General features: G+C 71.2%; 51 protein-coding genes and 2 pseudogenes (1 of these 53 only partly in view). 12 read left to right on the forward strand and 41 right to left on the reverse strand.

The window, feature by feature from the left end; all coding sequences use genetic code 11:
• Positions 1–672 precede the first annotated feature (672 nt).
• The 9 genes from ABD353_RS20435 to ABD353_RS20475 form a co-directional block, all read right to left on the reverse strand.
• Positions 673–2,211 carry a CoA-acylating methylmalonate-semialdehyde dehydrogenase gene (locus tag ABD353_RS20435; protein ID WP_344625096.1) on the reverse strand — a complete coding sequence of 513 codons (1,539 nt, stop codon included), beginning with the start codon at positions 2,209–2,211 and terminating at the stop codon, positions 673–675.
• 172 nt (positions 2,212–2,383) lie between these two features.
• Positions 2,384–3,070 carry a hypothetical protein gene (locus ABD353_RS20440; RefSeq protein WP_344625097.1) on the reverse strand — a complete coding sequence of 229 codons (687 nt, stop codon included), beginning with the start codon at positions 3,068–3,070 and terminating at the stop codon, positions 2,384–2,386.
• A gap of 94 nt (positions 3,071–3,164) precedes the next feature.
• The gene (locus ABD353_RS20445; protein WP_344625098.1) at positions 3,165–3,611 is read right to left on the reverse strand and encodes a hypothetical protein; all 447 of its coding nucleotides are present in this window, start codon (positions 3,609–3,611) and stop codon (positions 3,165–3,167) included.
• A 212-nt stretch (positions 3,612–3,823) separates the two neighbouring features.
• Positions 3,824–5,218 (reverse strand): NAD(P)/FAD-dependent oxidoreductase, encoded by a 1,395-nt coding sequence (locus tag ABD353_RS20450; protein WP_344625099.1) that lies wholly within the window; start codon positions 5,216–5,218, stop codon positions 3,824–3,826.
• Between the two features lie 71 nt (positions 5,219–5,289).
• Positions 5,290–6,093 carry an ABC transporter permease gene (locus ABD353_RS20455; RefSeq protein ID WP_344625100.1) on the reverse strand — a complete coding sequence of 268 codons (804 nt, stop codon included), beginning with the start codon at positions 6,091–6,093 and terminating at the stop codon, positions 5,290–5,292.
• Positions 6,093–7,022: an ABC transporter permease gene (locus ABD353_RS20460; RefSeq protein WP_344625101.1), complete on the reverse strand. Its 930-nt coding sequence runs from the start codon at positions 7,020–7,022 to the stop codon at positions 6,093–6,095. Before ABD353_RS20460 ends, ABD353_RS20455 begins: the two co-directional genes overlap by 1 nt.
• Complete coding sequence (locus ABD353_RS20465; protein WP_344625102.1) at positions 7,019–8,191, reverse strand: ABC transporter ATP-binding protein; 1,173 nt, start codon at positions 8,189–8,191, stop codon at positions 7,019–7,021. The genes ABD353_RS20460 and ABD353_RS20465 overlap by 4 nt, the downstream gene beginning before the upstream one ends.
• A 44-nt stretch (positions 8,192–8,235) precedes the next feature.
• Positions 8,236–9,495, reverse strand: coding sequence for a polyamine ABC transporter substrate-binding protein (locus tag ABD353_RS20470; RefSeq protein WP_344625103.1), 1,260 nt, complete (start codon positions 9,493–9,495; stop codon positions 8,236–8,238).
• Positions 9,496–9,544: 49 nt separating this feature from the next.
• Positions 9,545–11,062 carry a gamma-aminobutyraldehyde dehydrogenase gene (locus tag ABD353_RS20475; RefSeq protein WP_344625104.1) on the reverse strand — a complete coding sequence of 506 codons (1,518 nt, stop codon included), beginning with the start codon at positions 11,060–11,062 and terminating at the stop codon, positions 9,545–9,547.
• 430 nt (positions 11,063–11,492) lie between these two features.
• On the opposite strand from ABD353_RS20475, the gene ABD353_RS20480 reads away from it, so the two are divergent.
• Positions 11,493–13,148, forward strand: a complete 1,656-nt coding sequence (locus tag ABD353_RS20480) for a PucR family transcriptional regulator (RefSeq protein ID WP_344625105.1) — start codon at positions 11,493–11,495, stop codon at positions 13,146–13,148.
• A 59-nt stretch (positions 13,149–13,207) separates the two neighbouring features.
• Here ABD353_RS20480 and ABD353_RS20485 read toward each other — a convergent pair whose 3' ends face one another.
• Entirely contained in the window at positions 13,208–14,566 is a 1,359-nt protein-coding gene (locus ABD353_RS20485) for an aspartate aminotransferase family protein (RefSeq protein WP_344625106.1), read from the reverse strand.
• A gap of 157 nt (positions 14,567–14,723) precedes the next feature.
• Positions 14,724–16,169: a gamma-aminobutyraldehyde dehydrogenase gene (locus tag ABD353_RS20490; protein WP_344625107.1), complete on the reverse strand. Its 1,446-nt coding sequence runs from the start codon at positions 16,167–16,169 to the stop codon at positions 14,724–14,726.
• Positions 16,170–16,436: 267 nt separating this feature from the next.
• On the opposite strand from ABD353_RS20490, the gene ABD353_RS20495 reads away from it, so the two are divergent.
• The 4 genes from ABD353_RS20495 (at position 16,437) to ABD353_RS20510 (ending at position 20,420) form a co-directional block, all read left to right on the forward strand.
• Positions 16,437–16,910, forward strand: a complete 474-nt coding sequence (locus ABD353_RS20495; protein WP_043175796.1) for an Lrp/AsnC family transcriptional regulator — start codon at positions 16,437–16,439, stop codon at positions 16,908–16,910.
• Positions 16,907–18,301 carry an aspartate aminotransferase family protein gene (locus ABD353_RS20500; RefSeq protein ID WP_344625108.1) on the forward strand — a complete coding sequence of 465 codons (1,395 nt, stop codon included), beginning with the start codon at positions 16,907–16,909 and terminating at the stop codon, positions 18,299–18,301. Before ABD353_RS20495 ends, ABD353_RS20500 begins: the two co-directional genes overlap by 4 nt.
• Before the next feature lie 200 nt (positions 18,302–18,501).
• The gene (locus tag ABD353_RS20505) at positions 18,502–19,266 is read left to right on the forward strand and encodes an ABC transporter ATP-binding protein (protein WP_344625109.1); all 765 of its coding nucleotides are present in this window, start codon (positions 18,502–18,504) and stop codon (positions 19,264–19,266) included.
• Between the two features lie 17 nt (positions 19,267–19,283).
• The gene (locus tag ABD353_RS20510; protein ID WP_344625110.1) at positions 19,284–20,420 is read left to right on the forward strand and encodes a hypothetical protein; all 1,137 of its coding nucleotides are present in this window, start codon (positions 19,284–19,286) and stop codon (positions 20,418–20,420) included.
• A 76-nt stretch (positions 20,421–20,496) separates the two neighbouring features.
• On the opposite strand, the gene rlmN is transcribed toward ABD353_RS20510, so the two are convergent.
• The 5 genes from rlmN to ABD353_RS20530 all read right to left on the reverse strand — a co-directional run bounded on the left by rlmN (position 20,497) and on the right by ABD353_RS20530 (position 25,702).
• Positions 20,497–21,597, reverse strand: a complete 1,101-nt coding sequence (gene rlmN / locus ABD353_RS20515; protein WP_344625111.1) for a dual-specificity RNA methyltransferase RlmN — start codon at positions 21,595–21,597, stop codon at positions 20,497–20,499.
• A 127-nt stretch (positions 21,598–21,724) separates the two neighbouring features.
• A complete protein-coding gene (locus tag ABD353_RS40490; RefSeq protein WP_425555211.1) occupies positions 21,725–22,111 on the reverse strand; it encodes a DUF6193 family natural product biosynthesis protein in 387 nt (128 codons plus the stop codon).
• A 298-nt stretch (positions 22,112–22,409) separates the two neighbouring features.
• A complete protein-coding gene (locus tag ABD353_RS20520) occupies positions 22,410–23,276 on the reverse strand; it encodes a hypothetical protein (protein WP_344625112.1) in 867 nt (288 codons plus the stop codon).
• A gap of 381 nt (positions 23,277–23,657) precedes the next feature.
• Complete coding sequence (locus tag ABD353_RS20525; protein WP_344625113.1) at positions 23,658–25,163, reverse strand: peptide deformylase; 1,506 nt, start codon at positions 25,161–25,163, stop codon at positions 23,658–23,660.
• A 176-nt stretch (positions 25,164–25,339) separates the two neighbouring features.
• The gene (locus tag ABD353_RS20530) at positions 25,340–25,702 is read right to left on the reverse strand and encodes a GntR family transcriptional regulator (RefSeq protein WP_344625114.1); all 363 of its coding nucleotides are present in this window, start codon (positions 25,700–25,702) and stop codon (positions 25,340–25,342) included.
• Between the two features lie 171 nt (positions 25,703–25,873).
• Here ABD353_RS20530 and ABD353_RS20535 point away from each other — a divergent pair, with 171 nt between their 5' ends.
• From ABD353_RS20535 to ABD353_RS20550, 4 genes are all read left to right on the forward strand, one after another.
• Positions 25,874–26,308: a hypothetical protein gene (locus tag ABD353_RS20535; protein ID WP_344625115.1), complete on the forward strand. Its 435-nt coding sequence runs from the start codon at positions 25,874–25,876 to the stop codon at positions 26,306–26,308.
• A 280-nt stretch (positions 26,309–26,588) separates the two neighbouring features.
• Positions 26,589–26,903: a helix-turn-helix domain-containing protein gene (locus ABD353_RS20540; protein WP_344625116.1), complete on the forward strand. Its 315-nt coding sequence runs from the start codon at positions 26,589–26,591 to the stop codon at positions 26,901–26,903.
• Between the two features lie 1,360 nt (positions 26,904–28,263).
• A complete protein-coding gene (locus ABD353_RS20545; RefSeq protein ID WP_344625117.1) occupies positions 28,264–28,509 on the forward strand; it encodes a helix-turn-helix domain-containing protein in 246 nt (81 codons plus the stop codon).
• A gap of 178 nt (positions 28,510–28,687) precedes the next feature.
• Complete coding sequence (locus ABD353_RS20550) at positions 28,688–29,920, forward strand: tyrosine-type recombinase/integrase (RefSeq protein WP_344625118.1); 1,233 nt, start codon at positions 28,688–28,690, stop codon at positions 29,918–29,920.
• Positions 29,921–30,025: 105 nt separating this feature from the next.
• Here the strand turns inward: ABD353_RS20550 and ABD353_RS20555 are convergent, their stop codons facing one another.
• Positions 30,026–30,346: a hypothetical protein gene (locus ABD353_RS20555; RefSeq protein ID WP_344625119.1), complete on the reverse strand. Its 321-nt coding sequence runs from the start codon at positions 30,344–30,346 to the stop codon at positions 30,026–30,028.
• Between the two features lie 547 nt (positions 30,347–30,893).
• Here ABD353_RS20555 and ABD353_RS20560 point away from each other — a divergent pair.
• The gene (locus tag ABD353_RS20560) at positions 30,894–31,979 is read left to right on the forward strand and encodes an FUSC family protein (RefSeq protein WP_344625120.1); all 1,086 of its coding nucleotides are present in this window, start codon (positions 30,894–30,896) and stop codon (positions 31,977–31,979) included.
• A 245-nt stretch (positions 31,980–32,224) separates the two neighbouring features.
• Here ABD353_RS20560 and ABD353_RS20565 read toward each other — a convergent pair whose 3' ends face one another.
• Positions 32,225–32,659, reverse strand: coding sequence for a peptide deformylase (locus tag ABD353_RS20565; RefSeq protein ID WP_344625121.1), 435 nt, complete (start codon positions 32,657–32,659; stop codon positions 32,225–32,227).
• A gap of 54 nt (positions 32,660–32,713) precedes the next feature.
• Here ABD353_RS20565 and ABD353_RS20570 point away from each other — a divergent pair.
• Positions 32,714–32,901 (forward strand): annotated as a pseudogene (locus ABD353_RS20570) (site-specific integrase); the annotation flags it as partial.
• A gap of 133 nt (positions 32,902–33,034) precedes the next feature.
• Here ABD353_RS20570 and ABD353_RS20575 read toward each other — a convergent pair.
• The 5 genes from ABD353_RS20575 to rpsB all read right to left on the reverse strand — a co-directional run bounded on the left by ABD353_RS20575 (position 33,035) and on the right by rpsB (position 37,595).
• The gene (locus ABD353_RS20575) at positions 33,035–34,069 is read right to left on the reverse strand and encodes a phosphatidate cytidylyltransferase (RefSeq protein ID WP_344625122.1); all 1,035 of its coding nucleotides are present in this window, start codon (positions 34,067–34,069) and stop codon (positions 33,035–33,037) included.
• On the reverse strand, positions 34,069–34,626 hold the full coding sequence (gene frr / locus ABD353_RS20580; RefSeq protein ID WP_344625123.1) for a ribosome recycling factor: 558 nt from the start codon (positions 34,624–34,626) through the stop codon (positions 34,069–34,071). Before frr ends, ABD353_RS20575 begins: the two co-directional genes overlap by 1 nt.
• Before the next feature lie 66 nt (positions 34,627–34,692).
• Positions 34,693–35,457: a UMP kinase gene (gene pyrH, locus ABD353_RS20585; RefSeq protein WP_263103490.1), complete on the reverse strand. Its 765-nt coding sequence runs from the start codon at positions 35,455–35,457 to the stop codon at positions 34,693–34,695.
• Positions 35,458–35,739: 282 nt separating this feature from the next.
• A complete protein-coding gene (gene tsf, locus ABD353_RS20590) occupies positions 35,740–36,579 on the reverse strand; it encodes a translation elongation factor Ts (RefSeq protein WP_344625124.1) in 840 nt (279 codons plus the stop codon).
• A 128-nt stretch (positions 36,580–36,707) separates the two neighbouring features.
• Positions 36,708–37,595: a 30S ribosomal protein S2 gene (gene rpsB, locus ABD353_RS20595; RefSeq protein ID WP_344625125.1), complete on the reverse strand. Its 888-nt coding sequence runs from the start codon at positions 37,593–37,595 to the stop codon at positions 36,708–36,710.
• A 746-nt stretch (positions 37,596–38,341) separates the two neighbouring features.
• Here rpsB and ABD353_RS20600 point away from each other — a divergent pair.
• Positions 38,342–38,911: pseudogene (locus tag ABD353_RS20600) on the forward strand (M23 family metallopeptidase); the annotation flags it as partial.
• 219 nt (positions 38,912–39,130) lie between these two features.
• On the opposite strand, the gene ABD353_RS20605 reads toward ABD353_RS20600, so the two are convergent.
• The 18 genes from ABD353_RS20605 to proS form a co-directional block, all read right to left on the reverse strand.
• Entirely contained in the window at positions 39,131–39,700 is a 570-nt protein-coding gene (locus ABD353_RS20605) for a TetR/AcrR family transcriptional regulator (protein WP_344625144.1), read from the reverse strand.
• A gap of 278 nt (positions 39,701–39,978) precedes the next feature.
• Complete coding sequence (whiG, locus tag ABD353_RS20610; RefSeq protein WP_344625145.1) at positions 39,979–40,803, reverse strand: RNA polymerase sigma factor WhiG; 825 nt, start codon at positions 40,801–40,803, stop codon at positions 39,979–39,981.
• Positions 40,804–42,230: 1,427 nt separating this feature from the next.
• On the reverse strand, positions 42,231–43,475 hold the full coding sequence (gene dprA, locus ABD353_RS20615) for a DNA-processing protein DprA (protein ID WP_344625126.1): 1,245 nt from the start codon (positions 43,473–43,475) through the stop codon (positions 42,231–42,233).
• A gap of 116 nt (positions 43,476–43,591) precedes the next feature.
• Complete coding sequence (locus ABD353_RS20620; protein ID WP_344625127.1) at positions 43,592–45,247, reverse strand: YifB family Mg chelatase-like AAA ATPase; 1,656 nt, start codon at positions 45,245–45,247, stop codon at positions 43,592–43,594.
• 1 nt (position 45,248) lies between these two features.
• Positions 45,249–46,049, reverse strand: a complete 801-nt coding sequence (locus ABD353_RS40495; RefSeq protein WP_425555213.1) for a YraN family protein — start codon at positions 46,047–46,049, stop codon at positions 45,249–45,251.
• Between the two features lie 313 nt (positions 46,050–46,362).
• On the reverse strand, positions 46,363–46,689 hold the full coding sequence (locus tag ABD353_RS20630; RefSeq protein ID WP_030275680.1) for a DUF2469 domain-containing protein: 327 nt from the start codon (positions 46,687–46,689) through the stop codon (positions 46,363–46,365).
• Between the two features lie 55 nt (positions 46,690–46,744).
• Positions 46,745–47,263, reverse strand: coding sequence for an NUDIX domain-containing protein (locus tag ABD353_RS20635; RefSeq protein WP_344625128.1), 519 nt, complete (start codon positions 47,261–47,263; stop codon positions 46,745–46,747).
• Positions 47,264–47,294: 31 nt separating this feature from the next.
• Positions 47,295–48,047, reverse strand: coding sequence for a signal peptidase I (gene lepB / locus ABD353_RS20640; protein WP_344625129.1), 753 nt, complete (start codon positions 48,045–48,047; stop codon positions 47,295–47,297).
• Between the two features lie 288 nt (positions 48,048–48,335).
• Positions 48,336–49,328, reverse strand: coding sequence for a signal peptidase I (gene lepB, locus ABD353_RS20645; protein WP_344625130.1), 993 nt, complete (start codon positions 49,326–49,328; stop codon positions 48,336–48,338).
• A 239-nt stretch (positions 49,329–49,567) separates the two neighbouring features.
• Positions 49,568–50,548 (reverse strand): signal peptidase I, encoded by a 981-nt coding sequence (gene lepB, locus ABD353_RS20650; RefSeq protein ID WP_344625146.1) that lies wholly within the window; start codon positions 50,546–50,548, stop codon positions 49,568–49,570.
• Positions 50,532–51,359 carry a signal peptidase I gene (lepB, locus tag ABD353_RS20655; RefSeq protein ID WP_344625131.1) on the reverse strand — a complete coding sequence of 276 codons (828 nt, stop codon included), beginning with the start codon at positions 51,357–51,359 and terminating at the stop codon, positions 50,532–50,534. The genes lepB (ABD353_RS20650) and lepB (ABD353_RS20655) overlap by 17 nt, the downstream gene beginning before the upstream one ends.
• A 100-nt stretch (positions 51,360–51,459) precedes the next feature.
• Positions 51,460–51,810 carry a 50S ribosomal protein L19 gene (gene rplS / locus ABD353_RS20660; RefSeq protein WP_344625132.1) on the reverse strand — a complete coding sequence of 117 codons (351 nt, stop codon included), beginning with the start codon at positions 51,808–51,810 and terminating at the stop codon, positions 51,460–51,462.
• A gap of 155 nt (positions 51,811–51,965) precedes the next feature.
• Positions 51,966–52,784, reverse strand: coding sequence for a tRNA (guanosine(37)-N1)-methyltransferase TrmD (trmD, locus tag ABD353_RS20665; protein ID WP_344625147.1), 819 nt, complete (start codon positions 52,782–52,784; stop codon positions 51,966–51,968).
• A gap of 1 nt (position 52,785) precedes the next feature.
• Complete coding sequence (gene rimM, locus ABD353_RS20670) at positions 52,786–53,391, reverse strand: ribosome maturation factor RimM (protein WP_344625133.1); 606 nt, start codon at positions 53,389–53,391, stop codon at positions 52,786–52,788.
• Between the two features lie 251 nt (positions 53,392–53,642).
• On the reverse strand, positions 53,643–53,882 hold the full coding sequence (locus ABD353_RS20675; RefSeq protein WP_030275689.1) for an RNA-binding protein: 240 nt from the start codon (positions 53,880–53,882) through the stop codon (positions 53,643–53,645).
• 2 nt (positions 53,883–53,884) lie between these two features.
• A complete protein-coding gene (rpsP, locus tag ABD353_RS20680) occupies positions 53,885–54,316 on the reverse strand; it encodes a 30S ribosomal protein S16 (RefSeq protein WP_030275690.1) in 432 nt (143 codons plus the stop codon).
• 412 nt (positions 54,317–54,728) lie between these two features.
• Positions 54,729–55,307: a hypothetical protein gene (locus ABD353_RS20685; protein ID WP_030275691.1), complete on the reverse strand. Its 579-nt coding sequence runs from the start codon at positions 55,305–55,307 to the stop codon at positions 54,729–54,731.
• Positions 55,308–55,817: 510 nt separating this feature from the next.
• On the reverse strand, positions 55,818–56,622 hold the 3' portion of the coding sequence (gene proS / locus ABD353_RS20690; protein WP_344625134.1) for a proline--tRNA ligase. 608 nt of this gene lie beyond the right edge of the window; the window shows 805 of its 1,413 coding nt (coding positions 609–1,413); the start codon falls outside the window, past its right edge; it ends in the stop codon at positions 55,818–55,820.

Genomic DNA, 56,622 nt, shown 5'->3' on the forward strand with positions numbered 1-56,622 from the left:
GCACGCCGCCAGCGTTCGTCCTGAGCCAGGATCAAACTCTCCGTGAATGATGACCCGTAATCGGGTGCACACTCGCGTTGAGCGGCACGGCAACCACCGGAATAGGGTGGCCCCGCGCACTGCGTCCTCGCTGTGTTATTTCAAAAGGAATCTCCAACCGATCGATTTCCCGACCGGCCGGGGATGTCAACATATCTGGCGTTGACTTTTGGCACGCTGTTGAGTTCTCAAGGAACGGACACTTCCTTCGGACCGCCTTCCAGCGGACCCTCCGGGCGTTTCGCTCTTTCGTGTTTCCAGCTTATCAGATCCGAGTCCGTGCTCTTCACCGACTTGCTTTCTTCACTGCCTTGTCGGAACCGGCCTGACGGCCCGTCCGACGTTTCAAACCTTAGCCGATCCCCGCTCCGAAAAGCGAATCCGGCGCCGGTCCGAATGCAATTCCTAAAACGCGCACGCCGAATTCGCACCGGGACGCGACAAGACGCGACCCAGCCCGAGCCGGGAGGTGGTGTTTCAAGGGATTGGCCGCTCCGGGACCGTCCGCGCAGACGCGTGTCCGGTGCTCCCTGCCGAGCGACCAGTGAACACTACGCCGAACGGGGAGCGGATGCAAACGAACCGGCCGGCACCTCGGGGAGAGGGGCCGGCCGGTGGTCGGGGCGGGGCGGTTCAGCTGTTGGTGGGGAAGCCGAGGTTGATACCGCCGTGCGACGGGTCGAGCCAGCGCTGGGTCACGACCTTGCCGCGGGTGAAGAACTGGACGCCGTCGGGGCCGTAGGCGTGGGCGTCGCCGAAGAGCGAGGCCTTCCAGCCGCCGAACGAGTAGTAGGCGACAGGGACGGGAATCGGCACGTTGATGCCGACCATGCCGACCTCCACCTCGTTCTGGAAGCGCCGGGCGGCGCCGCCGTCGTTGGTGAAGATGGCCGTGCCGTTGCCGTACGGGTTGCTGTTGATGAGGGCCAGGCCCTCCTCGTAGGTGGAGACCCGGACGACCGAGAGGACGGGGCCGAAGATCTCGTCGCTGTAGACGGACATGCCCGGCTTCACGTGGTCGAACAGGGTGGGGCCGAGCCAGAAGCCGTCCGCGGTCGGGGCGCCGTTGACGTCCTCGGCCGCGATCGCGTGCTTGCGGCCGTCGACGGCCAGCTCGGCGCCGTCGGCGAGGCCGGACTCGACGTAGGAGGTGACCTTGTCGCGGTGCTGGCCGGTGACCAGCGGGCCCATCTCGGAGTCGCCGTTGCAGCCGGGGCCGACCTTCAGCGCGGCGACACGGGACTTGATCTTCTCGACCAGCTCGTCGCCGATCGGGTCGACGGCGACCAGGACGGAGACCGCCATGCAGCGCTCGCCGGCCGCACCGAAGCCCGCGTTGACGGCGGCGTCGGCGCTCAGGTCGAGGTCGGCGTCGGGCAGCACCAGCATGTGGTTCTTCGCGCCGCCGAGGGCCTGGACGCGCTTGCCGTAGCGGGTGCCGGTCTCGTAGACGTAGCGGGCGATCGGGGTGGAGCCGACGAAGCTGACCGACTTGATGTCGGGGTGCTCCAGCAGGCGGTCGACCGCGACCTTGTCGCCGTGCACGACGTTGAAGACGCCGTCCGGCAGGCCGGCCTCCTTCCACAGCTCGGCGAGGAAGTTGGCGGCGGACGGGTCCTTCTCGGAGGGCTTCAGGACGACCGTGTTGCCGGTCGCGATGGCGATCGGGAAGAACCACATCGGCACCATGGCCGGGAAGTTGAACGGCGAGATGATCGCGACGGGGCCGAGCGGCTGGCGGATCGAGTAGACGTCGATGCCGGTGGACGCCTGCTCCGAGAAGCCGCCCTTGGAGAGCTGCGGGATGCCGCAGGCGTACTCCACGACCTCCAGGCCGCGGGCGAGCTCGCCGAGCGCGTCGGAGTGCACCTTGCCGTGCTCGGAGACGATGATCGACGCGAGCTCGTCCTTGCGGGCGTTGAACAGTTCGCGGAAGCGGAAGAGCACCTGGGTGCGCTTGGCCACGGACGAGCGACGCCACTCGGCGAACGCCGAGGCCGCAGCGGCGACGGCCTGGTCGACCTCGGCGATCTCGGCGAAGTCGACCTGGCCCGACACCTGTCCGGTGGCCGGATCGAAGATGTCACCGCGGCGGGGCGCGGCGCCGGCGGTGGCGACGGGGGCGCCACCGATCCAGTGGGTGACGTGCTTGTTCGGGCTGGACTTGCTCAAGATCGTCTGCCTCCGAAGTCCCGTGCGGTGTGTGGGCCGCCGGTACGTGGTAACGGCGCCGCCCGGCTTCGTCCGGACGACGGGATCACGGGGCTCCCGCGCTCGTAATCCAGTCTGCGGACCCTGCCGCCGGGCCTCAACGAGCAGCGTGACGGGGAACGGAGATTCACCCTTACAGGTCGTCGGGCTGCTCCGCCTCGACGTCCTCCAGATAGGGGTCGTGCAGCCCGTCGTCGTCCTCCCGGACCTCCATCAGGTCCAGTCGGAGGTCCTGGGCCCAGGCCTGGGCCCAGGCCGAACGGGCCGCGGCGTCCGGGTGGACGGGCGCGGCCGCGGACTCCAGCCGGTCGGCGAGCACCACCGGCTGGAACTCCTCGTCGAGTGCGCCGGCCAGGGCCAGCAGCTCGCCCTCGGAGAAGGGGCCGCTCAGCACGTGCAGGGCTGCGAGGTCCTCCGACAGACCCCGGTCGCAGAAGCGGAGCACGGCGAGCGCCGCGGCGTCCGGCAGCGCGACCACCGGGACGGGGGCGCCGGGGAGCAGCACGGCAGGGTGCCGCAGGGGTTCCTTGCGCAGTTCGATCGGGCAGGGCGTGCCGGTCAGCTGGATCTGGCGCGGGGTGCCGGGCTGGACGCCGGCGCGGTGGCCGGCCGCGCGGAGGTGTTCGGCGAGGCCGGCGGCGATGTCGGCGAGGGGCGGGCCCTCGGCGGTGACGAGGACGAGTCCGGTGGAGCGGGTGGCGGGGAGGCCGTGGGCGGCGAGCGCGTCGGGGCCGGCGAGGGCGAGGGCGTACCGGAGGCAGAGCGGCTGGGCGGTCTCCAGCAGCCGGAGGTGCTCGTCGGAGAGCGCGCTTGCGGTCATGGGACCAGTCTGGCGCGGTTCGCCCTCGGGGTGGCGTTGCGGTGACCCTGCGGGTGGGCGGTTCGGTCGACGGGTGGGCGGTGCGGCCGGCGGGTCACGGGAGGCCGGTGAGTCGGGCGGCGGCGTCGTGGAGGGCGAGTTCGAGGCGGCGGGGGTCGACGAGCCGGCCGGTGCCGTCCGGGGGGATCAGCCAGTGCAGGGCGCGGTCGGTGCCGTCCGGGTGGGGGACGGTGAGGGCGGTGCCGTGGCCGAGGGTGCGGATGCCGGAGCCGAGCCAGCCGTCGGCGGTGCCGGTGGGGACGAGGAAGGCGACGGTGCCTGCGGTGCGGTCCTGGAGGACGGGGCCCGGTCCGGGGAGGCGGGCGAGGGCGTCGAGGGCGGTGCGTCCGAACGGGCCGGAGGTGAGGACGGCGTCCCACTGGCGACCGGCGGGCAGCGGGGCGGGGTGGCGGCCGGTCCGTTCCCAGGTGCGCAGGAAGGCGCGCGGGTCGGGGGCGGCCGCGGCGAGCCAGGCTGCGGCGGTGCGGGCGGTGGGCGGCATCGGTGCTCCTCGGGGGGGACGGGTCGGGGTCGCTCACCGGGGAGAGGGCGGTGGGTGCGGGTTCTTACACGGTTTCGGCGGTTCTCGGCCCGGGCGGACCCGGTTTCGGCGGTTCTCGGTCCGGGCGGACGCGGACGTACCGCGGGGCGCATCCGGGCCGGGTGGCCGGGGTGCGCCCCGCGGTGGCGCCGACGGTCGGGCCGGCGGTGGGGTCAGCTGTCGAAGCCGAGGCCGAGGCGGTCCAGGGTGCGCAGCCAGAGGTTGCGCCGGCCGCCGCGGCGGTCGGCGCGGTCGAGCGACCAGCGGGTGAGTTCGATGCCGGCCCAGCGGACGGGTTCGGGCGGGAAGGGGAGCGGCTTCTTGCGGACCATCTCCAGTTCGGTGCGTTCGGTGCGTTCGCCGGAGAGGAGGTCGAGCATGACCTCGGCGCCGAAGCGGGTGGCGCCGACGCCGAGGCCGGTGAAGCCGGCGGCGTAGGCGACGCGGCCGTGGTGGGCGGTGTCGAAGAAGGCGGAGAAGCGGCTGCAGGTGTCGATGGCGCCGCCCCAGGCGTGGGTGAAGCGGACTCCTTCGAGCTGGGGGAAGGTCTCGAAGAACTGCCGGGAGAGGGTGCGGAAGGTGTCGGGGCGCTGGTCGTGCTCGGCGCGGACCTTGCCGCCGTAGTGGTAGATGGCGTCGTAGCCGCCCCAGAGGATGCGGTTGTCGGCGGAGAGCCGGAAGTAGTGGAACTGGTTGGCGCTGTCGCCGAGGCCCTGGCGGCCGCGCCAGCCGACGGCGGCCATCTGCTCGTCGTTGAGGGGTTCGGTCATGAGGGCGTAGTCGTAGACCGGGACGATGTAGGGGCGGACGCGCTTGAGCAGGGACGGGAAGACGTTGGTGCCGAGGGCGACGCGGCGGGCGAAGACCCGGCCGTAGGGGGTGCGGACGGCCATGCCGGTGCCGTGTTCGACGAGGGTGAGGGCCTTGGTGCGTTCGTGGATGCGGACGCCCTGCCGGAGGCAGGCCTTCTTGAGGCCCCAGGCGAGTTTGGCGGGGTGGACCATGGCGACGCCGTCGCGGTCCCAGAGGCCGCCGAGGAAGGTGGGCGAGTCGACCTCGCGGCGCACCTGGTCGGCGTCGAGGACGGTGGTGTCGAGACCGTGTTCGGCGAGGGCCTCGGCGACCTCGTGGAGTTCGTCGAGCTGGTGGGGTTCGGTGGCGACGTCGATCTCGCCGGTGCGCTCCCACTCGCAGTCGAGGTCGTACTTCTTGACGGCGTCCTCGATGGCGTCGAGGTTGGCGCGGCCGAGTTCTTCGAGCCGGTTCAGTTCGGCGGGCCAGCGCTGCAGGCCGTTGCCGAAGCCGTGGGTGAGGCTGGCGGCACAGAATCCGCCGTTGCGCCCGGAGGCCGCCCAGCCCACCTCGTCCGCCTCGACGAGGACGACGTCCTGCGAGGGGTCGCGTTCCTTGGCGAGGAGCGCCGTCCACAGGCCGGAGTATCCGCCGCCGACGACCAGCAGGTCGCAGGTGGTGTCGCCGACGAGGGCGGGGAGGGCCTCGGGCCGACCCGGGTCCTCCAGCCAGAACGAGGTGGGTTTGACGTCACTGAGCGCACGGGCGGAGTCCATGCCGTATCAGCCGCTTTCTGGTGGTCGTTCGGGCTTCGGTCAGTAGAACGGGGAGGAGGAGTGGTGTGGCATCAGGCGCGGGCCTTCCGGCGGTTGCCGATCCACTGTCCGGCGACGGTGAGGACGACGGCCGCGAGGAACATCGCGGTGCCGATCACGTTCACCTGGACGGGTATGCCGCGCTGCGAGGCGCCCCAGACGAACATCGGGAAGGTGACGGTGGTGGGGCCCGAGTTGAACTGGGTGATGATGAAGTCGTCGAAGGAGAGGGCGAAGCTGAGCAGCGCGCCGGCGGCGATGCCGGGGGCGGCGAGCGGCAGGGTGATCTTGAGGAAGGTTTGCACCGGGGTGGCGTAGAGGTCCTGGGCGGCCTGTTCGAGGCGCGGGTCCATGCTCATGACGCGGGCCTTGACGGCGGTGACCACGAAGCTGAGGCAGAACATGATGTGCGCGATCAGGATCGTGGTGAAGCCGAACGGGATGCGCATGTTGAGGAAGAGCGTGCCGAGCGAGGCGGCCATGACGACCTCGGGCATGGCCATCGGCAGGAAGATCAGCCCGGTGGTGGCGGAGCGGCCGCGGAAGCGGTAGCGGGCCAGGGCGAAGGCGACCATGGTGCCGAGGATCGTGGCGCCGGCGGTGGCCGCGAGGGCGAGCTGCAGGCTGAGGACGAGCGAGCCGCACATGTCGGCGACGCCGCAGGGGTCCGTCCAGGCGTCGGTGGAGAACTGGGCCCACTCGTAGTTGAACTTGCCGGCGGGCTTGTTGAACGAGAAGAGCAGGACGACCAGGTTGGGCAGGACGAGGTAGGCGAGGGCGAGGACGCCCGCGAGGGTGACGAGGTTGCGGCGCAGCCAGCTGGACACCTTGTTCATCAGACCAGGTCCTCCGTTCCGGCCTTGCGCATGTAGACCGTCACCACGCCCAGGATCAGGGCCATCAGGATGAAGCTCAGGGCTGCCGCCGTGGGGTAGTCGAGCACGTTGAGGAACTGCTTCTGGATGCCGTTGCCGACCATCTGCTCGCTGGGGGAGCCGAGCAGTTGGGCGTTGATGTAGTCGCCGGAGGCGGGGATGAAGGTGAGCAGGGTGCCGGCGACGACGCCGGGCAGGGAGATCGGGAAGGTCACCTTGCGGAAGGTGGTGAAGGGCTTGGCGTAGAGGTCGCCGGCGGCCTCGTGCAGCCTGGGGTCGATCCGCTCCAGCGAGGTGTAGAGCGGGAGAATCATGAACGGCAGGAAGTTGTAGGTGAGGCCGCAGACCACGGCGAGCGGGGTGGCGAGGACGCGGTGGCCGGCGGTGAGGCCGAGCGCGTCGGTGAGGTCGAGGACGTGCAGGGTGTTGAGCGCGCCGACCACGTAGCCGCCGTCGGACAGGATGGTCTTCCAGGCCAGGGTGCGGATCAGGAAGCTGGTGAAGAACGGCGCGATCACCAGGATGAGGATGACGTTGCGCCACCGCTTGCCGGCCTTGAAGGCGATCGTGTACGCGAGCGGGTAGCCGATGGCGAGGCAGAGCACGGTGGCGGTGGCGGCGTACGCGAAGGAGCGGACGAAGTGCCACTTGTACTCGGTGAAGGCGTCCCAGTAGGTGGCGAAGTGCCAGGTGACGCGGAAGCCCTCCTCCAGCGAGCCGGTCTGCAGGGAGGTGGAGCCCTGGTAGACCATCGGCACCGCGAAGAAGACCACGAGCCAGGCGATGCCGGGCAGCAGCAGCCAGTACGGGACGAGCTTGCGCCGGGTGCGCCGGGGCGGCGCGGGGGGTGCGGCGTCCCGGAGCGGCGCCGTCTCGGTGGTGGTGGTCACGCGTCCTCCTCCGCGGTGCCGGCGTCGATCGCCTGGGAGGCGTCGAGCGCGAAGGAGTGGGCGGGGTTCCAGTGGACCTGGACGGTGGCGCCGGGGACGATCCGGCCGTCGCGCTCCATGTTCTGCTCGAAGACGGCGATGTCCTGGCCGGTGCCGGTGCGGACGGTGTACTGGGTGGAGACGCCGATGAAGCTGGAGTCGACGACGGTGCCGACCAGGCGGTTGCGGTCCTCGGGGACGTCCGTGGAGGAGTGCGCGATGGTGATCTTCTCGGGGCGGACGCCGAGGTGGACCTTGGTGGCGTCGGTGGCGCAGCGGGCGCGGGGGACGGCGAGGCGGGTGCCGCCTGCGCTGAGCAGGAGCTCGTCGCCGGAGTTCCCGGTGACCTCGGCGGGGATGAGGTTGGACTGGCCGAGGAAGTTGGCGACGAAGGTGGTCGCGGGGTTCTCGTAGAGGTCGGCGGGGGCGCCGAGCTGCTCGATGCGTCCGCCGTTCATCACCGCGATGGTGTCGGCCATGGTCATGGCCTCCTCCTGGTCGTGGGTGACGTGGACGAAGGTGATGCCGACCTCGGTCTGGATGCGCTTGAGTTCGAGCTGCATCTGGCGGCGGAGCTTGAGGTCGAGGGCGCCGAGCGGTTCGTCGAGCAGCAGGACCTGCGGGTGGTTGATGAGGGCGCGGGCGACGGCGACGCGCTGCTGCTGGCCGCCGGAGAGCTGGTGCGGCTTGCGGCGGGCGAGCGGGCCGAGTTCGACCAGCTCCAGCATGTCCTCGACCTGCTTCTTGACGTCCTTCTTGCCGCGGCGGCGCAGGCCGAAGGCGACGTTCTCGTAGATGTCGAGGTGCGGGAAGAGCGCGTAGTTCTGGAAGACGGTGTTGACCGGCCGCTTGTACGGGGGCAGGGCGGTGACGTCCTGTCCGCCGATGAGGACGGTGCCGGAGGTCGGGTCCTCCAGGCCGGCGATCATGCGCAGGGTGGTGGTCTTGCCGCAGCCGGACGCGCCGAGCAGGGCGAAGAAGGAGCCCTGGGGGATCGTCAGGTCGAGGGGGTGGACGGCGGTGGAGCTGCCGTAGGTCTTGCTGATGCCGGTGAGCCGTACGTCGCCGCCCGAGGGGGTTTCGGCGGGGCCGGTGGCCTTCGCGGTGGTGTCGGTCGCCTGGTCGGTCATGGTGTGCGGGTCCTATCTCCGAGGCCGGTGGTCGGGGGCGCGGGTCAGGCGCCGATGAGCTTGGAGAACCTGTCCTCGAAGTCGCTCTCCTCGGCCTCGCCGAGGCTGCGGAAGTTGTGGACCTTGGCGGCCATCTCGGGGGTGGGGATGACCAGGGGGTTGGCGGCGGCGTCGGCGTCGAGCTTGGCGAGTTCGGCCTGTGCGCCGGTGACCGGGGAGACGTAGCCGATGCCCGCGGTGAGCCGGGCGGCTATCTCGGGCCGGTAGTAGAAGTCGATGAGCCGTTCGGCGTTGTGCTTGTGCTGGGCGCGGGCCGGGATCAGCATGTTGTCGGTCGACGCGACGTAGCCCTTGTCCGGGACGACGAACTCGATGTCGGGGTTGTCGGCCTTGAGCTGGATGAGGTCGCCGCCCCAGGCGACGCAGGCGGCGATGTCGCCGGAGGACAGCTCCTGGCCGTAGTCGTTGCCGGTGAACTTGCGGATCTGCTTGCTGTCGACGCCCTTCTGGAGGCGGGCGATCGCGGCGGCGTAGTCGTCGGCGGTGAACTTCGCCGGATCCTTGTCCATGTCGAGCAGGGTCATGCCGATGGTGTCGCGCATCTCCGACAGGAAGGTGACGCGGCCCTTGAGCTCGGGGTCGTCGAGCAGCTGGGAGACGCTGGTGACGGCCTTCCCCTTGGTCGCCTTCTTGTTGTAGGCGATGACGACCTGGATGCCCGCCCACGGGTAGGAGTAGAGGCGGCCCGGGTCCCAGTCGGGGGCGCGGAAGCGGGCCTCCAGGTTGGTGATCGCGGTGGTGATCCGGGACTGGTCGAGCTTCTGCACCCAGCCGAGGCGGATCAGCCGGGCGGCCATCCAGTCGGTGAGGACCATGACGTCGCGCCCGGTGTCCTGGCCGGCGGCGAGCTGCGGCTTGACCTTGCCGAAGAACTCGACGTTGTCGTTGACGTCCTCGGTGTACTTGACCTTGACGCCGGTGGCCGCGGTGAAGGCGTCGAGGGTGCCGTGCTTCTGCTCGTCCTTGGGGTCGACGTCGACGTACAGCGGCCAGTTGGAGAAGTTGACGACCTTGTCGGTGTCGGAGAGGTCCTTCGCGGCGGCGTTGGCGGCCTCGCCCGAGGTGCCGTTGGTGCTCTTCGCCGGCGGGATGCCGCAGGCGGTGAGGGTGCCCGCGCCGGCCGCGAGCGCACCGGCGCGCAGCACCGTCCTGCGGCTGAGGGCGGCGCGGCCGCTGGTGAGGCTGCGTTCCCAGGCCTTGCGGACCGGCTCCGGCAGGCCGTCGGTGATCTCGTTCAGCTGCATGCGGGGACACCCTCCTGAGGGGGGCTCGGGCGTGGGGGGACGGACGGGGTTATCGGTCCCCGAAGATCGTGCGGTGCCAATCCTTGCGGGCCACCGCGGTGGTGTCGTACATGACGTGCTTGACCTGGGTGTACTCGTCGAGGGAGTACTGCGACATGTCCTTGCCGTAGCCGGAGGCCTTGTAGCCGCCGTGCGGCATCTCGCTGATGATCGGGATGTGGTCGTTGACCCAGACGCAGCCGGCCGCGATCTCGCGGGTGGCGCGCAGCGAGCGGTGGACGTCGCGGGTCCAGGCGGAGGCGGCGAGGCCGTAGGGGGTGTCGTTGGCGAGCCGCAGGCCCTCCTCGTCGCTGTCGAAGGGCAGGACGACGAGGACGGGGCCGAAGATCTCGCCCTGGACGACCTCGCTGTCCTGGGCGGCGCCGGTGATCAGGGTGGGCTGGTGGTAGGCGCCGAGGGTGAGGTCGGAGCCGTCGTGGCCCTTGGTGCCGGTGCCGCCTCCGGTCACGACGGTGGCGCCGTCGCGGCGGGCGCGCTCGACGAAGCCGGCGACGCGGTCGCGGTGGGCGAAGGAGACCAGCGGGCCGAGGTCGGTCTGCGGGTTGCGCGGGTCGCCGAGACGGACGGCGGCGTACAGGTCGGCGACCCCGGCGACGAAGGCGTCGTAGAGCGGGCGCTGGACGTAGGCGCGGGTGGCGGCGGTGCAGTCCTGGCCGCTGTTGATGAGGGAGGCGGCGACCGCGCCGTGCACGGCGGCCTCCAGGTCGGCGTCGTCGAAGACCACGAACGGGGCCTTGCCGCCGAGTTCGAGGTGGGTGCGCTTGACGGTGGCGGTGGCGAGTTCGGCGACCCGCTTGCCGACGGCGGTGGAGCCGGTGAACGACACCATCGACACCGCGGGGTGGGAGACGAGGTGCTCGCCGGCGGTGCGGCCGGCGCCGGTGATGACGTTGACGACGCCGTCGGGGATGCCGGCCTCGGTGCACGCGGCGGCGAACATCAGCGAGGTCAGCGGGGTGAGCTCGGCGGGCTTGAGGACGATGGTGTTGCCCGCGGCGATCGCCGGGAGGATCTTCCAGGCGGCCATCTGCAGGGGGTAGTTCCAGGGCGAGATCGAGCCGACCACGCCGATCGCCTCGCGGCGCACGTACGAGGTGTGGTCGCCGGAGTACTCGCCGGCGGCCTTGCCCTCCAGGTTGCGGGCGGCGCCGGCGAAGAAGGCGGTGTTGTCGATCGTGCCGGGGACGTCGAACTCGGTGGAGAGCTTGATCGGCTTGCCGGTCTGCGCGGTCTCGACGCGGGCGAACTCCTCGGCGTGGTCGGCGAGGACGCCGGCCAGCCGGCCCAGGGCCTCGGCGCGGGTGCCGGGGGTGGCGCGGGACCACTCGGGGAGGGCGGCGCGGGCCGCGTCGACCGCGGCGTCGACGTCGGCGGGCGAGGCCAGCACGACCTCCTCCACGGTGCTGCCGTCGGCCGGGTTGACCACCCGGAACCGCTCGTCGCCGCTCCCTGTGACCACCCGCCCGGCGATGTGCTGCGCGCCGGCGCTGAAGCTGGTCAGGTCCATCTGCTGTCCTCCATGTGCCCGGTGGTTCGGCTTCCGCGCGCCGGGCGCGGAAGCCGCTGCACGCCCATGCTTCCTCGGCGGTGCGGCGATGCCCGTACGCCATGGCCGGAGACTGGTCCAGTCGCCGCATAGCAGACGGAGAGATCCGAAGCGGTGGTTCACCGGGATTGCGCGATCCTGACAGGCCCAGTTTTCTTCCACAAGGGATTCCGCTGTTGCCTTCTGGTTACGCTGCGGATTCCGCTGCCGCGTCCCGGTTTTCGCCACTTCCGATTGCCTGACCATGCCGTCTCGGGCGATCGGGTGACAAGGGTCACTCCGACAGGCCCGGCGGCAAGGGGTTTACAGGGTGCAAGGCGGCGCGGCGGGTGGGCGGGCACCGCGCCGAGGCAAGATTTCCCTGACAACCCTGATCAGCTGGAGGCCCGCGATGCTCCCCACCGTCGCCCGGGTGCTGGACCTGGACGTGATGCGGCGCGGACTGCCCGACGTGGTGGCCGGTGCGGACCACCTGGAGCGGCCCGTCCGCTGGGTCCACGTGAGCGAGCTGCCGGACGTCGCCGGCGTCCTGCAGGGCGGCGAGCTGGTGCTCACCACCGGCATCGCGCTGCCCGAGCAGCGCGAGGGCCTGGCCCGCTACGTCCACGAGCTCGCCGACGTCGGCGCCGCCGGCCTGGTCGTCGAGTTCGGCCGCCGCTACTTCGACTCGCTGCCGCGGGCGCTGGTCAACGCCGCCGAGCAGCGCGGGCTGCCGCTGATCGCGCTCCGCCGCGAGCTGCGCTTCGTCGCCGTCACCGAGGCGGTGCACGCCCTGGTGGTCAACGCCCAGCTGGAGCAGTTGCGCACCTCCGAGGCGGTGCACCAGGTCTTCAACGAGCTGGCGGTGGAGGGCGCCGAGCCCGCCGAGGTGGTGCGGCAGGTGGCGCAGCTGGCCGGTGCGCCGGTGGTGCTGGAGAACCTGGCGCACCAGGTGCTGGCGCACGAGAGCGCCGGCCGGCCGGAGGCGGAGCTGCTGGAGGGCTGGGAGGCGCGTTCGCGCGGGGTCCGCCCGCCGGGCCGCACCGGGCACGACCCGCGCAGCGGCTGGCTGGTCACCGCGGTCGGCGCGCGCGGCCAGGACTGGGGTCGGCTGGTGCTGATCGGCGGGCCGGGCGCGCTGCCGGAGGGCACCGCGCACCCGCACGCGATGATGCTGGAGCGCGGCGCGGCGACGCTGGCGCTGAACCGGCTGGTGGTGCGCGACCGGGAGAGCCTGGAGCGGCAGACCCACCGCACGCTGCTGTCGGGCATCCTCACGCACGCCCTGACGGTCAGCGAGGTCGCGCTGCGGGCGCAGGCGCTGGGGGTGCCGCTGGAGGGGCGGCGGCTGGTGGGCGTGGTGCTGCGGCAGCGCCGCGGGGCGGTGCCGGCCGCGCTGGAGGCGCAGGCCCGGCTGCGGGACTTCACCGAGCTGGCGGCGACGGCGATCCGCGGCTGCCGGCTGTCGGCGCTGGTCGGCGCGCTGGACGACGAGGGCGTCGGGATGCTGATCGCGCTCGGTTCTCAGCAGGACGAGCACGCGGCGCTGGAGGCGTTCGCGGCGGCGCTGCGCAAGCTGGTGGCGGACGGTGCGCGGGACGCGGCGGCGCCGCCGCCGGAGCCGGTGGTCGCGGTGGGCTCCTCGGTGGGGTCGGTGCGCGACGCCCGGCGCACCCTGCTGGAGGCGACCCAGGTCGCGGACGCGGCGCTGCACGACGCGCCGGGCGGCCGGGCGGCCGCCTACTACCGGCTGCCGGACGTCCGGCTGCGCGGTCTGCTGCACCTGCTGCGCGACGACGAGCGGCTGCAGACGTACGTGGAGCGCGAGCTGGGGCCGCTGCTGGCGTACGACGCCGAGCACGGCGGCCAGTTGGTGCGGATGCTGCGGATCTACCTGGAGCAGGGCCGCAACAAGTCGGCGGCGGCGGACGCGGCGCACCTGTCCCGGCCGTCGTTCTACGACCGGCTGCACAAGGTGGAGCGGATCCTCGGGGTGGACCTGGACCAGGTGGAGTCCTGTCTGTCGCTGCACGTGGCGCTGCTGGCGCTGGACGCGGTGCGCCGCTGAGCGCGGGCGCGACGCAGCGGCCCCGGGGCGGTTGCCCCGGGGCCGCTCCCGTGGGTGCGTCAGACGGTGTGCGCGTCGGTGAGGGTGAGGACCTCGTCGAGGATCGCGAGGCCGGCCTTGGCCTCCTCCGCGCTGACGGTGCACGGCGGCACCACGTGGAAGCGGTTCATGTTGACGAAGGGCCACAGGCCGCGCTGCTTGCAGGCGGCGGCGAGCTCGGCCATCGGCGCGTTGGCCGGTCCGGCCGCGTTGTAGGGGACCAGCGGCTCGCGGGTCTCGCGGTTCTTGACCAGGTCGAGCGCCCAGAAGACGCCGAGGCCGCGGACCTCGCCGATCGAGGGGTGCCGCTCGGCGAGCTCGCGCAGGCCGGGGCCGATCACGCTCTCGCCGATCCGCTTGGCGTTCTCGACGATGCCCTCCTCCGCCATCGCCCCGATGGTGGCGACGGCCGAGGCGCAGGCCAGCGGGTGGCCGGAGTAGGTGAGGCCGCCGGGGAAGACCCGCTCGTCGAAGGTGGCGGCGATCTCCGGGTTGATGGCGACGCCGCCGAGCGGGACGTAGCCGGAGTTGACGCCCTTGGCGAAGGTCAGCAGGTCCGGGGTGATGCCCCAGTTGTCGGCGGCGAACCACTCGCCGGTGCGGCCGAAGCCTGCCATCACCTCGTCGAGGATGAAGACGATGCCGTGGCGGTCGCAGATCTCCCGGACGCCCTGCAGGTAGCCGGGCGGCGGGATCAGCACGCCGGCGGTGCCGACGACCGTCTCCAGGATGATCGCGGCGACGGTGGCCGGGCCTTCGAAGGCGATGACCTGCTCCAGGTGGGCGAGCGCGCGCTCGCACTCCTGCGCCTCGTTCTCGGCGTGGAAGACCGAGCGGTAGGCGTAGGGGCCCCAGAAGTGGACGATGCCGGAGACGCCGGTCTCGTTGGCCCAGCGGCGGGGGTCGCCGGTCAGCGCGATGGCGTTGGCGGTGGCGCCGTGGTACGAGCGGTAGGTGGAGAGCACCTTCTGACGGCCGGTGTGCAGGCGGGCCATCCGGATGGCGTTCTCGTTGGCCTCGGCGCCGCCGTTGGTGAAGAAGATCTTGTTCAGCTCGCCGGGGGTGCGCTCGGCGATCAGCCGGGCGGCCTCGCTGCGCGGCTCGACGGCGAAGCCGGGCGCGATGGTGCAGAGCTTGGCCGCCTGCTCCTGGATCGCGGCGACGACCTTCGGGTGCTGGTGGCCGATGTTGGTGTTCACCAGCTGGGAGGAGAAGTCGAGGTAGCGGTTGCCCTCGTAGTCCCAGAAGTAGGAACCCTCTGCGCCGGCCACCGCGAGGGGGTCGATCAGCGCCTGGGCGGACCACGAGTGGAAGACGTGCGCGCGGTCGGCGGCCTTGACGGCCTGGCCTGCGGCTGAGTCAGCGGTGGGGATGCTCATGCGGCCAGCCTAGGGAGCACGGGGGTCGCGAGGCAGTTGCACCATGTCACCCGATCGGCGCGTCGCCGTGACAGGGTGGCAAAGCGCGGGGGCGCGGGCGGCCGCGCTGTGCGCGCAGCTGCCCGCGCCCCCTGGGTGCGCCGGTCGCGTCGGTCGGTCAGATCGCGGTCATGACGTGCTTGACGCGGGTGTAGTCCTCGAAGCCGTAGGAGGACAGGTCCTTGCCGTAGCCGGACTTCTTGAAGCCGCCGTGCGGCATCTCGGCGACCAGCGGGATGTGGGTGTTGATCCAGACGCAGCCGAAGTCCAGGCGGCGGGACATCCGCATGGCGCGGGCGTGGTCCTTCGTCCAGACGGAGGAGGCGAGGGCGTACTCGACACCGTTGGCATAGCCGACGGCCTGGTCCTCGTCGGTGAACTTCTGCACGGTGATGACCGGGCCGAAGACCTCGCGCTGGATGATCTCGTCGTCCTGCAGCAGGCCGGAGACGACGGTCGGGGCGTAGAAGTAGCCCTTGTCGCCGACCCGGTGGCCGCCGGCCTCGACCTTGGCGTGCTCGGGCAGGCGGTCGATGAAGCCGGTGACCTGGGCGAGCTGGTTGGCGTTGTTCAGCGGGCCGTAGAGGACGTCCTCGTCGTCGATGCCGCCGGTCTTGGTGTCGGCGGCGGCCTTGGCGAGGGCCTCGACGAAGGCGTCGTGGATCGACTCGTGCACCAGGACGCGGGTGGCGGCGGTGCAGTCCTGGCCGGCGTTGAAGAAGCCGGCGACCGAGATGCCCTCCACGGCCTCGGCGATGTCGGCGTCCTCGAAGACCACGACCGGGGCCTTGCCGCCGAGCTCCAGGTGGACGCGCTTGACGTCCTTGGAGGCGGACTCGGCGACCTGGATGCCGGCGCGGACGGAGCCGGTGATGGAGGCCATCGCCGGGGTGGGGTGCTCGACCATCAGCTTGCCGGTCTCGCGGTCGCCGCAGATGACGTTGAAGACGCCGGCCGGCAGCTCCATGTCCTTGAGGATGCCGCCGATGATCTCGGCGAGCAGCACGGTGGAGGCCGGGGTGGTGTCCGAGGGCTTGAGGACGACGGTGTTGCCGGCGGCGATGGCCGGGGCGAACTTCCAGACCGCCATCATCATCGGGTAGTTCCACGGCGCGACCTGGGCGCAGACGCCGACCGGCTCACGGCGGACGATGGAGGTCATGCCGTCCATGTACTCGCCCGCGGCCTTGCCCTCCAGCAGGCGGGCGGCGCCGGCGAAGAACCGGATCTGGTCGACCATCGGGCCGATCTCCTCGGAGAGGGTCAGCCCGCGCGGCTTGCCGGTGTTGCGGCACTCGGTGTCGACGATCTCGTCGGCCCGGGCCTCCACCGCGTCCGCGATCTTCAGCAGGAGCTTCTGGCGGGTCGAGGGGGTGGCGTCGCGCCACACGGGGAAGGCCTCGGCGGCGGCGGCCATCGCAGCGTCGACGTCGGTGGCGCCGGAGAGCGGGGAGGTCGCGTACACCTCGCCGGTCGTCGGGTCGATCACGTCCAGCGTGCGGCCGTCCGCCGCATCGACGAACTCGCCGTTGATGTAGTTGCGCAGCGTACGAAGGTCGCTCACGGGTCTCTCCTCGGTCTGGGCCTGCGGCGTTGCAGAATCCGGCGCCAGGGTACCTCCGGCGCACGGCTGGCCGGGTCGGACCGGCCGCGGTCCACTGGGGGTGTGTGCACGCCTGCGTGTGTACGTGGTCCAGGCTACCCAATGACCGACGGTATCGACAGGCTTCATCTCCGGACGCAACGCAATCCGCATGCAATTTTGGAAACAGCGACGAAATCAGCACGACGACGGCTTGCGTGCCGCGCGGCGATCGTGCACAGTGGCGACGTGGCCAACCGCGACCGGAACGCCAGCGTTCCCCTCGACGCCGCCTCCAAGGCGATCATCGAACAGCTCCAGGAGGACGGGCGCCGCCCGTACGCCGCCATCGGCAAGGCCGTCGGCCTGTCGGAGGCCGCCGTACGGCAACGCGTCCAGAAGCTGCTCGACCAGGGCGTGATGCAGATCGTCGCCGTCACCGACCCCCTCACCGTCGGCTTCACCCGGCAGGCGATGGTGGGGATCCGGGTTGAGGGTGACATCGAACCGGTCGCGGACGCCCTGGCCGCGTTCGACGAGGTCGACTACGTCGTCTGCACCGCAGGCTCGTTCGACCTGCTGGCCGAGCTGGTGTGCGAGGACGACGAGCACCTGCTCGAAATGATCAACAAGCGCATCCGCGCGCTTCCCGGCGTGCGGAGCACCGAGAGCTTCGTTTATCTGAAGCTCCGGAAACAGACCTACACCTGGGGCACCAGATGACAGCCGACCCGGCGCAGAAGGACCTTTCCAAGACCGCCTACGACCACCTGTGGATGCACTTCACCCGCATGTCGTCGTACGAGAACTCCCCCGTCCCCACCATCGTGCGCGGTGAGGGAACCTACGTCTGGGACGACAAGGGCAGGAAGTACCTCGACGGCCTCGCCGGCCTGTTCGTGGTCCAGGCCGGCCACGGCCGCGAGGAGCTCGCCGAGGCGGCTGCCAAGCAGGCCAAGGAGCTCGCCTTCTTCCCGGTCTGGAGCTACGCCCACCCGAAGGCCGTCGAGCTCGCCGAGCGCCTGGCGAACTACGCCCCGGGCGACCTGAACAAGGTGTTCTTCTCGACCGGCGGCGGCGAGGCGGTCGAGACCGCCTGGAAGCTGGCCAAGCAGTACTTCAAGCTGACCGGCAAGCCGACCAAGTACAAGGTCATCTCCCGGGCCGTCGCCTACCACGGCACCCCCCAGGGCGCCCTGTCGATCACCGGCCTGCCGGGCCTGAAGGCCCCGTTCGAGCCGCTGGTGCCCGGCACCCACAAGGCTCCCAACACCAACATCTACCGCGCCCCCGAGTACCTCCAGGGCCCGGACGGCACCGTGGACCCGGAGGCCTACGGCCGCTGGTGCGCCGACCAGGTCGAGCAGGCCATCCTCTTCGAGGGCCCGGACACCGTCGCCGCCGTCTTCGTCGAGCCGGTGCAGAACGCCGGCGGCTGCTTCCCGCCGCCGCCCGGGTACTTCCAGCGCCTGCGCGAGATCTGCGACCGCCACGACGTGCTGCTCGTCTCGGACGAGGTCATCTGCGCCTTCGGCCGCCTCGGCACCATGTTCGGCGCCGACAAGTTCGGCTACCAGCCCGACATGATCACCTGCGCCAAGGGCATGACCTCGGGCTACTCCCCGATCGGCGCCACGATCATCTCGGACCGCATCGCCGAGCCGTTCTACAAGGGCGAGAACACCTTCCTGCACGGCTACACCTTCGGCGGCCACCCGGTGTCCTCCGCGGTGGCGCTGGCCAACCTCGACATCTTCGAGCGCGAGGGCCTCAACCAGCACGTGCTCGACAACGAGTCGCGCTTCCTGGGCACCCTGGACAAGCTGCGCGACCTGCCGATCGTCGGCGACGTCCGCGGCAACGGGTACTTCTACGGCATCGAGCTCGTGAAGGACAAGACCACCAAGGAGTCGTTCAACGACGACGAGGTGGAGCGCGTCCTCTACGGCTTCCTGTCGAAGGCGCTCTTCGACAACGGCCTGTACTGCCGCGCCGACGACCGCGGCGACCCGGTCGTCCAGCTGGCCCCGCCGCTGATCTCCGACCAGTCGACCTTCGACGAGATCGAGCAGATCCTGCGGGTCAGCCTCACCGACGCGTGGGCGAAGATCTGACCCTCCTCCCACCCTCCGCCAGGGCGGTCCCGGTCCACCGGGGCCGCCCTTCGGCGTGCCGGGGTGCCGAACTCCGGATCCGACCGCCGGAATCACGGCGATTTGCCCGGAGATGGGCCAGTGTGCCGCAACCGCACCGCGACCTGTTCGTTCTAATCTGACGACTGTCATATCCCGACAAGGCACCAGGACGGTTCTCCATGTCAGCGGCCCCGCCCGACAACGACGTGTTGTGGGCCCGAGGGATCGTCAAGTCCCACCACGGCACACCCGCCCTGCGCGGAGTCTCGCTCGCCGTCCGGGAGGGCGAGGTGCTCGCCGTCACCGGCCCCCGCGGCTCCGGCAAGAGCACCCTGCTCGGCTGCCTCTCCGCCCAGCTGCCGGTCGACGAGGGCGAGGTCTGGTTCCACAGCGCCCCCGTGCACACCCTCGGCCGCACCGGTCGCGAGAAGCTCCGCCGCGAGCGCTTCGGCTGGGTCGGCTCCGAGCCCCACCTGGTGCCGGAACTGACGGCCCGCGAGAACACCGCCCTGCCGCTGCTGCTCGCCGGCACCGGCCACCGCGCCGCGTACACCGCCGCCGCCGAATGGCTCGAACGCCTCGACGTCGCCGACTGCGCCAAGCGCCGCCCCGCCGAGCTGACCCAGGCCCAGCGCCAGCGGATCGCCGTCGCCCGGGCCCTCGCACCGCTGCCCCGGGTGGTCTTCGCCGACGACCCGGGCGCCCCCCTGCACCGCGAGGAGCGCGAGCAGGTGCTGCGCATACTGGCGAGCGCCGCCCGCTCGCACGACCTCACCCTGCTCCTGGCCACCCACGACCCGGAGCCGGCCGGCCAGGCCGACCGCACCCTCACCCTGGTCGACGGCCGGATCGCCGGCACGTCCACCACCCCGGCGGGCACCGCCGACGGCAGGACCGCGGGCTCCACCGCCAGCGGCTCCACGGCCGTCACGGCCGCGCGCTGAGAGCCGGGAGGACGACGTTGTTCCCACTCCGACTCGTCAGGGGCTACCGGGCACTCGACCTGGCCCGCTGGCTGCTCACCGCGGCCGCCGCCGCGACGGCCGCCGCCTTCCTGCTGCGCTCCCTCGGCCGGGCCCTCGGCGAACCCGCCGCCACCTCGGTGCCCCGGCTGCTCTGGTGCCTGCCCGCGCTGGCCGCGGTCGGCTGGCTCTCCGCCGCCGCCGCCCGCGCCGTGCCCGCCCAGCACCCCGAACGGATCGCCGGCCTCACCGCGGCCGGCTACGGCCCCGTCCGCATCCGGCTGCTGATCGCCGTCGAGACCGCGCTCGCCGCCGCGCTCGGCAGCGTGCTCGCCCTGCTGCTCTTCCTCGTGCTGCGCAACGACATCGCCGGCCCGGGGCTCGCCGCCGACGTCGGCCTCGGCAGCTCGCTGCCGGCCGCCGCACCGGTCACCCTGCTCGTCCTCGTGCCGCTGGTCGCCGGCTGCGCGGCCGCCGCGGCCGTCCCGCTGACCGACGCGCTCCCCGGCCGCACCGCCGTGGCCCGCAGCACCGGCTTCCACCCGGCGCGGATCGCCGTGCCCGTCGGATTCACCGTCGTCGGCATGGCCCTGGAACTCTACGGGCTGCGGCCCGGCGCCGAACAGGACGGCCGGCCCGTCGACCTGCCCGCCCACCTCGGCTCGGTCGGCACCGCCGCGCTCATCGGCTGGGCCCTCACCGCCCTCGGGCTCGCCCTGCTCACCGCGCCCCTGCTGGCACTCGCCGGCCGGGTGCTGGCCCTGCGCCGGCCCGGCCCGGTGCGGCTGCTCGCCGCCCGCTCGCTCACCGCGGAGGCCCGGCCGCTCGCCGGCCCGCTCGCGGTGCTCGTCCTCGGCCTCGCCGTCCTCGTCGCCGCGCTCGGCTACGGCGACGAGCCCGACCTGCCCGTCCGCGCGGCCGTCCTCCTGGTCACCGGCTGCGCGGCCGGCGCCGTGGTCGCCCGCGCTCTGGAGATCCGCGCGGCCCGTCGGGAGGTGACCGCCGCCCTCGTCCGGCTCGGCACCGAACCGGCGACGCTGCGCGCGGCCGTCGCCGTGCAGGCCGCCGCCGCGGTCGGCGTGCTGCTCGTCACCGGCGGCCTGACCGCGCTGTTCGCCGCGGCCTGTCTGGTCTGACACCGGACGCCGGAAGGGCGGTGGACACCCGTCGGGTGTCCACCGCCCTTCCGTTGCGCTTCTCCCCGCGGGCCGATCAGCCCGCGGCGGCCAGCTGGCCGCAGGCGCCGTCGATCTCCTGGCCGCGGGTGTCGCGGACGGTCGTCGGCACGCCGTGCGCCTGCAGGCGCCGGACGAACTCCCGCTCGTCCTCCGGGCGGGACGCAGTCCACTTGGACCCGGGCGTCGGGTTCAGCGGGATCAGGTTCACGTGCACCCGGTGGTTCTTGATCAGGCGGCCGAGCAGGTCCGCCCGCCACGCCTGGTCGTTGATGTCCTTGATCAGCGCGTACTCGATGGAGATCCGGCGGCCGGACTTGTCCGCGTAGTTCCACGCGGCGTCCAGCACCTCGTCGACCTTCCACCGGGTGTTCACCGGCACCAGCTCGTCGCGCAGCTCGTCGTCGGGCGCGTGCAGGGACAGCGCCAGGCGGCAGCTGAGGCCCTCGTCCGCGAAGCGGTGCATGGCGGGCACCAGGCCGACGGTGGAGACGGTGATGCCGCGCTGCGAGAGGCCGAAGCCGTCCGGCGCCGGGTCGGTGAGCCGGCGGATCGCGGCCAGCACCCGGTTGTAGTTGGCGAGCGGCTCGCCCATGCCCATGAACACCACGTTGGAGAGCCGGGCCTCACCACCCGGAACGGCACCGGTCTTCAGGTCCCGCATGCCCGAGGCGATCTGCTCCACGATCTCCGCGGTCGACAGGTTCCGGGTCAGGCCCGCCTGGCCGGTCGCGCAGAACGGGCAGTTCATGCCGCAGCCGGCCTGCGAGCTGATGCACATGGTGACCCGGTCCGGGTAGCGCATCAGCACCGACTCGACCAGGGTGCCGTCGAAGAGCTTCCACAGCGTCTTGCGGGTGGCGTCGTCGTCGCAGGACACGTGCCGGACCACCGACATCAGCTCGGGCAGCAGGCTCTCGGTGAGCTTCCCGCGGCTGGCCGCCGGGATGTCCGTCCAGGTCTCCGGGTCGTCGGACAGCCGGCCGAAGTAGTGGTTGGACAGCTGCTTGGCGCGGAACGGCTGCTCGCCCAGCTCGGCGACGGCCTCCTTGCGCTCGGCGGGGCTGAGGTCGGCGAGGTGTCGCGGGGGCTTGGCGCCGCGCGGCGCGACGAAGGTCAGTTCTCCGGGCTTAGGCATGGTGCATCCAGTGTCGCAGATCGCCGGAGCTCGCCCGTGTCCCACTTGGGCCGGAGCCGTCGGTCCTGGTCGTCGTTTGTCATCGTTGGCTGGCCTCCCACGGCCCACAGACGGCCCAGGCTGAGGTCTAGACAATCTCGCCAGGGCCCTCTTCGACTAGGCGTTCCGCCGCGGTCACGGCCTCATCAGCACTGGCCGTTTCGAGCACCGTGCCCCATCCCTCGGCGTGCACGACGTAGGTCCCTTCAGGAGTGAGTGCGATGGACACCGGGAGGACGTCGCCCTCACCTGCCCAAAAGCGAGGGCCGGTACTGAAGCAAAGCGCGGCGTGACTGGTGAAGGGGTGGAAGCGCCCCAGTGTGCTATTCCGGGCTCTGTCCACCAGGGCCTCCATGATGGGCGGAACCCAAATTGTGGTGGAGGTGCGAGACCGGTCATCCCAGCTCGCCGCCGCACGCGCCTGAAAGTCCCACCCTGCCTCGACCGAGTCGCAGGCCTTGCGCTCTTGCTCCATCGTCCGGTCCCCCTCCAAAGTACTTGCAGCACGCTAACTCGCAGGTGCGGTAGCGGTTCGGATGGTGTCTGGCCCCTGCAGGCGGCCCTCCCCCAGTAGAACCACCCACGAGACCCGAAGCAGATCTGGTCAGATCTCGTCGGTCTGGCTTCCGACCAACCAGGCTGCACTATTGCCTCGCGACACGTCCCTGACCAGCAGCGGAACAGTTGGCGTTGGCTACTGGCCGTCAGCTTTGGCTAACCTCGGACGGCCCCGAGACGGCCCAAGATTTCCTGACTGCCGACAGCAACCCTCATCAGGGTGCCGCGTTCACGGAAGGTCCCTCAGGTGCTGGGCCGGCGCCTGAGGTGATAGTGCGAACGAGCGCCTGACCTCCGACTCCCAGCTGACGACTTCCCCAGAGCGAGGCAGGGATGAGCGCAACCGCTGCACCCACACCTGCCGCCGCTGCCAACGGCACACCAAGGGCGGCTGCGATTCCGCTCAGAGCCAGTGATGCAGCTACGCCTAGCGCCAGAAGGACGGCGTCCTTCCTTTTCAGCCGATGATCCACTTCCGGGTTTTCGCGAGCAGTGAATCCATTAAGATCACTTTCATCCAAAAGGCCATACCACTGTTCATTTGACAGCGCCACAAGGATGGAATTCAGCATTTTGGCCAGGGGCAATACTTCTCGCTTGCCATCTCGAAGAACCCTCACCATCTGGGCATCTAGCGCCTGGGCAACTCTCGAAATATGTGCAGACATGCTCGGCATTCGCGCCGGATAATATGTCATATGCCCTTGCGCGGCAAACGTTTCTAGCTGATCCACCATTCTACTCACAGTCGAATCGAGCCCGAGAAACGACCCCTTGCCACCCTGCGACATCATGCAAAACATGATGGCAATGACGCAATTATGGAAAGCCTCCAGGTCGGATGCAGCCCTAGACCTGAGCTCCAGCGCCACCCTGGAGGCGCGCATCAGCACCGCGGCAATTACAAAAGACCCGGCAAGGATGGAAATCTGCCCCCAGTACCACCACTCCTTGTGGTAATCACCTGGCACTAGAAATAGATTCGACTGGAGAAATTTCGACGGCACGATAATAATGCTGACCGCAAGGCCTACAAGCGGAGCCAGGATCGCGATGATCGATCCCCTCAGGTGAGACCGCATAGCCCTCTTGTGCGAAACACGCCGCCATCGGGCGAAGCTCTGCATTGCAATGGGATCAACCCTAGGATGGAGAGACAGGGAGCGGAATGCCCGATAGGCGCCCGATGTCTCCGATTGGGCCGCCTTATTTATCTTCCGAGCCGCCCTTGATCCGACCTTCTTGAATCTTTCGAGCCGGGCCATCCTTGGCAGTATCGAAAGAAGCGTACGGCAGGCCAAGAATATCGTAATCGGCACGGCGAATGCCGAGAGGGAAATTAGTATGACAAGATGCTCTTTATCACTGAAGCTCACTCGACCACGCCAATTCAGATCACTAAAGATTCAAATTTCGAAGCGCCATGCCCGGAGAATCAAGAGTTCGACGCCCTAAGGTAAGAGCTAGCGGTTCGAGTCATACGACCAGGTATTTCCGGTGCCCTTATACTGGGACACGGGGATCGGAACCACACCAGCCCTCATGCGAGCCGTGTAGAGCACCCCTTCGAGGTGATCAATCTCGTGCGCTACCAATCGGGCTACTGCATCCTGGAAAAGCGTGATTTGGACCTCTCCGCTAACTGTCTGGTGCTCGACAGTTATGCCACGCGGCCGCGGAACGACGCCTCGAACGTCAAAGAAGCTCCAGCAGCCTTCATACTGATCATCAACCTCAGCGGACTCCTCGATGATTCTGGGATTCAGGAGCGTGATGGTCTCTGCGTCGGCTGTCCGGACAATAGCCGCAGCGCGGTCAATTCCGAGCTGGGGAGCGGCCACGCCCATGCCCTTGCTGAAGACGTGGATTCCCGCAGCGCGCTCGGCCGCCGAGTTCAGCTCGGCCACGACCCGCCGGACGTCCTCAGCTTCCGCCGGCAGGTCGAACGGGCGGGCCCGGTTGGTCAGGATCGGGTCGCCGGCCTGAATGACGCCGATCGATCGCATTTTCTCGCTGGCAGCGGTCGGGTTCATGGGCGGCCTGGTCTCCTCGGTTTCGGGGCGCGCGCGGAACTTCCACTCAAGCCGGTAGCGGGCGTGCAGCGGTGGGTCGTCGGTGGTCCAGGAGTAGATACGCCGGTCCCCTGCCGGGGCCTGGTGGATGGCGGTGCGGAAGGGAAACGCGGCGGCGGTCATGGTGGTCTCGGTCCCCCAGACCGCCGGGTCGAGGGCCTCTGGGAAGTCCAGCCGAACGCTCAGCCGCTCGGTAGGAAGCCGCACGGCACGCTGGAACCAGGTGCCCCACTTGTCATCGCTGACTGTGTACGAGTACTCGATCCAGGTGGTCTCGCCCGGGTAGAGCGGGTAGCGCCCGTGCTCGTTCTCGAAGAGCAGCCATAGTTCCTTGAAGGCGTCCCGGTCGTGCTTCACGCGCCATCCGACAGGCTCGTTCCCCACCTTCACTGTCAGATCGATCTCGTCCCAGGTGAGCGGGTTCTCGCGGTAGAGGCGGTTGGATCGCTCCGGGTTACCCGGGTAGCGGTCGACAGAGATACGGATCAGGTACCGGGTGATCGGGTCCGGGCTGGCGTTGTAGAGCTGCCGCCGCTGAGTCGCTCGATAGGTTCGCCCGTCGTAGAACAGCTCTGCGTCGTCGTGCTGCACGATCAGGCTCGCCGGCTGCGCTTCCCCGGCGGATTGGTCCGCCACCGCGCGAGGCTGGTGCTCCGGCCGCACGGACGACTCAACTTCCGCAAAGGCCCTCCGTAGCGCGCCACCGGTGTGCAGGACACGGTCGGCCTGCTCGGTGAACGGCCGCGAGGGGCGCTGCTGGCCGCTCTCCACCTTCGAGACGTACGAGGGCGTGTACCCGACGGCTTTGGCCAGCGCGGACTGCGAGACACCTCGCACGTCTCGCCAGCGCTTCAGCTCGGCGACGAACGGCTCCGTGACCTGTGGCTCGCTTGGCATCTCGTCCCCCCGGCTGTGCCTATGAGTGAGCTGTGAGTGATTGGCATTCAGCCTGCAATCACTACCGTGAGCTGCGCTTTGCTTACTGCGTCAGGACGGAAACCTACCGGACGGAGAGACAGTTGGCGGCCGTGGAAACCAACCCTGAGTTGACGCTGGATCAGCAGCGCTCGTTGTCACTCGCCCTGCCGGGCCAGCACCGCCTCCACTTCGGCAAGCCTCTCCGACAGACGCCGAACCTCGGCTTCGAGTGCGTCCACTCGATCCACTGGCGCATCGGCGGCCTGCACGGCAGGGGCCAGTTCGCCGGCCTGCCGGACAAAGGTGCCGCGACCCTGAGTCGAGGAGACCAACCCCTCTTCCCGGAGCACGCGGACGCCACTGGAAGCGGTCATGACCGCCACCTTGAAGCGGTCGGCCAACTGGCGGGCCGAAGGGAGCTTCTGGCCCGGCTGGAGCTTGCCCGATCGGATCTCCTCCCGGAGCGCATCGGCAACCTGGATGTAGGGGGCGCGGTGGTCGTCGGTGGAGACAGTCATGGGTCCAGCGTATCCACTAGCACAAGCCAGCACACCTAGTCCCATTCGCTTGACAGGTTGATACACCTAGGTCAGGCTAGGTGTCACAGCGAAGCCCTGAAAACGCTGTGGAGCGGCGCCTTTCCGCCAAGTCAGCACGCCGCTCCACGCCCCAGTGAAGGGAGTTCCATCATGCACGCAACGCTCTCCGCTCCGCAGCTCTCCCCCGCCTCCGCGCCCCTGTCCGGCACCGCCCGTGCGGTGGCGCTGTACGCCTCGGACATGCCGGACCACAGCCGTTTCAGCGCGGCCGGTGAGGCGCAGACCGAGGCGTGGATCGCGCAGGGCATCGAGCGCCTGGGGCTGGAGCAGGTTCAGGCGGACGGCGAGTTCCTGCGGTCGTTCCACCTGTCCCTGATGCGCTTGGAGGACGGCACGGCGGACCACCGGGCCTTCCGGCGGCGTTTCCCGTCCAAGCGTCGGATCTCCAGCGCCGAGGACATGGCGGCCATGCTCATCTGGGTCCAGTCGGAGCGCGCCGACGCGCAGCGCGCCAAGGCCGTCCCGTTCCCGTACGCGGTGCGGTCCTCCGAGGAACTGGCCGCCGAAGGCTGGATGGCCGCATAGCGCCCGGATGCTCACGGGCGCTCACCGACCACTCACCGCCCCGCGGCCAAAGCCCCAGCGGCCGGGCGGCGCGGCCTGATGAGCAGCCGTGAGTACGGTCTCGACTGTCCCCGACTCCCCGGTTCCGGGATCGGCCGATCCACGCAGGCCAGACCCCGACCGGTACCCGACTTGGCACCACCGCCCGACCGCCCCGCGAGCGCTCCATGAGCGCTCGTGAGCGTCGGCGGGTATCCGACCCGATCCTGTTCCAGCTTGCTGCCCGACTGAGGAGACCCGCATGGACACCACCGTGCCGCCGAACACCGACCCGACCCCGGCCCCGAGCGCGCTCACGGACCCGACCGACTACCTGACGGTGCCCCAGGTGGCCTTCGCCCTGCGGCTGTCGCAGGAGACCGTCTGGCGCATGGCCCGCAGCGGCCACCTGACCTCCTACCGGGTCGGCAACGGCCGGGGCCAGGTCCGCATCTCCCGCGACGCGTTCCGCGCCTACCTGGCCGCCACCGGACTGCCCGCCGGCCTGTCCGCCGTCGCCGCCGCAGCCCCCTCCAGCAGCCGCGAGCGGTCCCCCTGGACCAAAACGGGCCGCTGACGGACGCGACCACCGACCGCACGGCACTCGCAGCGCTCGAACGGCAAGAAGAGCACCGGTCCGCCCCGGCGCGGGGTGCTCCTCTTGCTGTTCGGCGAAGCCGCCCAAGGTCGTGCCGCGAAGCGGCTCCTCCTTTCGTTCTGAGAGAGCGCCGAAGTACAAGAAACAGCCCCTCTTTTTTCCTAAGTAGGAAGACGCTGCGTCACCTTCGTCACCCGGGCCGAAAAACGGCCCCTGACCTGCGGCAACAAGGGTGACGCAGACGGCCGTCTCTGCGTCATCTCTGCGTCACTGCGTCACCTCCATGACGCAGCCCGCGTCACCCGGTGACGCACGCCACCGATCCCCCGATCTCTGCGTCACCAAAAAACCGCAGGTCAGAGCCCTGAATGACGCTGATGTCGCAGTGACGCAGAAATCCCTACCTGGGACACACGCACCACGCCCCTGGACCCGCTCCCCCACTACCTCCCACCCACCACCCACCCGCCCCGGGAAGCCGCTCCCACCCCCGTACACGCCCGTTCCACGTCCTTCCGCGTGTGGGGGGTGGGTGGGGGGAGCCCCGGCCTCGCAGCAGAGAGCCGTCCGGAACCCGCTAACGCTAGCGGGGCAGGCCGCTAGCGTTAGCGGCCCCGTTAGCGGCCCGCACCGGTCTTGACCAGATAGTTAGCGGTTAGCGGCGCCCCCGGCTGGCAGCCCGGAATCCCGCCCCGAGCGGGGGATTCGCGGCAGGGAGGACGCCGGGAGGCAGGGAGTTCTCCCTGACCGCCTCCCTGATCCCGACATCCCGCCCTGGCCAGCACAAACCGCCTCCCAGGGAGGCAGGGAGACCACCCGCCACGCAGCCCGGACCCCATCGAAACCGCCCCGCCCGGCCGCCCCGGGCACCTCCCTCCCCGTCTCACAGGCGCCACGCCGGCACCCCGCCGGGCCTGCTATCGATAGCCCGTCCGCCCGCTATCGATAGCAGGCGCGATAGCAGCCCACCCGGGCCCTGAGCAGATAGCAGGCCCACCGGCCCGAACCTCCGAAACGGCCCCAGCCCGCCGATCACGCACAGCTACTCGGTAGTGGGTAGTGGGGCGCCCCAGTAGACGCCCCAGGAGCCCCCGGGCGCCGAAATCGACTCTCCTATCGGGGATTCCCCAGTACCCACTACCCAGTAGAGCTACAGGGCGTGACCGGACCGCCGATGGGCGCCCCGGCCGCTTGCGCAAGCGCCCAGCCGTGCTTGCGCAAGCACCACCGATAGCGGCCCAGCCCGCAACGACCAGCAGGAAAGCAGCAAGCACCCCTGCCCGGCAGCCGTCGGAGGCCGGCCCATTCCCGCCCCAGCGACCCGCGAGGAGAGCGCAGCATGCCCCGCCGCACCGCCAGCGTCACCGCACTGCCCACCTCCCCGTCGGCCGAACCCCTCGCCCTGCCCGCACGGTTCCTCACCCCCGAGGACGTCGCCGCGCTGTTCGGCGTGCCCCTGGAGACCGTCTACCAGTGGCGCCGCAAGCGCACCGGCCCGCCCGGATTCCGCGCCGGCCGCCACGTCCGCTACCACCCCGACGCCGTCGCCCGGTGGGTCGCCGACCAGAGCAACCCCGCCGCGTGACCCGCGCTACCGGTAGCGGCCCATCCCGCTACCGGTAGCACCACCGCTAGCACCCCACACCCCACCTGAGCAGGCCGCTAGCAGCCAGCGGCCTACCTCAGTGCGCCCCAAAACAGGCCCACCACGGGCCCACGCACCCCAAGCCCACACCCGCTACCCCCGAGGAGCAGGCCCACCCATGGCCGGACACATCCAGGACCGCTGGTACAAGACCGAGACCGGCCCCGACGGCATGCCCCGGAAGGTCCGCACCGACCGCTACGGCAACGGCTCTCGCTACCGGGCCCGCTACGTCGGCCCCGACGGCAGCGAGAAGAGCAAGTCGTTCGCGGACCGGGAGCGCCGTCTCGCGGAGCAGTGGCTCGCCCAAGTGCACGCCGACATGTCGCGGGGCCAGTACATCGACCCCAGGGCCGCCCGGACGACGTTCCAGCAGTTCGCCGAACGGTGGCTCAAGATGCAGACCACGGACCCCGCCACTCAGGTCCTCGTGGAGACCCACCTCCGCCTGCACGTCTTCCCTCGCATCGGGCGGCGCCCCCTCGACTCGTTCCGCCCGTCCCACATCCAGGAGCTGGTCAAGCAGCTGGAGGCCAGCCCGATCACCGGCGGGTACGCCCGCAACATCTACTCCGACGTGCGCGCGGTGCTCTCTGCCGCTGTGGACGACGGCCTACTGAGCCGGAACCCGTGTGGAGCGAAGTCGGTGCGGCCTCCGACGGTGGAGGCCCGGCGGGTCGTGCCGTGGCTCCCGGAGCAGGTGTTCGCGGTGCGGGCCGCGCTCCCGGAGCGGTACCAGGCGATGGCGGATCTCGGTGCCGGATGCGGCCTGCGCCAGGGCGAGATCATCGGCTTGGCGGAAGACGACTCCCTGGACTTCGAGGCGGGCGCGGTGCGTGTCCTGCGACAGGTGAAGCTCATCCGGGGAAAGGCTGTCTTCGCTCCGCCGAAGTGCAACAAGGAGCGTGACGTGCCGCTCCCCCAGTCGGTGGCCGCCGCTGTCCGAGCCCACATGGACGCATGCAAGCCGGTCCCCGTGACGCTGCCGTGGAAGACCCCGGACGGGCCGAAGGTGACCTTCCGCCTGCTCTTTACCAACACCGCGGGCGGTCTGGTCTGGCGGAGCAACTTCAACCTCCAGGAGTGGAAGCCCGCCATCGCGGCCGCTGGCCTCATCCCGACGCCGCGTCCGGGCGAGCGCCACGCCCCTGCACGGGAGCACGGCATGCATGCCCTCCGACACTTCTACGCTTCGGTGCTGCTGGACGCCGGGGAGAGCCTCCGGGCCGTGAGTGACTATCTGGGCCACGCCGATCCGGCCCTGACCCTGCGGGTGTACGCGCACCTCATGCCGAACAGCCAGGATCGGACCCGGAACGCGGTGGATCGGCTCTTCCAGTCAGGCGGCTGAAGCATCCACTACCCGCGGGCCGGTGTCGGGTCGGTTCTGGCAGAACCGACCCGACACCGGTCTAAGCCGGTTCTGCCAGAACCGGAGGTACAGCCCGCTGCGAGGTTAGCCCCCGATCGGGACCACGTTGCACGCGTTGTACGCCGAGCCCGAAACGCCGCCCTGCTGCCACGGTGCAGGGCAGGGGATGTTGAGGTTGACCAGAGGGGCACTTACGGAACCCACGAGCGCTTCCGCCCCACCGAGGACGGGCGCGGCGATCTGGCCGAAGCCGCTCGGCTCGGCGATGGGCACCGGGGCCGCGGCGGCCGCGGTGCCGCTACAGAGGATTGCTGCGCCAGCCAGCAGCGCAGCTGCCCCTAGCTTTGTTCCACGCATCAGGTTGCTCCGTTCGTCGATGACGGCACCCGGAGGGGTGTCGATCACGAGAACGCAGTCGACTTGGTCTTGGTCACGCCGAACTAGTCTGGTCAGCCCAAACCATCGATTGACGGCCCCGAGACGGCCCAGCACTGACACAGAAGCCCCCTTCCAGCGGAGAAACCGCAGGCAGGGGGCTTTTCGTCGCCTTCCCGGAGCATGTTCTCCGGGCTTAGGCATGGTGCATCCAGTGTCGCAGATGCCGCGAGTCACCCCGGCTCTCACTCGGGGAGGAGGACTCGGCGGCGGGCCCTGCCTGTCATCGTTGGCCGCCCTTGCACGGCCCGGAGACGGCCCGGACGGCCCGGACAGCCCCGGCCGAACCGCAGGCGAAGGTTCGCCTCGGCCCGTGTTCGCCGACCGCACCAACCCCCGGAACCCGCGGCGCCGGCTGCGCCCTGCATCGGGGAATGCACGGCGAGTCGCTTCGCGGCGGTCTCCGGGGAGCCAGACAATGCGGGATCAGAGCGACATACCCGGCAGCAGGCGAGCAAGGGCGGCCATGAGCAGCGCAACCGAACGAGACGGCCGGCCCGTTCACCGGGGGAAGGTGATGAGCTGGCTGTCGAAGGTGTTCGAACTCAACCACGCGGGCGTGAACTGGCGGCGAGCCGTGGTGTTCCTGGACGTCGGGCTGGTGCCGCTGATCGTCTTCTGGGCGATCGGGCATGAGGTGTACCTGCTCAGCGCCCTGTTCGGCATGCTGTTCACGTCGCTGGCCGACCCGGGTGGCGGGTTCGGGTACCGCGCGTCGCACAACGCCGTCTTCGCGCTGATCGGCGCGGGGATCACTGCGCTGGCGTTCGGGATCGGGGGCGAGGCCTGGGGGTGGCTGGCGCTCGCGGCCTTCGTGGTCACGCTGGTGGCCGACCTGGCCCTCACGTTCGGGGTGCACAGGTTCGTCAATGCCATGCTGCTCAACGTCTGGTTCATCGTCGCCGTCGGGCTCGCGTTCAACCTCCACCATGCCGCCCGCATCACCAGTTACACCTGGGCCCAGGTGGTCGCCTGGGCGGGTGGGGCAGCACTGTGGATCCTGATGACGTTCGTCGAGTGGCTGATCCGCGGCCGCCGGGACCTGCCCCAGCCGTTCGTCGAGATCCCCGGAGACACCTCGCACAAGAAGCTGACCCCGCCGGTCGTCGTGTTCGTGGTGCTCCGCGCCCTGGTCATCGGCGGCACCGTCGCCCTCGCGTTCGGACTGGACCTGCAGTACGGCTACTGGATCCCGATCGCGGCCATCATCGCGATGAAGCCCAACCTGGAGCAGAGCACCCTCGTCTCCGCCCAGCGCCTTTCGGGTGCGTTCATCGGCGCCATCGCGGCCGCGCTGCTGCTCCTGCTGCCCGCCAGCGAGACCGGCCTCCGATTCTTCGCGATGACGCGCGGGCTGGAGGTCGTCGCGCTCGTCCTCTTCGTGCACGCCGTCGGGATCCGCTTCCTGAACTACGCCCTCTACTCCGCCGCCATCGCCGCCGGCGCGCTCATCCTGGCCGACCTGCCGCAGCCCTCCCACTACGCCGCCGAGGGCTACCGGGTGCTGTGGACGGTGTGCGGCGCCGGTATCAGCCTGGTCGTCATGCTGCTGGCGGGCCTGCTCGCCAAACGCGCCGCCCAACGGCAGCAACGATCGGCCTGAACGCGCCGGCCTCCGCCGCGTGGTGATGGAAGTCGGACCTGTCCGTCTCGGCCTTAGCTCTTCACCCCTTGCGGGCGCGACCGAGGACGGCAAAGCCCGAACCGGGGAGAAGACAGGAGGCGGGGCGCGCACCGCAGGCACGGCGCCCCGAACATCGTGAGGCTACGTCTGGTACTGCAGGGAGCCGGGAATCCTGGCCGGTGATCTCCGATCCCGCCCTGAGGTGCCTTCCCCGTGGGCTCCACCTACCCCGTCCGCCGAGCGGAGCGAGGCGCCTTGAGCAACAGCCACCGCTCGGCAGGACCAGCCCCATAGCTCCACACCTGACCGGTCCCCCGGCACTCGGAGACGGGGGACCGGCTCCACGCCAGGCCGCATTCGGGCCGTGTACAGGACGCCTCAAGATGGTCGATCTCATGGGCAACCAGGCGCACAACGGCATTCTCGAAGATGGTGATCCGACGCTGACCATCGATCTCCTGGTGTTCGACCGTGATGGCGCGCGGTCGGGGAACCATGCCGCGCACGTCAAAGAAGCTCCAGCAGCCCTCGTACTGCTCGTCGGTCTCGGCTGACTCCTCGATCACCCGGGGGTTCAGCAGGGTGATGGTCTCGGCGTCTGCGGTCCGAACGATGGCCACCGCACGGTCGATGCCAAGCTGAGGCGCAGCTACTCCCATTCCCTTGCTGAAGAGGTGGATGCCCGCGGCGCGCTCGGCTGCCGAGCAGACCCGACCCGGAATCCGTATGGAGCGAAGTCGGTCCGGCCCCCGGCAGTCGAGGCCGACGGGTCGTGCCCTGGCTCCCGGAGCAGGTGTTCGCGGTACGGGCCGCGCTCCCGGACCGGTACCAGGCGATGGCGGATCCCGGTGCCGGGTGCGGTCTCCGTCAAGGCGAGATCATCGGCCTGGCGGAGGACGCTGCTGGAGCCGCTCCAGTGCCTGCCCGGTGGCGTTCACGGATGCCACGGTACCCACCGGGCCACACCCCTTCACGCCGCGAGCCCCGGGCGGTGGACGCCCGGGGCTCGCGGTGGTGGAACAGGTGGCGCGGGATCAGCCGCCGACGAAGGCCGCGAGCAGCAACCAGGCCACCGGGGCCGTCGGCAGCAGCGAGTCGAGCCGGTCCATGATGCCGCCGTGGCCCGGCAGCAGGGTGCCCATGTCCTTGATGCCCATGTCGCGCTTGATCATGGACTCGGCCAGGTCGCCCAGGGTGGCGGTGACCGCCGCACAGCCGCCCAGGATCAGGCCCTGCCACCAGGCACCGCCGTCGATCGCGTACTCCATCAGCAGCGCGCCCGCGATCATCGACAGGCCGATGCCGCCGGCCAGGCCCTCCCGGGTCTTGCCCGGACTGATCGTCGGCGCGAGCTTGTTCCGCCCGAACTTGTAGCCCACGGCGTAGGCGCCGGTGTCACTGCAGATGGTGACCACGAGGAAGATCAGGATCCGCCAGGCACCGTCCTCGGCGGCCAGCATCAGCGCCACGAAGGTCGCCAGGAACGGGACGTAGAAGGCGGTGAACACACCCGCCGTGACGTCCCGCAGGTAGTCCTCCGGGGGCTTGCTCATCCGCCACACGAGCACGGCCAGGCCGGTGAGCGCCAGGACTGCGGACGCCCACTGCCCGCCCGCGGTGTAGCCGACGAGCGGCATCGCCACCGCGCCGGCGATCAGCGGGACCATCGGCACGTGCACGCCCTTGGTCTCCGCCAGGCGGGAGTTCAGCTCCCAGACGCCCACCGCGACGGCCGCGACCACGACCACCAGGAAGAGCGCCTTGACGAAGAACAGCGAGGCGACGATCACTGCGCCGAGGCCGACCCCCACGCCTATCGCGGCAGGCAGATTGCGGCCGCCGCGCTGCTTGCGGGGCTGCTGGTCGGTTGGGGCCACGGGTGTCTCCTGCGCGGGGGGCATGGTCCGATTCTGTGCCGCAGTGCCCCTTCGGTACACCACAGGCTGCTGCGAGTGACCCGTTCGGGGCCGACGGAGGTCGTCGGCACGGGGGCCACCCGCAGCAGAGAACTCGGTGGCGAGCGTTTCGGTTCCGCCCCGGATGCCCTGGGCGTCGGGGGCGTCGTTCATCAGACCTCGAGGAGCTCGGCTTCCTTGTGCTTCAGCAGCTCGTCGATCTGGGCCACGTAACGGGCCGTGACGTCGTCGAGCTCCTTCTCGCCGCGGCGGCCCTCGTCCTCGCCGACCTCGCCGTCCTTGACGAGCTTGTCGATGGCGTCCTTGGCCTTGCGGCGGATGGAACGGATCGAGACCTTGGCGTCCTCGCCCTTGCCGCGCGCGACCTTGATGTACTCCTTGCGGCGCTCCTCGGTCAGCTGCGGGAACACCACGCGGATGATGGAGCCGTCGTTGGACGGGTTGACGCCGAGGTCCGAGTCGCGGATCGCGGTCTCGATGTTGCGCAGCGCGCTCTTGTCGAACGGCGTGATGACGGCCATCCGCGGCTCCGGCACGGAGAACGACGCGAGCTGGTTGATCGGCGTCAGGGCGCCGTAGTAGTCCGCGACGATCTTGTTGAACATCGCCGGGTGGGCACGGCCGGTCCGGATGGCGGCGAAGTCGTCCTTGGCGACGGCGACGGCCTTCTCCATCTTCTCCTCGGCCTCGAGGAGGGTCTCTTCGATCACTGTCTGCTCCCTGTCCGGTTCATCTGCTGTAGTCCCGTACCGGTGCCCCGGACGGCTGATTGCTGCTCAGGGCCGGGCGGCTTCCTGGCTGATGAGTGTGCCGATCTTCTCACCCTTCACCGCCCGGGCGATATTGCCCTCGGCCAGCAGCTCGAAGACCAGGATCGGCAGGTCGTTGTCCTTGCACAGGGTGATGGCCGTCAGGTCCGCCACCTTGAGGTCGCGGGCGATCACCTCGGTGTAGTCCAGCGAGTCGAACCGGACCGCCGCCGCGTTGGTGCGCGGGTCGGAGTCGTAGACGCCGTCGACGCCGTTCTTGCCCATCAGCAGCACCTCGGCGTGGATCTCCAGCGCGCGCTGCACCGCCGTCGTGTCGGTGGAGAAGTACGGCATGCCCATACCGGCGCCGAAGATCACCACACGGCCCTTCTCCAGGTGCCGCACCGCGCGCAGCGGCAGGTAGGGCTCGGCGACCTGGCCCATCGTGATGGCGGTCTGCACGCGGGTCTCGATGCCTTCCTTGATCAGGAAGTCCTGCAGCGCCAGGCAGTTCATCACGGTGCCGAGCATGCCCATGTAGTCCGAGCGGGCCCGGTCCATGCCGCGGACCTGCAGCTCCGCACCCCGGAAGAAGTTACCGCCGCCGATCACCACGGCGACCTCGGTGCCGGCGCGGACGACGGTGGCGATCTCGCGGGCGATGGCGTGCACCACGTCCGGGTCCACGCCAAGGCCGCCGCCGCCGGCGAAGGCCTCACCCGACAGCTTGAGCAGCACCCGGCGGCGCGAACCGTCCTGCGTGTCCCGGCCGGTCTCCAGCGTCTCCTGCATGGACTTCTCCTTCTCCACCTGCGGACTCGCAGGGCTGCATGTGCTGCTCACAACACCGGGAGTGCGGTGCCCGGCTCTGTGCGTACGCGCTGGGCGCGTACACGCGAGGAGGCCACTGCCGCGGGAACCGGTACGGTGTCCTGCACGGCAATGGCCTCCTCGTCGTTCATGGTGCCGACGCGCCCCCCGAGGGGTGCTGGAGAGCCCGATCGGCGCGTTCCCGGCCGCTGCTGCGGCCCGGCGCGCTTCCTACCTTAGGCCGGAAGCGCCGGGGAACGGGTTTCAGGCGCCGACGCGGAAGCGGACGAAGCGCTTGAGGGCGACGCCGTTCTCCTCGAGGACCTTGGCGACGGTCTTCTTGTTGTCCTTGGCGAACGCCTGCTCCAGGACGGAGTTCTCCTTGACGAAGCCGGTGACGCGACCCTCGACGATCTTCGGCAGGGCGGCCTCGGGCTTGCCCTCCTCGCGAGCGGTGGCCTCGGCGACGCGGCGCTCGTTCTCGAGGTCCTCGGCCGGGATGTCCTCGCGGGAGAGGTACTTCGGCGCGAAGGCGGCGATGTGCTGCGCGACGTCCTTGGCGACCTCGGCGTTCTCCTTGTCGAGCTCGACGAGGACACCGATGGTCGGCGGGAGGTCCGGGTCCGACTTGTGCATGTAGACGCCGACGAAGCCGTCGCCGTCGAACTGCGCGAAGCGACGGAAGACGATCTTCTCGCCGAGGGTGGCGTTGGCCTCGTCCACGAACTGCTGGACGGTCTGGCCGGCGGCGATCTCGGAGGCCAGGGCGGCCTCGAGGTCGGCCGGGGAGGTGGCGGCGACGTGCGCGGCGATCGCGTTGGCGACCTCGACGAACTTGCCACCCTTGGCGACGAAGTCGGTCTCGCAGTTCAGCTCGACCAGGACGCCGGCCTTGTTGCCCTCGGCGATCAGCGAGGCGACGGCGCCGTTGGAGGCGTCACGGCCCTCGCGCTTGGCAACGCCCTTCTGGCCCTTGATGCGGAGGAGCTCGACGGCCTTCTGGACGTCACCCTCGGCCTCGTCCAGGGCCTTCTTGCAGTCCATCATGCCGGCGCCGGTGAGCTCACGGAGCTTCTTGACGTCCGCGGCGGTGAAGTTCGCCATGGTGTGATCTCTTCTCACGTCTCGCGTGTCTGCGTGGGGTGGTGCGGGGCCGGTGGCTCGGCCCCCGCACGGGAGAGAGGGGCACCTACCGGTGTCGTACCCGGTGGGTGCCCCTCACCCTTGGTACGTCAGGCCTGCTCGGCCTCGGCGGCCGGAGCCTCGGCGGCCGGAGCCTCGGCGGCGGGGGCCTCGGCGGGAGCCTCGGTGGCCGCAGCCTCGGCGGCGGGGGCCTCGGCGGCCTTCTGGCCCTCGAGGATGTCCTTCTCCCAGTCGGCCAGCGGCTGGTCGGCGCCCGGCTCGGCCTTCGTGTCGCCCTTGGCGACACCGGCGCGGGACTTCAGGCCCTCGGCGACGGCGTCGGCGATCACACGGGTCAGCAGGGTGACGGAGCGGATCGCGTCGTCGTTGCCCGGGATCTTGTAGTCGACCTCGTCCGGGTCGCAGTTGGTGTCGAGGATGGCGACGACCGGGATGTTGAGCTTCCGGGCCTCGCCGACCGCGATGTGCTCCTTCTTGGTGTCCACGATCCAGACGGCGCTGGGAACGCGCTGCATGTCGCGGATACCGCCGAGGGTCTTCTCCAGCTTGTCGTACTCACGCTGGAGGACCAGGAGCTCCTTCTTGGTGAGGCCGGAACCGGCCACATCCGTGAAGTCGATCTCGCTGAGCTCCTTGAGGCGCTGCAGACGCTTGTAGACGGTCGAGAAGTTGGTCAGCATGCCGCCGAGCCAGCGCTGGTTCACGTAGGGCATGCCCACGCGGGTGGCCTGCTCGGCGATGGCCTCCTGGGCCTGCTTCTTGGTGCCGACGAAGAGGATGCTGCCGCCGTGGGCAACGGTCTCCTTGACGAACTCGAAGGCGCGGTCGATGTAGTTCAGCGACTGCAGGAGGTCGATGATGTAGATGCCGTTGCGCTCCGTGAAGATGAAGCGCTTCATCTTCGGGTTCCAACGACGGGTCTGGTGACCGAAGTGGACGCCGCTCTCCAGCAGCTCCCGCATCGTGACGACGGCCATGGCCGTGCTCCTCAGGTTTTGCGCCCGGCGAGCCGCTCCGCGGAGGAGACGGGGAACCGGGTCTCTCGGTTGTGTCCGCGGCGGCCGGGTGACCACCACGCCTGACGCCCCGGGCGTGCCAAGCCGCCGCGGCCTGGGCGGCACTGGGCCGGCAGGCTCGGCGGACCGAGCGGCACTCGCACCGGACGGAGACCACGCCGACCCCTCGCGGGGCGGCCGCTCCACCGGTGGCGGGGCGTGCGAAGTCGACCCGGTGGACCGGGTCGCGTGTGAAGTGTACGGGAAGGCCCGAGTTGCGGGCGACTCCGGCGCCGGGAGCACCCGGGCGGACAGGGGTGAGCGGGGATCAGTTCAGCGGGACGTGGGACGGCGTTCACTCCCGGCCGGACGGCGCTCCCCGGCGGACCGGAGTTGTTCACCCGGCCGGGTGACAGCGGTTGTCCACAGGGCGGGGTTGTCCACAGGTCCTGCGGTGCGGTGCTCGGGGCGCTCCTGCGGGGGCCAGCCTGGCCGGCATGAACCACCGTCCGATCGGTCCTCCGATCCTCCTGCTGCGCCGGTGCTCGTTCCCGTGGCTGACCCTGCTCCGGAGATCGCTGCCGATGGCGAGGCTGCGGGTGCCCGGTCTGCTGCGGCCGTCCCCGGGGGCGACCGGGGCGCCGCCGCCGAGGCTGCCTCCGGGGTTGCCCCCGGACGCGCGAGGCGGGCTGCTGCTCGCGCTGATGCTGGCCGGCACCGTCGCCCTGATGCTTCCGCCGCCCCGGTCCGAGGTCGGCGCCCTTCGGGCCTGGCGGTCGGATGCGGCCGCATCGATCGGAGCGGTCCGACCTGTCGGCGCGCCCGGACCGGTGGGTGCGCCCGGACTCGTCGGTGCGCGCGGACCGGCGGGTGCGCCGGCCTCACAGGACGGCCGGGCACCGACCGGCGATCGCGCCTTCCGCCGCGCCCCCGGTGCCGGTCGGGCCTGGCCGGTGGGCGGGCCAGGTGCGCTGCTCCGCCGGTTCGAGCCGCCGGCTGCCCTCTGGGCGGCCGGGCACCGGGGCGTCGACGTGGCGGCGCCTGTCGGCGCGCCGGTCCGGGCCGCCGCTCCCGGCGTCGTCTCCTTCGCCGGATCGGTGGCCGGACGACCGGTGGTGACGGTCACCCACCCCGCTTCCGGGAATCCCCCGTTGAGGACGACCTACCTGCCGGTCGAGGGCTCGGTCGCCGCGGGCACTGCCGTCGGGGCGGGTGAGGTGATCGGGAACCTCGCCGACAGCGGCCACCACTGCCCTGCCGGGAACTGCCTGCACTGGGGACTGCTGCGCGGCCCCCGGTACCTCGACCCGCTCGCCCTGCTCGGCACCGGCCACGTCCGGCTGCTTCCGCTCGACCACCACGCCTCCGGCGTTGGCGGCGGTCGGTCGGTGACGGCGAGCCGGGGATCCGGGTCGGCGTCCCCGGAGGACGGCTCCCCCGCGCGGACCCGGCTGCCGGGGTTCGACAGCCGGCCGCACGCGACGGGCTGCCGATCGAGGTGCGGGCCCCGGGCCGGCCTATCTTCGGTCGCCGCCCGCCAGCCCGTCCAGCGCCAGGGCGACGGCCGCATCGGCGATCGCCACGGCCTCCTCCGGGGTGGCCCGCTCCGTCTGGCGCGAGGCCGTGTCGATCACGCCCTGCAGCAACAGCGCGGCAAGGCGGGGGTTCACGTGGCCCAGCTCGGCCAGGGCGTCGACGACCAGCGTGACCAGACCGCTGTGCGCCGCCCGGATGCGCTCCCGGGCAGCGTCGTCCAGTTCCACTTCGGAGATCGCCGTCACCGCGAGGTGCCGTGGATCGGCCGCCAGGTGCAGTTGCCCGCGGATGTACGCCTCCAGCCGGCCGCGGGCGTTGTCGCACACGGCCATCCCCGCCTCGATCTCGGCGGTCCACAGCGGGAGGTCGGCCGCGCAGAGCTCTTCCACCACGGCAGCCCGGGAGCGGAAGTACTCGTACACGGAAGACCGGGCCAGCCCGGTCCGGGCGGCGAGGGCCGCGAAGGTCAGCGCCTCCCGGCCGCCCTCGGCGAGCAGCAGGCGGGCGGCGTCCAGGAGCGCAGCCCGCTGCAACTGGCGATGCTCGGCCACCGTGGCGGCCCTGATCTTCGGCACACTCCTACTCTACGGAGCCTTACGGCAGCGCCGACCGCCACCACGCGAACCCCCCGACGTCCCCGGCGCACGGCCCGACCCGCGCGCCGTGTCCCGGCACGGTGCCGTCCCATCCGGTGGTGCCCGACCCGATCCGCTCGATCCCGTCCGGTGCGGTGCGGTGCGGTCGGGCCCGCTCGGTCAGAGCCGATCCGGCGCGGGCCTGCGGGCCGAAGTCGTCCCTCGACCGTCCGCGGAGCAGCTGGCCGACCGGGTCAGCGGACGTCGGAGAGCTTCGCCCTCAGTTGCAACACCGACTTGGTGTGGATCTGGCTGACCCGGCTCTCGGTCACTCCGAGCACCTGACCGATCTCCGCCAGGGTGAGGCCCTCGTAGTAGTAGAGCGTCACCACCGTCTTCTCCCGTTCGGGCAGGGTGTTGACCGCGGTGGCGAGCAGGCGGCGCAGCTCGCGGTCCTCCGCGATCTCGACCGGGTTGTCCGCGCCGGTGTCCTCCAGGGTGTCCATCAGGGTGAGGGCGTCGCCGCTCTCCCCGATGGGGTGGATCAACTCGTCGAGGGCCATGACGTTGGCGAGCGACAACTGGCTGAAGATCGCGTGGAGGTCCTCCAGCGTGATGCCCATCTCGGCGGCCACTTCGGGCTCGTGCGGCGTGCGCCGCAGCCGGGCCTCCAGGGTGGCGTACGTCCGCTCGACGGTCTTGGCCTTCTGCCGCACCGACCGGGGGATCCAGTCGAGGGCACGGAGTTCGTCGATGATCGCCCCACGGATCCGGCTGATCGCGTAGGTCTCGAACTTGATAGCGCGATCGATGTCGAACTTCTCGATCGCGTCGATCAGCCCGAACACGCCGGAGGACACGAAGTCGGCCTGCTCCACGTTGGCCGGCAGGCCGACACCCACCCGGCCCGCCACGTACTTGACCAGCGGCGAGTAATGCAGGATCAGCTGCTCGCGGAGCCGCGGGTCCCCCGACTCCTTGTAGGAACGCCAGAGCATCTCCAACGCGCTGCGTTCACCGGAGGCCTTCGCCGCACGGCTGGCCGATGCCTGCTGTCCGAGCCGCCCGGAGGTCGGCACTGCGGGTTGTGGCGCGGGCTGGGCAGCCGCGGCGGGCGCAACGGGTGGCTTGACGGGGGACGGCACCGACTTGGGGGTCGTCACCTCCGGGTGGGGCGCCGCCGGGGTGCCCGGCTCGGGGAGGGTCGGGCGGTGGCCGTCGGCCTCCGTCCGCACTCCGTCCACCTGGCCGGACTCCGCTGCGGCGCCCGAGGTCGATCCCGGTGCTGATGCCTGCGGTGAAGCTGGTGGTGAAGCTGGTGGTGAAGCCGGCGGTGTCGACCCTGATGTCGGTGCGGGCGATGTCGGTGCGGGCACCGGGACGGGCGTCGCCGACTCCGGACGGGCGGGCTCCCGGGGTGCCACCGGCCGGCCGACGGTCTCCACGCCGTCCGGCACCCGCTCGTGCCCTCCTCCCCCGCCGGCCGGGGGCGCCGGAACCGGGCGCACGGGGCCGGGGAGCCGCCGGGCCGCCGTCCGGTCCACGCCTCCGGAACCACCGGGGGGCGCGGCGCCGTCGGCTCCGGCCCGGCGGGCGATCGGCCAGGGCCGTTCCCCGCCCGGTGCCGCCGGTCCGCTCCTGGCCGGCACGCTCCTCGACGGCGGGGGCTGGTCGGCACGGGCATGGACGTGGGAGTGGCTCGGCTCGGCTTCGTACGGATCGGTCCGCCGCGCCCCGCCCCGGGCGGACCGCCCACCGGTGCTGCCCTCGGCGGCGCGGCGCTGGTCGGGACGCGCCTCCGGGTAGGGCTGGCGGGCGGCAGCTCGCTGAGCCTCGTCCGTACGGCCCGTCCGGTCGATCTGCTCCTCGCGATACCGCCCGTGCGACTGCGGACCGCAGGCCGCCTCCGGGGCCACCGGTGGGCCGGCCGGCCGCTCGTGCATGGTGGGCACGGTGTGCGGGAGGGCCGACGGTCGGGCAGAAGTCTCGGGGACGGCCGGCCCGACCGCTCCTTGGGCTTCCGCCGTCGCAGGCGGGCCCATGGGGGCGCGCGGCACCAACGGGTGCGCCGGGGCGGACGGAGCAGGGTGCGCTGCGGAGGGCGCGGGCGCCGCAGGCCCGGACCGCGCGGGTGCGGTGGGCGGGGCTGTTGCGCTGCGGGTCTCCTGCTGGCCTGGTGAGAGCGGCCGACCCGGCACGCGGGTCTGGCCGGGCGACCGGGCGGGGTTCAACAGCGTCGGCCCCTGGGGTCCGAGGTCCGCCGCGGGACGGGCCCCGGCCCCAGCCCTTCCCGCAGACCGGGCGTCACCGGTCACCCTGTGTCCCGGAATGTTTGTGGGCATGCGTTGGTCTGCGCCGTTCTGCCGAGTCATGTGCTGATAGGGAAGCCACAAGGGAGCGTAGCGTGACCACGTCGCTGCGGTGTGCTACCGCCACTCGGTCGTCGCCCGATCCGGTGGCCCACCCGGCGCGTGCCCGCGACGCGCGCCGGTGCGTGTCGCGACCCTCAACGGCGCCTGACGAGCCGCCAGTGGGCGCCGAATCGCTCGACGTAGCCGAGCGAGACCAACTCGTACAGATGCTGCAGCACGGCGTCCGGAGAAAGTCCCGCCTCCCGGGCGAGTCGGTCGACCGGCGCTCCGTCCGCACAGCCGGGGACGGCCTCCAGCACCCGGGCCACCGACGGCTCCAGCAGGTCCCGCGGGAGGACCGGGCCGGAGCGGGGTGGTGCGAGGTCGTCGCCGATCGCTCCGACGAGTTCGGCGATGTCGGACGCGTCGGTCACCAGCGTGGCGCCGCCGCTGCGGATCAGCGCGTGCACACCGGCGGACAGCTCCGAGGTGACGGGGCCGGCGACGCCCATCGTGTGCCGGTTGAGGTCCCGCGCCCGGCGGGCGGTGCTCAGGGCGCCGCTGCGGACGGCCGCCTCGACGACGACCGTGCCACGGGTGAGCGCCGCTATGACGCGGTTCCGCAGGACGAACCGGAAGCGGTTGGGATGGACTCCCGGTGCCAGTTCGCTGACCAGCAGCCCCTGCGCGGAGATGCGGCGGATCAGTTCGGTGTTCCCGGGCGGGTAGCTCATGTCGACCCCGCAGGCGAGGACGCCGACGGTGGCGCCGCCGACGGCGAGGGCGCCCCGGTGGGCGGCCGAGTCGATCCCGTAGGCGCCGCCGGAGACCACCACCCAGCCGCGTTCGGCCAGTTGCGAGGCGATCTCGCCGGCGACGTGCGCGCCGTAGGCGGTGCATGCCCGGGAGCCCACCAGGGCGACGGAACGCAGCGCCAGCAACCGGAGCGACCCGGTGCCCCGCACCCAGAGGCCGACCGGACGGCCCTCCCGGAGGTCGTCCAGCTGGCTGGGCCATTCGGGGTCGCCCGGAATGATGAACCGTCCGCCGTGCGCCTGGACGAGGCGGAGGTCCGCGACGGGATCGAGCGCCGCGCAGCGGGCCCGGTAGTCACCGACCCGGCCCGGGTCGAGGCCGTACGGACCGGGGTGCAGCCGGCCCCGGACGACGTCGACCACCGTGGTGGCCCCGAGTTCGGCGAGCCAGCGCCCCATCACCGCGTCACCGGGCTCGATCAGCCGGGTGAGGGCCGCTCGGGCCAGGCGCTCGGGTGACGGAGCCGGGCCTCCCCCGGGCGGCGACGCCCGCGCCGCGTCACCCGGTGGGCACCTGTCCGGACGGACGTCCTCGGTGTCGGTCGTGCGGGGCGGACTCGTGGAGGTGCTGCTGGTGCTGTCCATGCTGGACTCCTCGGTCCTTGGTCCTCGGTTGATGTGTCGATGTGTCGATGTTTTGTGTGCCGTGTGCCGTGTGCCGTGCCGTGTGCCTTCCGGGGCCGGTCCGGCCGGCGGGGCGGTCACGGGTCGGCGATGCAGTCGCCGTGGTCGTGGTGGGTGTCGCGCGGGAGTCGCGGGCGCTCGGCCGTCGGGCCGCGGTGCACGCCCGTCCGCAGGGCGAGCGCCGTCCGGACGTCGGACCGGCCGGGTCGGTCGCGGCCCGAGAGGTCGGCGATCGTCCACGCCACCCGGAGCACCCGGTCGAGCCCGCGGGCCGTCAGCAGTCCCCGCTCCAGGTCTCGTTCGGCGTCGGTGAGCGCGTCGGGCTGCAGTCGCCAGCGCGTCCGCAGTTCGTGGCCGGGGACCTCCGCGTTGGTGCGCCAGGGGGTCTCGGCCAGCCGAGCGGCCGCGCGGTGGCGGGCGGCCAGCACCCGGGCGGCCACGACGTCGGTGGACTCCGCCGAGTTGTCGCGGGTCATCAGTTCGGCCCGCGAGACGGAGGAGACCTGGACCTGGAGGTCGACGCGGTCCAGCAGGGGGCCGGAGAGCCGGGCCTGGTACCGGTTGACCATCGTCGGGGTGCACTCGCAGCCCTCGCCGCGGATCGAGTGGCGACCGCAGGGGCACGGGTTGGCCGCCAGGCAGAGCAGGAACCGGGCCGGCAGGCGCATGGACCCGGCGGCGCGGGCGATCATCACCTCGCCCGACTCCAGCGGTTGGCGCAGTGCGTCGAGGACGCGCACCGGGAACTCCGGCGCCTCGTCCAGGAAGAGCACCCCGCGGTGGGCCAGGGAGACGGCACCGGGTCGGGGCATCCCGCTGCCGCCGCCGACGATGGCGGGCATCGTCGTGGAGTGGTGCGGCGCGCAGTAGGGCGGGCTGTCGATGAGCGGCCGGTTGGGCGGCAGCAGTCCGGCGACCGAGTGCACGGCCGTCACCTCCAGCGCCTCCTTCTCGGTGAGCGGCGGGAGCAGGGCGGGCAGGCGCTCGGCCAGCATGGTCTTGCCGGCTCCGGGTGGCCCCTTCAGGTAGAGGTGGTGGCCTCCGGCGGCCGCGATCTCCAGGGCGTGGCGGGCCTCGTACTGACCGGCGACGTCCGCGAGGTCGGGCCGGATCGTGTTCTCCGCGGCGATGTCGCGCACACCGATGCCGGGCAGCAGCAGCCCGGCCAGCAACGGGTTCGGCCGGCCGACGAGCGTGTCGGGCTCGTCGTCGGGTGGGGGTGCGTCGGTGAGCACTGCGATCAGTTGGCGCAGGCTGCGGACGCCCATCACCGAGACGCCCGGTACGAGCGAGGCTTCGGCCGCGGTCTGCTCCGCCACGACGACCTGGCGGTATCCCGCGTCGGCGGCTGCCAGGACGGACGGCAGGACGCCCCGGACGGGCCGGACCCGGCCGTCCAGGCCGAGTTCGCCGATGATGAGGAGTTCGGCGATGGCGGCCGGGTCGATCCGGTCCGCGGCTGCCAGTACGGCGCAGGCGACGGCCAGGTCGAAGCCGCTGCCGCTCTTGGGCACGGAGGCCGGGCTGAGGCCGACGGTGAGTTTGCGCTGCGGCCAGCTCTCGCCGCTGTTGACGACCGCGGCGCGGACGCGGTCGCGGGCCTCCGAGAGCGCCTTGTCGGGCAGGCCGACCAGGGTGAATGCGGCCACGCCGGGTTCGAGGTCGGCCTGGACCTCGACCACCACGCCGTCGACACCGACGAGCGCGACCGAACAGGTACGGGCGAAGGTCATGTCAGAGCGCCCCTCGGAGATGCTCGACCAGGGCCGCGCCCTTGGCCCGGTTGACGACGGCCACCAGATCGATGCGGACGCCGCCGGGCGGTGGTGGCGGCGGCAGACCGGTGCCGAGGGCTGCTGCGTCCGAGGCGGCGGTGCCGCCACGCTTCGCCGCGGTCCGCTTCCGGGCCCGGCCCTTCCCGCCGGCCGGGCGCTCGGCTGCCCGCTCGTCCGGCGGCTCGGACTGTGGCTCGGACTGTGGCTCGGACTGCTCGTCGGTCTGTGCCGCGTCCTGTGGCTCGGGGTGCTCCCGGGCCGCCTTCCCGGTGCGTTTCGCGGCCTTCATCCTCGGCCGCACACCCGCACCCGCACCCGCACCCGCACCCGCAGCATGGTCCAGGTCCACCGGATCCCGGTCCGGAAGGTCCGGCAGCGGGAGCCCGACCGAGGTCGAGGGGGTCGAGTGGGCCGATGCGGCCGAGGGCACGAGCAGTCCGTCGCCCCGGGGCACGTACGTCACCCGCTCGGCGAGCAGTTCGAAGTAGGTGGGCCAGCGTTCGGCGAGCCAGCGCTCGGCGAGTCTGCGCAGCCGGTCGGCCTTCGGCCGGTCGATGCCCTCGGTGGGCTGCTGGAACGCGCGTTCCGAACGCGTCTTGACCTCGCAGATCGCGAGGGTGTCGCCGTCCAGCGCGACGATGTCGAGTTCACCCTCGGCGCACCGCCAGTTGCGTTCGAGGATGTGCAGGCCCTCGTGGGCGAGCCTGCGGGCGGCCACTTCTTCGCCGTAGCGGCCGAGACCGTTGTTGGAACTCTGCACGGCCATCACCTCCGTGCCACGGAGGTTGCCGTGCGGGCCGTGGCGGGAGCGCCGCGGTGTCAGGACCTGTGGACAACTCGGGCCTGTGGACAACCCGGGTCCCTCGCAGGGGTGGCTTTGCGGAGCCGCTCTGGACACGGGGCGATCGACCCGTCCATGCTCGGTGCTCCGGACGCGGCGCTGCCCGCTGCCGACAGCCGATGCCGCCGGTCGCTGTCGGCCGACGCATCCGCGGTCCCGGTCGGCGCAGCAGGTGCTTCCCCGGTGGCCTCGCCGGTCGCCTCGCCGGTTGCCTCGCCGGTCGCCTCGCCGTTCAGTTCCCGAACGACGCGTCGTCGGACGGCAGCTCCAGGTCGCTCTTCGCCAGCTCCTCGATGTTGACGTCCTTGAAGGTCAGGACCCGCACCTTGCGGACGAACCTGGCCGGCCGGTACATGTCCCAGACCCACGCATCCGCCATCGACACCTCGAAGAACACCTCGCCCTGCACCGAGTGGACCTGCAGGTCGTAGTCGTTCGTGAGGTAGAACCGCCGCTCGGTCTCGATCACGAATTTGAAGAGTCCGACGACGTCCCGGTACTCCCGGTAGAGCTTGAGCTCCATCTCGGTCTCGTACTTCTCGAGGTCTTCGGCACTCATCCAGGCGTCCCCTCACTCGTCACGTCCACCCCATTGTGGACCACCGCACCCGCCGTCAAAGCCGTACCGGTGGGACTGGCGGGCCTTGCGCGACCAGCTGTTCGACCAGCTCGGCCAGGCCCGCCGGGTAGACCGTCTCGGCGGTGCCGCGGAGTTCCTCGACCGTCCACCAGCGGGCGGCGAGCAGCAGCGCGTGCTCGCCGTCGCCGGCGGTCGCCGGGCCGGTGGCGCCCGTCCCCGCGGCGGCGAGGCCGAAGGCGTCCGGCTCGGCCTCGGTCCGGGCCAGGTGGAACCACTGCTCCTGCTCGTACGCCTGCCCCTGGAAGGAGAACGTCACCGTGCCGTACGCGACGACGGGCCCCAGCTCCACCTCGGCCGGGCCGATCTCTTCGGCGAGCTCGCGCAGGGCCGCCTCGCGCAGGCCCTCGCCCGGCTCCAGCCCGCCGCCCGGGGTGATCCACCACGTGGTGCCGGGGACGGCCGGGTCGAGCCCGCGCAGGAGCAGCACCCGGTCGCTGCGGTCCAGCAGCAGCACGCGGGCGGCGCGGCGGCGCAGGGCGGCCAATCCGCTCACCTCCTGGTTCCGGGGCCCACAGCGGCCCGTGTCAGCGGCGGGTGCGTCGGCCGACCCAGCGGACGATCGACACCGCCCAGCCGGCGGCGCCGGCCGCGAGGACGAGGGCTCCGCCGCCGACCGCCGCGTAGGCGGCGGGGACGAGCAGGCCGTGCGCCGAGGCGGGCCGGCCCTTCACGTCGTCGAAGGCGGTGGTCCGCGGCACGGCGGCCGTCCGGTCGGAGGGCCAGACGATGCCCTCGACGCGGGCGACCACGTCGGTCGCGGCCACGGTACCGCTCGCGAGGTCGAGGTGGCTGCGGGAGTCGAGCGAGTTCGACCGGGAGTCGCCGAGCAGGAAGATCCGGCCCTCGGGCACGGTGATGCGGTAGCCCTCGCCGGGGCCGAGGTGCTGGTCGGTGTAGGGCTCGTCGACGGCGGTGCCGTTGACGGTGAGGCGCCCGTCCGATCCGCAGCAGGCGACGGTGTCGCCGCCCACGGCGACCACCCGCTTGACCATGGTGGCGCCGCCCCAGAGCGGTTCGCTGAAGACGACGATGTCGCCGCGGCCGACGGACGCCCCGTCCGCCCGGTGGGCGAGCACGGTGTCGCCGTTCTTCAGGGTGGGCGTCATGGAGGTGGTGGGGATGCGGTACGGCCGGTACTGCAGCGCGAGGTAGGCGAATCCGCCGACCAGCATCGCGAAGCCGACGGCGATGGCGACGCCCTGGAGCAGCGAGGCGATGCTCCGGCGGGGCCTGCGGGGTGTCGCCGCGGTGGCCGGACGCTCCGTGACACTGCTCATCGCGGTCGCACCTTCCTGGTCGGTGCGGGCTCGGCCGGCTCGCCCCTGAGTGGTCCGCGCCTGCGGTACGGGCACTGCACCGGGCTCCGGAGAGCCGGCGAGCCGCGGCACGTCCGAGCAGATTACTCGTCGGTACCGCGGCTCGCGCAAGAGTCGGCGGGGGATCGTTTCCCGGGGCCCGCCCACCCCGCTCCGGTGCCGGCACCCGCTTCGGTGCCCGCCTCGGCGTCGACACTCAGGCCGACAGTCGCTCCGGCGCCGGCACCCGCTTCGATGCCGGCGCCCGGGTCAGCGCTTCTTCCGGCGCAGCAACCAGACGGCCGGGACGGCGGCAGCGGCCCCGGCCGTCGGCGGCAGGAGCGGCGCGGAGGCGGAGAGGCCCTTCTGGTCGAAGGTGTCCGGCACCGGCAGGGTGGACCAGTCGCCGATCGGCCAGGCGACGACGAAGGCGCGGCCGACGACGTTCTTGACCGGCACCGTGCCGCCACCGGGCTGGTCCTGGTGGTAGCGGGAGTCCAGCGAGTCGCCGCGGTGGTCGCCCATGACCCAGATCCGCCCCTCCGGAACCTTCACCGGACCGAAGGGCTTCTCGCCGCACGGGGTGTTGCCGGGGTACAGGTACGGCTCGTCCAGGGCGACGCCGTTCACCTTGACCGGCCCGCTGCCCTGGCACTCGACCGTGTCGCCGCCGACCGCGATGACCCGCTTGATGAGGTCCTTCTCGTTGGACGACGGCATCAGGCCGATGAAGCTGAAGACGTTCTGGATGCCGCGGACGAAGGCGTTGCTGTTCTGCTGGGTCGGCTCGTCGTTCAGCCAGCCGCCCGGGTCGTGGAAGACCACGACCTCACCGCGCTCCGGCTCGGATCCGAACCAGGGGGTCAGCTTGTCGACCAGGACGCGGTCGCCGATCTTCAGCGTCTGCTCCATCGAGCCGGACGGGATCGAGAAGGCCTGGACGAAGAAGGTCTTGATCACCAGCGCCAGGATCAGCGCGATGCCGATCAGGATCGGCAGTTCCTTCCAGAACGACCGCTGCCGCTGCGGCCGCCGGGCGGCCTGATCGGGGCTGTCCTGCGCGGTGTCGTTCTCCTCCGCGGCCTCGCTCACCACGTCCTCCGCGTCGTTCGGGGCACCGACGAGCCTACCGCCGGCGGCGGCAGCCGTGCCCGCGTCGGCGGGCTGCACGGCTTGCCCGGACTGGGCCGACCGGACCGCGCGGCCCCCCGTGCCCTCGGGCTCCGGGGCGCCCGAGCGGGCACCGACCACCAGATCCCCCACGACATCTCCTCCCTGCTGTGCGGACGCCCGTGCGCCCGCGCTCACCAGTGCCGCACAGCGGGCACCACGCTCCGTAACCGACCGTCGACCCGCATCAGCCTGCCCGCAGAGGGCTCGTCCGACACCGGTGGCGACCCGAGAACCCGGGAAGGTCACGAGAGACCATGCGCCGAGCATTCCAGCACTTCTCTATCACTCCCGATCGGCCCGCCCGTGCTCCCACACGGCGGCCGGATCCATCAACCGGACCGGCGGGTCCGCCGTGGCCCGGTCGACCTCCGCCTGACGGCGAACGGAAGGACGCCCAACACACCCATAACGAGCGAGGGTTCCGCAGGAGTCGGCGGAAGGCCGACCAATCCGGTCGGCGCGGGGAGCGCCGCGGCGGGTGCCTGTGCGGTCGACGCGTGCGTGACCGGGGAGGATCCGGATGCCGAACCGGCCCGGATCGAGGAGAGTGACGTCGGCACGTCGAGTTGACCGAGCCTCGGCAGCGGCCAGGCGATGAGGAAGGCCCGGCCGACGACGTTGCTCACCGGGATGGTGCCGTTGCCGGGGTTGGACATGTGGAAGCGGGAGTCCGCCGAGAGGTCGCGGTGGTCGCCCATCACCCACAGCCGCCCGGCGGGCACGGTGACCTTGAACGGCTGGCGGGACGGCACGTTGCCCGGTGCCAGGTAGGGCTCGTCCACCGGGTTGCCGTTGACCTTCACCCGCCCCTGGGGGTCGCAGCACTCCACGGTGTCGCCGGCGACACCGATGACCCGCTTGATCAGGTCGTGCTCGTTGTCGGAGGGCAGCAGGCCCACCGAGGAGAAGACCTGCTTGACCTTCTTGACCACCGGCCCGTCGTCGGACGGGTTGCGGTCGTTCTCCAGCCAGCCGCCGGGGTCGCGGAAGACCACGACCTCGCCCCGGCCCGGCTCGTTGCCGAACCACGGCGTGAGCTTGTCCACCAGGACGCGGTCGCCGATCTGGATGGTCTCCTCCATCGACCCCGAGGGGATGACGAAGACCTGGACGAAGAACGTCTTCAGCACCAGTGCGATCACCAGCGCGACGACCACCACCAGGGGTATCTCGCGCAGCAGCGAACGCCGCCGCCTGCGGGCGGCCCGCTGGGCGGTCCGGCGCCGGTCGGCCCGGCCGCGCACCGGGGTGCTGGGGCGGCCCTGCTCCGGCTCGGCCTCGATCGTCCTGCCCCTACCTCGGGTGCCCATGGCCACCAGTCCCCCCTGTTGCGGCGAAAGCCTCGGGCCGGTCGAGCGAAGTCCAGCGGCCGAACGGGAAGACCACCCACTCGGCGCGGCCGATCACCCTGGACTCCGGGACGAAGCCGCCCCCGGGCTCACCGAGGTGGTCACGCGAGTCACGGGAGTCGCTGCGGTGGTCGCCCATCACCCAGAGCCGTCCGTCCGGCACCACCACGTCGAAGGGCACGCGCGACGGCGCGTCCCCGGGCGCCAGGTAGGCGCTCTCGTCCAGCGGTACCCCGTTCACCCTGAGCCGTCCGTCCGATCCGCAGCACGTCACCCTGTCGCCGCCCACGCCGATCACCCGCTTCACGAACACCGAGTCGCCTCCCGGAGCGAGTCCGAGGCGGTCCAGCAGCCGTCGGCCGGCCGAGGGCTCGTCCGCGTACGGCAGGAAGGAACCGGTCCCGTCGAACACAACGACGTCGCCGCGCCGTACGTGCCCGCCGAAGGCGTAGGCGAGTTCGTTGGCCACCACCCGGTCGCCGGGCCGGAGGGTGTTCTCCATCGAACCGGACGGCACCGCGAACGGCCGTGCCACGAAGGCGTTCACCACGAGCAGCAGGAGCAGGCACGTCCCGCCGATCAGCAGGAGGTCGCGGCCCCAGCCCCGGCCGGAGTCCTCCTCCGGGGCCGGTTCCGGGGCGGATTCCGAATCGGAATCCGGGTCGGAATCCGGGTCGGGACCGGCGGGAACGACCACGGACCGCGCCGGATGGTCCGCACCGGTGGGTGCGGACCATCCGTCGCGGTCCGTGGAAGGTTCGTGCGTGGTCATCGGGCTGAGCCTATCCCCAGGGCCTGAAACGCCAAGGCCTGCGGCCCGGGAGCGTGCGCCCGGCCCGAGACTCCGTGTCCCGGCGGACCGGGACGACGGATCACTTGTCGCGCTTCTCCTTGATCTTCGCGGCCTTGCCGCGCAGGTCACGGAGGTAGTACAGCTTGGCGCGGCGGACGGCACCGCGGGTCACGACCTCGATCTTCTCGACGACCGGGGTGTGCACCGGGAAGGTGCGCTCCACGCCGACGTTGAAGCTGACCTTGCGGACGGTGAAGGTCTCACCGATGCCGGAGCCCTGACGGCGGATGACGACGCCCTGGAAGACCTGGACGCGGGAGCGGTTGCCCTCGATGACCCGGACGTGGACCTTGAGGGTGTCACCCGGACGGAAGGACGGGATGTCGGACCGCAGCGAAGCCGCGTCGACAGCAGCGAGCTTGTTGCTCATGGTGCTCTCCATCGCAGACGCCACAGGCCGTCCACGGAAGTCGTGAGAAAGGATGGTGCTGCGGGCCGCATGGACTGGCGACGAACCCCCTGTGGCGGGCGCGTCGGGCCACGTGGCGACCCCGAGGGGGACGCCCAGCGACAGACAACAGTCGCCTATTCTTCCACAGCCCCAGCCGTCGACCGAAATCGGCCGGCCTCCTCGTCCCAGACCAGGCCGAGCAGGTTGAGCGCCTCGCGCTCCTTCTTGTCGAAGGAGCCGAGCCGCCAGCGGTCGACCAGGTCGGGCCGGTTGGCCAGGGTCCGGGCGAAGGCCTGCTCGCGGCGCCAGCGCGCGATCTTGCCGTGGTGGCCGCTGAGCAGCACCTCCGGCACCTCGCGGCCGCGCCACTCGGCGGGCTTGGTGTAGACGGGGCCTTCGAGGAGATCGGCCATGGCGCCGGGCGCGAAGGAGTCGTCCCGGTGGGACTCGGCGTTGCCCAGCACCCCGGGCAGCAGCCGGGCGACGGCCTCGACCATCACCAGGACGGCGACCTCGCCGCCCGCCAGCACGTAGTCGCCGATCGACGCCTCGACCACCGGCATCCGGGTGGCGGCCTCCTCGATGACCCGTCGGTCGATGCCCTCGTACCGGGCCGGGGCGAAGGCCAGCCAGGAGCGGCCGGCCAGGTCCTGGGCGAGCTCCTGGGTGAACGGGCGGCCGCTCGGGGTCGGGACGACGAGGGTCGGCACCTCTCCCTCCGGCCCCTGCGCGAGCACGGCGTCCAGGGCGGCGCCCCACGGCTCGGGCTTCATCACCATGCCGGGGCCGCCGCCGTACGGGGTGTCGTCGACGGTGCGGTGCACGTCGGTCGTCCAGCTGCGCAGGTCGTGCAGGTGCACGTCCAGCTGGCCGCGCGCCCGGGCCTTGCCGACCAGGGAGACGTTCAGCGGCTCCAGGTACTCGGGGAAGATCGTGACGACGTCGATCCGCATCTCACTCACGCCCGGCACCGCCCGCCGACTCCTCGCCGCCCTCGGAGCCCGAACCCGCCTCGGAGACCGGGCCGGCCTCGGCGTCCGTCTCGGACTCCAGCGGTTCGATCAACCCGGCCGGCGGCGTGATCACGGCGCGCTGGTTCTCCAGGTCGATGGTGGGGACGATCTGCTCGACGAACGGCACCAGCACCTCGCTGCCGTCCGGCCGGGTGACCGTGAGCAGGTCCTGGTACGGCAGGTGGACGACCTCGGAGAGCTCGCCGATCAGGGTGCCGTCGGTGAGCACCACGTCCAGGCCGATCAGCTGGTGGTCGTAGTACTCGTCCGGGTCGTCGGGGCTCTCCTCCGGGTCGACCTCGGCGATCAGCATGGTGCCGCGCAGCGCCTCGGCGGCGTTGCGGTCCTTGACGCCGGCGAAGCGGATCAGCAGCCGGCCGCTGTGCACCTTGCCGGACTCGACGGTCAGCGGGCCTGTGGAGGCCGGGTCGGTGAGCAGGACGGCGCCCGGTCCGAGCCGGAGTTCGGGTTCGTCGGTGCGGACCTCGACACTGACGTCGCCCCTGATGCCGTGGGCACGGCCGATCCTGCCGACGACGAGCTGCACGGTGATCGTTCTCCTGGGTGTTCCCGCGCCCGCGGCGCGTTCCTGGCTCCGGCCGGTCTGGCTCCGGCCGGCCTGCTCTGTCTGACCTGGTTCTCGTGACCCAGTTCTCGTGACCTGGTTCTCGTGACCCGGTCCTCGGCGTCCGGCCCGGTCCCGGCGTCACGCCGGGCGGTGAACGCCAGAAGGGCCGGCCGGGACGCTGTGCGTCCCGGCCGGCCCCTGGTACCTGACGATGACCTGACGGCTCCGCGTCAGCGGATGCTGTCCACGTCGACGAGGTCGACCCGGACGTTGCGGCCGCCGAGCGCACCCACCACGGTGCGCAGTGCGCGGGCCGTGCGGCCCCCGCGGCCGATCACCTTGCCGAGGTCGTCGGGGTGGACCCGGACCTCGATGGTGTTGCCCCGGCGCAGGTTGCGCGAGCGCACCTGCACCTCGTCGGGGTGCTCGACGATGCCCTTCACCAGGTGGTCGAGGGCTTCCTCGATCATGCTCAGGCCTCGGTGGAGGCGGCCTCGGCGTCAGCCTCGGCCTTGTCCGCCTTCTTGGCCTTCGGGGTGATGGCAACACCGGTGGTGCTGTCCTCGAACCCGGCGACGGCCTTGGCGAACAGGTGCGAGAAGTCCTCGACCTTCGGCTCGGCGACCTTCAGCGGCTCCGGCGCGGGCAGGCCCTTGAACTTCTGCCAGTCACCGGTGAGCTTGAGGATGGCGAGGACCGGCTCGGTCGGCTGGGCGCCGACGGACAGCCAGTACTGGGCGCGGTCGCCGTCGACCTCGATCTTCGAGGGGTTGTAGGTCGGCTGGTAGATGCCGATCTCCTCGATCGCGCGGCCGTCACGCTTGGTGCGCGAGTCGGCGACGACGATGCGGTAGTGCGGGGAGCGAATCTTGCCGAGACGCTTGAGCTTGATCTTGACTGCCACGGGAGTGGATTCTCCTGGTGTTGACGTGGGTGAGCGGCCGCTGCCACCGCGTGGGGTTGCGGCGACCGGCCGTTCAAGGGACACGCCAGCCGTAGGAGAGAGGGGTCCTGCTCGGCTGCCGAGTACTCAGCTGTCCATTCTGCCACAGTCGGGCCGAGGGCCCGAACCGGCCCGCGCGGGGTCGCCGCCGGCCGGAGCGGCGGGAATGGCGCGCGACGGGCCCGGCAGCGCGGCACGGGGCCCCGGCAGGACCCTGCCGGGAGCGGTGCACGGCGACGAGCGATGACGACAGCACGGACGACAGCACTGCAGATCGGCCCGACCGAGGGCCCCCGCCCCCGGTAGAGCCGAGCACAGCGAACTGTCGAACTGGAGGGTTTTCACCGACGGCACGGCGGCCGGCGGGCGGTACTCAGCCGATCTTGAACGGCTGCTGGCAGGCGCCGCAGACGATGGACGCCTGGGCGAGCACGGAGGGGACGACACGGACGTTCCGCCCGCAGCCGCACACCGCCTTGACGCGGACGCCGCCACCGGACGAGCCGTGCCGCGCCGCCGGACCGCGGAAGGCCCGGTGGCCGCCCTCGCCCGCGACGGCGAGCTGGTGGGCGCCGAGGGCGCGCTCCAGCCGCTCGATGGTGTCGGCGTACCTGTCCTGCGTCTCCTTGAGCATGGTCACCTGGGAGAAGCCGCTGCTGGCGTGCGGCTCGACCGGGTGGGCCAGCCCGAGCTCGGAGGCGAGCATCAGGAAGCGCCGGTTGTGGTAGCGGCCGGCCCGCGAGGTGTCGCGGATCTCCCGCGCGGCGGCCAGCCCGTGGGCGGCTTCGTGCAGCAACCGCTCGAAACCGAGCCGGGTGCCGCACGCCGAGGAGGACTCGCCGATCAGCGCCTCGGGCGAGGCGAGGTCGGGCAGGTCCTGGTGGTGGGCCTGGATGTCGCTCCAGGCGGCGGCCAGTTCGGCCGCGAGGACGAGAGGCTGTGTCGTGCTCACGCTGGACCAACGATGGAGAGAGGGCCGATGTTCCGCGAGTTCCCGTTCACCGGGAATTCCCAGCAATCTCTCAGGAATGCGCACCCGCTCCTGAATTGCGTTGTTCTGACCTGACGCAAGACCAACCCCCTGCATCTGTGGACCCGTCGATTCTCGGCGGGGCTCTCGGCTATCTCCCGGGGAACGCGCACGCCGTCCCAAGGCGGACGGCCCGCAGCCCGGTCAAAATTGACAGGGCCACGGGCCGTATACCGTACCGCTTGTTTCGCACCGCCGGGAGTTGACCGGCGAGTAGCATCGACGAGCAGTGTGCAAACCTCGGTTAACAATCCGCTGAATCGGCATCGAATTGCAACGGAGCCGGTTCCGGAGCGGCTTCGGTTTGTACCGTTCCCCGACCGGCGCCGCCCGTCCGCTCCACGATCGTTGACTCTCCGGCCCGGCGCCCGGCACCCGGTACCCGGCACCCGCCAGGCCGCTCGGGGCGGCCGGTGGACCGGGCGGCGGCGGTCAGTAGGCGCGGGCGACGATCGCGACGTTGCCGGGCTGGTCGTCGGCCTCCGGCACGGACCCGTCGGCGGCGACGATGCAGCGCACCGAGACGCCCTGCTCGGCCAGCTCGGCCTCGCCCTCCGGGCCGAGGTCGGCCCAGGAGATGCGGCCCCAGCCGGTGGCGGCGGCCTCGACGGCCTCCTCCACGGAGGCGACGTCGACCGTGCGGGACTCGCGGCGCTCGCGGGACTGGCGGAGCAGCAGCTCCTGGTCCTCCTCCAGGATGCCGGGCACGACCGCGGCCAGGGAGTCGGCCGCGACCGGCTCCTTGCCGCCGGCGATCCGGCGGACCAGCATCGCGGTGCCGTTCTCCAGGTCGCGCGGGCCGACCTCGATGCGCAGCGGGACGCCCTTGAGCTCCCAGTCGACGGCGCGGCGGCCGAACGGGGTGTCCGTCCGGTCGTCGACGACGGTGCGCACGCCCACGGCCTCCAGGGCGGCGCCGATCTCGCGGACCTTGGCGAGCACCGCCTCGTCGCCCTTGATCGCCAGCACCACGGCCTGGACGGCGGCGAGGCGCGGCGGCACCCGCAGGCCGCTGTCGTCGCCGTGGGACATGATCAGGCCGCCGACCATGCGGGTGGAGACGCCCCAGGAGGTCTGCCAGACGTGCTCGCGCTCGGCGCCCTGCAGCTGGTAGGTGGTGTTGAACGCCTTGGCGAAGTTCTGGCCCAGCTCGTGGCTGGTGCCCATCTGCAGGGCCTTGCCGTCGCCCATCATGCCTTCGAGCGTGAGGGTGTTGATGGCGCCGGCGAAGCGCTCG

This window comes from Kitasatospora arboriphila, from assembly GCF_039528095.1.
Lineage (GTDB): Bacteria > Actinomycetota > Actinomycetes > Streptomycetales > Streptomycetaceae > Kitasatospora > Kitasatospora arboriphila.

Excerpts from the sequence above, each read along its gene's own strand:
- ABD353_RS20440 (WP_344625097.1), bottom strand. The coding sequence starts at position 3,070 with ATGACCGCAAGCGCGCTCTCCGACGAGCACCTCCGGCTGCTGGAGACC.
- ABD353_RS20445 (WP_344625098.1), bottom strand. The coding sequence starts at position 3,611 with ATGCCGCCCACCGCCCGCACCGCCGCAGCCTGGCTCGCCGCGGCCGCC.
- ABD353_RS20450 (WP_344625099.1), bottom strand. The coding sequence starts at position 5,218 with ATGGACTCCGCCCGTGCGCTCAGTGACGTCAAACCCACCTCGTTCTGG.
- ABD353_RS20455 (WP_344625100.1), bottom strand. The coding sequence starts at position 6,093 with ATGAACAAGGTGTCCAGCTGGCTGCGCCGCAACCTCGTCACCCTCGCG.
- ABD353_RS20465 (WP_344625102.1), bottom strand. The coding sequence starts at position 8,191 with ATGACCGACCAGGCGACCGACACCACCGCGAAGGCCACCGGCCCCGCC.
- ABD353_RS20470 (WP_344625103.1), bottom strand. The coding sequence starts at position 9,495 with ATGCAGCTGAACGAGATCACCGACGGCCTGCCGGAGCCGGTCCGCAAG.
- ABD353_RS20475 (WP_344625104.1), bottom strand. The coding sequence starts at position 11,062 with ATGGACCTGACCAGCTTCAGCGCCGGCGCGCAGCACATCGCCGGGCGG.
- ABD353_RS20480 (WP_344625105.1), top strand. The coding sequence starts at position 11,493 with ATGCTCCCCACCGTCGCCCGGGTGCTGGACCTGGACGTGATGCGGCGC.
- ABD353_RS20485 (WP_344625106.1), bottom strand. The coding sequence starts at position 14,566 with ATGAGCATCCCCACCGCTGACTCAGCCGCAGGCCAGGCCGTCAAGGCC.
- ABD353_RS20500 (WP_344625108.1), top strand. The coding sequence starts at position 16,907 with ATGACAGCCGACCCGGCGCAGAAGGACCTTTCCAAGACCGCCTACGAC.
- ABD353_RS20505 (WP_344625109.1), top strand. The coding sequence starts at position 18,502 with ATGTCAGCGGCCCCGCCCGACAACGACGTGTTGTGGGCCCGAGGGATC.
- rlmN (WP_344625111.1), bottom strand. The coding sequence starts at position 21,597 with ATGCCTAAGCCCGGAGAACTGACCTTCGTCGCGCCGCGCGGCGCCAAG.
- ABD353_RS40490 (WP_425555211.1), bottom strand. The coding sequence starts at position 22,111 with ATGGAGCAAGAGCGCAAGGCCTGCGACTCGGTCGAGGCAGGGTGGGAC.
- ABD353_RS20520 (WP_344625112.1), bottom strand. The coding sequence starts at position 23,276 with ATGCGGTCTCACCTGAGGGGATCGATCATCGCGATCCTGGCTCCGCTT.
- ABD353_RS20525 (WP_344625113.1), bottom strand. The coding sequence starts at position 25,163 with ATGCCAAGCGAGCCACAGGTCACGGAGCCGTTCGTCGCCGAGCTGAAG.
- ABD353_RS20530 (WP_344625114.1), bottom strand. The coding sequence starts at position 25,702 with ATGACTGTCTCCACCGACGACCACCGCGCCCCCTACATCCAGGTTGCC.
- ABD353_RS20535 (WP_344625115.1), top strand. The coding sequence starts at position 25,874 with ATGCACGCAACGCTCTCCGCTCCGCAGCTCTCCCCCGCCTCCGCGCCC.
- ABD353_RS20540 (WP_344625116.1), top strand. The coding sequence starts at position 26,589 with ATGGACACCACCGTGCCGCCGAACACCGACCCGACCCCGGCCCCGAGC.
- ABD353_RS20545 (WP_344625117.1), top strand. The coding sequence starts at position 28,264 with ATGCCCCGCCGCACCGCCAGCGTCACCGCACTGCCCACCTCCCCGTCG.
- ABD353_RS20550 (WP_344625118.1), top strand. The coding sequence starts at position 28,688 with ATGGCCGGACACATCCAGGACCGCTGGTACAAGACCGAGACCGGCCCC.
- ABD353_RS20560 (WP_344625120.1), top strand. The coding sequence starts at position 30,894 with ATGAGCTGGCTGTCGAAGGTGTTCGAACTCAACCACGCGGGCGTGAAC.
- ABD353_RS20565 (WP_344625121.1), bottom strand. The coding sequence starts at position 32,659 with ATGGGAGTAGCTGCGCCTCAGCTTGGCATCGACCGTGCGGTGGCCATC.
- ABD353_RS20575 (WP_344625122.1), bottom strand. The coding sequence starts at position 34,069 with ATGAACGACGCCCCCGACGCCCAGGGCATCCGGGGCGGAACCGAAACG.
- pyrH (WP_263103490.1), bottom strand. The coding sequence starts at position 35,457 with ATGCAGGAGACGCTGGAGACCGGCCGGGACACGCAGGACGGTTCGCGC.
- tsf (WP_344625124.1), bottom strand. The coding sequence starts at position 36,579 with ATGGCGAACTTCACCGCCGCGGACGTCAAGAAGCTCCGTGAGCTCACC.
- rpsB (WP_344625125.1), bottom strand. The coding sequence starts at position 37,595 with ATGGCCGTCGTCACGATGCGGGAGCTGCTGGAGAGCGGCGTCCACTTC.
- dprA (WP_344625126.1), bottom strand. The coding sequence starts at position 43,475 with ATGGACAGCACCAGCAGCACCTCCACGAGTCCGCCCCGCACGACCGAC.
- ABD353_RS20620 (WP_344625127.1), bottom strand. The coding sequence starts at position 45,247 with ATGACCTTCGCCCGTACCTGTTCGGTCGCGCTCGTCGGTGTCGACGGC.
- ABD353_RS20630 (WP_030275680.1), bottom strand. The coding sequence starts at position 46,689 with ATGAGTGCCGAAGACCTCGAGAAGTACGAGACCGAGATGGAGCTCAAG.
- lepB (WP_344625129.1), bottom strand. The coding sequence starts at position 48,047 with ATGAGCAGTGTCACGGAGCGTCCGGCCACCGCGGCGACACCCCGCAGG.
- lepB (WP_344625146.1), bottom strand. The coding sequence starts at position 50,548 with ATGGGCACCCGAGGTAGGGGCAGGACGATCGAGGCCGAGCCGGAGCAG.
- lepB (WP_344625131.1), bottom strand. The coding sequence starts at position 51,359 with ATGACCACGCACGAACCTTCCACGGACCGCGACGGATGGTCCGCACCC.
- rplS (WP_344625132.1), bottom strand. The coding sequence starts at position 51,810 with ATGAGCAACAAGCTCGCTGCTGTCGACGCGGCTTCGCTGCGGTCCGAC.
- trmD (WP_344625147.1), bottom strand. The coding sequence starts at position 52,784 with ATGCGGATCGACGTCGTCACGATCTTCCCCGAGTACCTGGAGCCGCTG.
- ABD353_RS20675 (WP_030275689.1), bottom strand. The coding sequence starts at position 53,882 with ATGATCGAGGAAGCCCTCGACCACCTGGTGAAGGGCATCGTCGAGCAC.